54 protein-coding genes and 1 pseudogene (2 of these 55 cut by a window edge) are annotated in these 56,269 nt (G+C 68.5%); 22 read left to right on the forward strand and 33 right to left on the reverse strand.

Annotation, left to right across the window (positions count from 1 at the left end):
• The 4 genes from ABD116_RS35630 to ABD116_RS35645 form a co-directional block, all read right to left on the reverse strand.
• Nucleotides 1-530, reverse strand: the beginning of a protein-coding gene (locus ABD116_RS35630; RefSeq protein WP_343980974.1) for a 3-deoxy-7-phosphoheptulonate synthase. Its footprint begins 697 nt before the window's first position; only the first 530 of its 1,227 coding nucleotides appear in the window; it begins with the start codon at nt 528-530; its stop codon lies beyond the left edge, outside the window.
• Nucleotides 531-746: 216 nt separating this feature from the next.
• A complete protein-coding gene (locus ABD116_RS35635; RefSeq protein ID WP_343980977.1) occupies nt 747-1,940 on the reverse strand; it encodes an IS701 family transposase in 1,194 nt (397 codons plus the stop codon).
• Nucleotides 1,941-2,064: 124 nt separating this feature from the next.
• Complete coding sequence (locus ABD116_RS35640) at nt 2,065-2,685, reverse strand: ScbR family autoregulator-binding transcription factor (RefSeq protein ID WP_343980980.1); 621 nt, start codon at nt 2,683-2,685, stop codon at nt 2,065-2,067.
• 38 nt (nt 2,686-2,723) lie between these two features.
• Nucleotides 2,724-4,196 carry an FAD-dependent monooxygenase gene (locus ABD116_RS35645; protein WP_343980982.1) on the reverse strand — a complete coding sequence of 491 codons (1,473 nt, stop codon included), beginning with the start codon at nt 4,194-4,196 and terminating at the stop codon, nt 2,724-2,726.
• Between the two features lie 125 nt (nt 4,197-4,321).
• On the opposite strand from ABD116_RS35645, the gene ABD116_RS35650 reads away from it, so the two are divergent.
• On the forward strand, nt 4,322-4,636 hold the full coding sequence (locus ABD116_RS35650) for an ArsR/SmtB family transcription factor (protein ID WP_343980985.1): 315 nt from the start codon (nt 4,322-4,324) through the stop codon (nt 4,634-4,636).
• 13 nt (nt 4,637-4,649) lie between these two features.
• On the opposite strand, the gene ABD116_RS35655 is transcribed toward ABD116_RS35650, so the two are convergent.
• From ABD116_RS35655 to ABD116_RS35670, 4 genes are read right to left on the reverse strand one after another with little or no spacing between them, the layout of a single operon-like run.
• Complete coding sequence (locus ABD116_RS35655; RefSeq protein WP_343980987.1) at nt 4,650-5,411, reverse strand: SDR family NAD(P)-dependent oxidoreductase; 762 nt, start codon at nt 5,409-5,411, stop codon at nt 4,650-4,652.
• Nucleotides 5,404-6,837, reverse strand: a complete 1,434-nt coding sequence (locus ABD116_RS35660) for an MFS transporter (protein WP_343980990.1) — start codon at nt 6,835-6,837, stop codon at nt 5,404-5,406. The genes ABD116_RS35655 and ABD116_RS35660 overlap by 8 nt, the downstream gene beginning before the upstream one ends.
• The gene (locus ABD116_RS35665; RefSeq protein ID WP_343980992.1) at nt 6,834-8,480 is read right to left on the reverse strand and encodes an FAD-binding oxidoreductase; all 1,647 of its coding nucleotides are present in this window, start codon (nt 8,478-8,480) and stop codon (nt 6,834-6,836) included. The genes ABD116_RS35660 and ABD116_RS35665 overlap by 4 nt, the downstream gene beginning before the upstream one ends.
• 49 nt (nt 8,481-8,529) lie before the next feature.
• Nucleotides 8,530-9,006, reverse strand: coding sequence for a cupin domain-containing protein (locus tag ABD116_RS35670; protein ID WP_343980995.1), 477 nt, complete (start codon nt 9,004-9,006; stop codon nt 8,530-8,532).
• 236 nt (nt 9,007-9,242) lie between these two features.
• On the opposite strand from ABD116_RS35670, the gene ABD116_RS35675 reads away from it, so the two are divergent.
• Both ABD116_RS35675 and ABD116_RS35680 read left to right on the forward strand, forming a co-directional pair.
• Nucleotides 9,243-10,181 carry a ScbA/BarX family gamma-butyrolactone biosynthesis protein gene (locus ABD116_RS35675; RefSeq protein WP_343980998.1) on the forward strand — a complete coding sequence of 313 codons (939 nt, stop codon included), beginning with the start codon at nt 9,243-9,245 and terminating at the stop codon, nt 10,179-10,181.
• Nucleotides 10,182-10,184: 3 nt separating this feature from the next.
• Nucleotides 10,185-11,099, forward strand: coding sequence for an NAD-dependent epimerase/dehydratase family protein (locus ABD116_RS35680; RefSeq protein WP_343981001.1), 915 nt, complete (start codon nt 10,185-10,187; stop codon nt 11,097-11,099).
• On the opposite strand, the gene ABD116_RS35685 is transcribed toward ABD116_RS35680, so the two are convergent.
• The 7 genes from ABD116_RS35685 to ABD116_RS35715 form a co-directional block, all read right to left on the reverse strand.
• Nucleotides 11,096-12,349 (reverse strand): MATE family efflux transporter, encoded by a 1,254-nt coding sequence (locus ABD116_RS35685; RefSeq protein ID WP_343981004.1) that lies wholly within the window; start codon nt 12,347-12,349, stop codon nt 11,096-11,098. The two genes, ABD116_RS35680 and ABD116_RS35685, sit on opposite strands and share 4 nt — an antisense overlap.
• A complete protein-coding gene (locus tag ABD116_RS35690) occupies nt 12,346-13,116 on the reverse strand; it encodes a WecB/TagA/CpsF family glycosyltransferase (protein WP_343981007.1) in 771 nt (256 codons plus the stop codon). Before ABD116_RS35690 ends, ABD116_RS35685 begins: the two co-directional genes overlap by 4 nt.
• Nucleotides 13,117-13,119: 3 nt before the next feature.
• On the reverse strand, nt 13,120-14,154 hold the full coding sequence (gene gmd, locus ABD116_RS35695) for a GDP-mannose 4,6-dehydratase (protein ID WP_343981010.1): 1,035 nt from the start codon (nt 14,152-14,154) through the stop codon (nt 13,120-13,122).
• Nucleotides 14,151-15,113 (reverse strand): GDP-L-fucose synthase family protein, encoded by a 963-nt coding sequence (locus ABD116_RS35700; protein WP_343981013.1) that lies wholly within the window; start codon nt 15,111-15,113, stop codon nt 14,151-14,153. Before ABD116_RS35700 ends, gmd begins: the two co-directional genes overlap by 4 nt.
• A complete protein-coding gene (locus ABD116_RS35705) occupies nt 15,113-16,696 on the reverse strand; it encodes a sugar transferase (protein WP_343981016.1) in 1,584 nt (527 codons plus the stop codon). The genes ABD116_RS35700 and ABD116_RS35705 overlap by 1 nt, the downstream gene beginning before the upstream one ends.
• A 284-nt stretch (nt 16,697-16,980) precedes the next feature.
• The gene (gene pspAA, locus ABD116_RS35710) at nt 16,981-17,256 is read right to left on the reverse strand and encodes a PspA-associated protein PspAA (protein WP_343981018.1); all 276 of its coding nucleotides are present in this window, start codon (nt 17,254-17,256) and stop codon (nt 16,981-16,983) included.
• Complete coding sequence (locus tag ABD116_RS35715; RefSeq protein ID WP_343981021.1) at nt 17,256-18,065, reverse strand: PspA/IM30 family protein; 810 nt, start codon at nt 18,063-18,065, stop codon at nt 17,256-17,258. Before ABD116_RS35715 ends, pspAA begins: the two co-directional genes overlap by 1 nt.
• A 167-nt stretch (nt 18,066-18,232) precedes the next feature.
• Between ABD116_RS35715 and ABD116_RS35720 the strand changes: the two genes are divergently transcribed.
• Nucleotides 18,233-18,823, forward strand: a complete 591-nt coding sequence (locus ABD116_RS35720) for a DUF3043 domain-containing protein (protein ID WP_343981024.1) — start codon at nt 18,233-18,235, stop codon at nt 18,821-18,823.
• Between the two features lie 67 nt (nt 18,824-18,890).
• Entirely contained in the window at nt 18,891-19,847 is a 957-nt protein-coding gene (locus tag ABD116_RS35725; protein ID WP_343981027.1) for a hypothetical protein, read from the forward strand.
• Here ABD116_RS35725 and ABD116_RS35730 read toward each other — a convergent pair whose 3' ends face one another.
• Nucleotides 19,848-20,174 carry a YciI family protein gene (locus tag ABD116_RS35730; RefSeq protein WP_343981029.1) on the reverse strand — a complete coding sequence of 109 codons (327 nt, stop codon included), beginning with the start codon at nt 20,172-20,174 and terminating at the stop codon, nt 19,848-19,850.
• A 103-nt stretch (nt 20,175-20,277) separates the two neighbouring features.
• Here ABD116_RS35730 and ABD116_RS35735 point away from each other — a divergent pair, with 103 nt between their 5' ends.
• From ABD116_RS35735 to ABD116_RS35790, 12 genes are all read left to right on the forward strand, one after another.
• On the forward strand, nt 20,278-21,291 hold the full coding sequence (locus ABD116_RS35735) for an aldo/keto reductase family protein (protein WP_343981032.1): 1,014 nt from the start codon (nt 20,278-20,280) through the stop codon (nt 21,289-21,291).
• On the forward strand, nt 21,288-21,497 hold the full coding sequence (locus tag ABD116_RS35740) for a hypothetical protein (RefSeq protein ID WP_343981035.1): 210 nt from the start codon (nt 21,288-21,290) through the stop codon (nt 21,495-21,497). The genes ABD116_RS35735 and ABD116_RS35740 overlap by 4 nt, the downstream gene beginning before the upstream one ends.
• 50 nt (nt 21,498-21,547) lie before the next feature.
• Nucleotides 21,548-22,255 (forward strand): SCO2322 family protein, encoded by a 708-nt coding sequence (locus tag ABD116_RS35745; protein ID WP_343981038.1) that lies wholly within the window; start codon nt 21,548-21,550, stop codon nt 22,253-22,255.
• Complete coding sequence (locus ABD116_RS35750; RefSeq protein ID WP_343981042.1) at nt 22,256-23,353, forward strand: CbiQ family ECF transporter T component; 1,098 nt, start codon at nt 22,256-22,258, stop codon at nt 23,351-23,353. It abuts the gene before it with no gap.
• On the forward strand, nt 23,350-24,960 hold the full coding sequence (locus tag ABD116_RS35755) for an ABC transporter ATP-binding protein (RefSeq protein ID WP_343981045.1): 1,611 nt from the start codon (nt 23,350-23,352) through the stop codon (nt 24,958-24,960). Before ABD116_RS35750 ends, ABD116_RS35755 begins: the two co-directional genes overlap by 4 nt.
• A complete protein-coding gene (locus ABD116_RS35760; protein ID WP_343981047.1) occupies nt 24,957-25,763 on the forward strand; it encodes an ECF transporter S component in 807 nt (268 codons plus the stop codon). Before ABD116_RS35755 ends, ABD116_RS35760 begins: the two co-directional genes overlap by 4 nt.
• Nucleotides 25,756-26,553 (forward strand): bifunctional adenosylcobinamide kinase/adenosylcobinamide-phosphate guanylyltransferase, encoded by a 798-nt coding sequence (locus tag ABD116_RS35765; RefSeq protein ID WP_343981049.1) that lies wholly within the window; start codon nt 25,756-25,758, stop codon nt 26,551-26,553. The genes ABD116_RS35760 and ABD116_RS35765 overlap by 8 nt, the downstream gene beginning before the upstream one ends.
• 126 nt (nt 26,554-26,679) lie before the next feature.
• A complete protein-coding gene (locus ABD116_RS35770) occupies nt 26,680-27,621 on the forward strand; it encodes an adenosylcobinamide-GDP ribazoletransferase (protein WP_343981051.1) in 942 nt (313 codons plus the stop codon).
• A 538-nt stretch (nt 27,622-28,159) separates the two neighbouring features.
• Nucleotides 28,160-29,350, forward strand: a complete 1,191-nt coding sequence (locus tag ABD116_RS35775; RefSeq protein WP_343981054.1) for an ROK family transcriptional regulator — start codon at nt 28,160-28,162, stop codon at nt 29,348-29,350.
• A gap of 103 nt (nt 29,351-29,453) precedes the next feature.
• Nucleotides 29,454-30,533, forward strand: a complete 1,080-nt coding sequence (locus ABD116_RS35780; protein ID WP_343981057.1) for an ABC transporter substrate-binding protein — start codon at nt 29,454-29,456, stop codon at nt 30,531-30,533.
• Between the two features lie 123 nt (nt 30,534-30,656).
• Nucleotides 30,657-31,469: an ATP-binding cassette domain-containing protein gene (locus tag ABD116_RS35785; RefSeq protein WP_343981060.1), complete on the forward strand. Its 813-nt coding sequence runs from the start codon at nt 30,657-30,659 to the stop codon at nt 31,467-31,469.
• The gene (locus ABD116_RS35790; RefSeq protein WP_343981062.1) at nt 31,466-32,761 is read left to right on the forward strand and encodes a sugar ABC transporter permease; all 1,296 of its coding nucleotides are present in this window, start codon (nt 31,466-31,468) and stop codon (nt 32,759-32,761) included. Before ABD116_RS35785 ends, ABD116_RS35790 begins: the two co-directional genes overlap by 4 nt.
• A 106-nt stretch (nt 32,762-32,867) precedes the next feature.
• Here the strand turns inward: ABD116_RS35790 and ABD116_RS35795 are convergent, their stop codons facing one another.
• From ABD116_RS35795 to ABD116_RS35815, 5 genes are all read right to left on the reverse strand, one after another.
• The gene (locus tag ABD116_RS35795; RefSeq protein WP_343981065.1) at nt 32,868-33,755 is read right to left on the reverse strand and encodes an IclR family transcriptional regulator; all 888 of its coding nucleotides are present in this window, start codon (nt 33,753-33,755) and stop codon (nt 32,868-32,870) included.
• Between the two features lie 69 nt (nt 33,756-33,824).
• Entirely contained in the window at nt 33,825-34,568 is a 744-nt protein-coding gene (locus ABD116_RS35800; protein WP_343981068.1) for an iron-sulfur cluster assembly protein, read from the reverse strand.
• Nucleotides 34,568-35,596, reverse strand: coding sequence for an amidohydrolase family protein (locus ABD116_RS35805; protein ID WP_343981070.1), 1,029 nt, complete (start codon nt 35,594-35,596; stop codon nt 34,568-34,570). The genes ABD116_RS35800 and ABD116_RS35805 overlap by 1 nt, the downstream gene beginning before the upstream one ends.
• Nucleotides 35,597-35,608: 12 nt before the next feature.
• Complete coding sequence (locus tag ABD116_RS35810; protein WP_343981072.1) at nt 35,609-36,637, reverse strand: NAD(P)-dependent alcohol dehydrogenase; 1,029 nt, start codon at nt 36,635-36,637, stop codon at nt 35,609-35,611.
• 74 nt (nt 36,638-36,711) lie between these two features.
• Nucleotides 36,712-36,903 carry a LuxR C-terminal-related transcriptional regulator gene (locus ABD116_RS35815; protein ID WP_343981074.1) on the reverse strand — a complete coding sequence of 64 codons (192 nt, stop codon included), beginning with the start codon at nt 36,901-36,903 and terminating at the stop codon, nt 36,712-36,714.
• Between ABD116_RS35815 and ABD116_RS35820 the strand changes: the two genes are divergently transcribed.
• The gene (locus ABD116_RS35820; protein ID WP_343981076.1) at nt 36,896-37,213 is read left to right on the forward strand and encodes a hypothetical protein; all 318 of its coding nucleotides are present in this window, start codon (nt 36,896-36,898) and stop codon (nt 37,211-37,213) included. The genes ABD116_RS35815 and ABD116_RS35820 overlap by 8 nt on opposite strands.
• A gap of 53 nt (nt 37,214-37,266) precedes the next feature.
• A pseudogene (locus tag ABD116_RS35825) lies at nt 37,267-38,480 on the forward strand (low temperature requirement protein A).
• A 1-nt stretch (nt 38,481) separates the two neighbouring features.
• On the opposite strand, the gene ABD116_RS35830 reads toward ABD116_RS35825, so the two are convergent.
• From ABD116_RS35830 to gcvT, 8 genes are all read right to left on the reverse strand, one after another.
• Nucleotides 38,482-41,415, reverse strand: a complete 2,934-nt coding sequence (locus ABD116_RS35830) for an AfsR/SARP family transcriptional regulator (RefSeq protein ID WP_343981079.1) — start codon at nt 41,413-41,415, stop codon at nt 38,482-38,484.
• 61 nt (nt 41,416-41,476) lie between these two features.
• Entirely contained in the window at nt 41,477-42,526 is a 1,050-nt protein-coding gene (locus ABD116_RS35835; protein WP_343981083.1) for an ABC transporter ATP-binding protein, read from the reverse strand.
• 8 nt (nt 42,527-42,534) lie between these two features.
• Nucleotides 42,535-43,632 (reverse strand): ABC transporter ATP-binding protein, encoded by a 1,098-nt coding sequence (locus ABD116_RS35840; RefSeq protein WP_425552223.1) that lies wholly within the window; start codon nt 43,630-43,632, stop codon nt 42,535-42,537.
• Nucleotides 43,629-44,621, reverse strand: a complete 993-nt coding sequence (locus ABD116_RS35845; protein WP_343981086.1) for an ABC transporter permease — start codon at nt 44,619-44,621, stop codon at nt 43,629-43,631. Before ABD116_RS35845 ends, ABD116_RS35840 begins: the two co-directional genes overlap by 4 nt.
• Before the next feature lie 93 nt (nt 44,622-44,714).
• Nucleotides 44,715-46,469 carry an ABC transporter substrate-binding protein gene (locus ABD116_RS35850; protein ID WP_343981089.1) on the reverse strand — a complete coding sequence of 585 codons (1,755 nt, stop codon included), beginning with the start codon at nt 46,467-46,469 and terminating at the stop codon, nt 44,715-44,717.
• Nucleotides 46,470-46,510: 41 nt separating this feature from the next.
• Nucleotides 46,511-47,518 carry an ABC transporter permease gene (locus tag ABD116_RS35855; RefSeq protein ID WP_343981092.1) on the reverse strand — a complete coding sequence of 336 codons (1,008 nt, stop codon included), beginning with the start codon at nt 47,516-47,518 and terminating at the stop codon, nt 46,511-46,513.
• Nucleotides 47,519-47,917: 399 nt separating this feature from the next.
• Nucleotides 47,918-49,147: an AfsR/SARP family transcriptional regulator gene (locus tag ABD116_RS35860; RefSeq protein ID WP_343981094.1), complete on the reverse strand. Its 1,230-nt coding sequence runs from the start codon at nt 49,145-49,147 to the stop codon at nt 47,918-47,920.
• A gap of 270 nt (nt 49,148-49,417) precedes the next feature.
• Entirely contained in the window at nt 49,418-50,539 is a 1,122-nt protein-coding gene (gene gcvT, locus ABD116_RS35865; RefSeq protein ID WP_343981097.1) for a glycine cleavage system aminomethyltransferase GcvT, read from the reverse strand.
• Between the two features lie 156 nt (nt 50,540-50,695).
• On the opposite strand from gcvT, the gene ABD116_RS35870 reads away from it, so the two are divergent.
• Nucleotides 50,696-52,189, forward strand: coding sequence for a leucyl aminopeptidase (locus ABD116_RS35870; protein WP_343981100.1), 1,494 nt, complete (start codon nt 50,696-50,698; stop codon nt 52,187-52,189).
• Here ABD116_RS35870 and ABD116_RS35875 read toward each other — a convergent pair whose 3' ends face one another.
• Both ABD116_RS35875 and ABD116_RS35880 read right to left on the reverse strand, forming a co-directional pair.
• The gene (locus ABD116_RS35875) at nt 52,190-52,510 is read right to left on the reverse strand and encodes a cupin domain-containing protein (protein ID WP_343981103.1); all 321 of its coding nucleotides are present in this window, start codon (nt 52,508-52,510) and stop codon (nt 52,190-52,192) included.
• Nucleotides 52,507-53,190, reverse strand: coding sequence for a DUF2848 domain-containing protein (locus ABD116_RS35880; RefSeq protein WP_343981106.1), 684 nt, complete (start codon nt 53,188-53,190; stop codon nt 52,507-52,509). Before ABD116_RS35880 ends, ABD116_RS35875 begins: the two co-directional genes overlap by 4 nt.
• Nucleotides 53,191-53,278: 88 nt before the next feature.
• Between ABD116_RS35880 and ABD116_RS35885 the strand changes: the two genes are divergently transcribed.
• Nucleotides 53,279-54,607: an MFS transporter gene (locus ABD116_RS35885; protein WP_343981108.1), complete on the forward strand. Its 1,329-nt coding sequence runs from the start codon at nt 53,279-53,281 to the stop codon at nt 54,605-54,607.
• On the opposite strand, the gene ABD116_RS35890 is transcribed toward ABD116_RS35885, so the two are convergent.
• Nucleotides 54,594-55,235, reverse strand: coding sequence for a GntR family transcriptional regulator (locus ABD116_RS35890; RefSeq protein WP_343981112.1), 642 nt, complete (start codon nt 55,233-55,235; stop codon nt 54,594-54,596). The genes ABD116_RS35885 and ABD116_RS35890 overlap by 14 nt on opposite strands.
• 29 nt (nt 55,236-55,264) lie before the next feature.
• On the opposite strand from ABD116_RS35890, the gene ABD116_RS35895 reads away from it, so the two are divergent.
• Nucleotides 55,265-56,035: a carbon-nitrogen hydrolase family protein gene (locus tag ABD116_RS35895; RefSeq protein WP_343981114.1), complete on the forward strand. Its 771-nt coding sequence runs from the start codon at nt 55,265-55,267 to the stop codon at nt 56,033-56,035.
• Nucleotides 56,036-56,051: 16 nt separating this feature from the next.
• Here ABD116_RS35895 and ABD116_RS35900 read toward each other — a convergent pair whose 3' ends face one another.
• Nucleotides 56,052-56,269: the 3' portion of a nuclear transport factor 2 family protein gene (locus tag ABD116_RS35900; protein ID WP_343981117.1), read on the reverse strand. It continues 181 nt past the right edge of the window; 218 of the gene's 399 nt are visible here — the last part of the coding sequence; its start codon lies beyond the right edge, outside the window; the stop codon is at nt 56,052-56,054.

The following is a 56,269-nucleotide window of genomic DNA, read 5'->3' on the forward strand; positions in this document are numbered from 1 at the left end:
GCGGCGTGGTAGCCCGCGAGCAGCCGCTCCGGCTGGGCCCGGCGCGACACCAGGTCCGCCTCGGGCCCGTTCACCATGTGACCACGGAAGACCGGCATCTCCTGGCCGTCCACGTGCTCGGTCGGCTTCGACCGCGGCTTGCCGAACTGCCCGGCGATCCGGCCGACCCGAAGCACCTTGCGGCCCGCGTTCAGCGACATCACCGAGGCCAGCACGTCGAGCAGCGCCGCCTTCGGGGCGACCGCCGCCGGGGTGCACTCGGCCGGGTCCTCGGCACAGTCGCCGGCCTGCAGGACGCGCAGCTCTCCGGCCGCCACCCGGGCGAGCAACGCCTTCAGGGTGTCGATCTCCGCCCCGTCGACCAGTGGCCGGGCCTGCTCCAGCTCACTCGTCACCGCCGCCAGTTCGGCGGCGTCGTGCCACTCCGGCTGCTGAACCGCCGGCAGCGATCGCAGGAACTCGCGATCCACGCCGGCTTCCGCCAGCGGGTCCGCTGCGATATTGCCGAATCCGGCTGTCGCACCGCTCATTGGATCCTCTCCCCAGAACGATTGAAAACGTTGTGGCCCAGTTGTCTGCCAGCACAAAGATCGCCTGCCCGGGCGGCCCGGAAGTAGCGACCGGACCGCACTTCGTCAGGTCGCCGCTACTTGGTCACTTCGTGAAGCAAGCGTTGTAATCGGGCAACGAAAAACTCCTGACCCGCGGTGCGGATCAGGAGTCTCGGGAGCGGTCGGATCAGCTGGTCAGGACACTGCCCGCAACGCCGTTTCGTCAAGTGCCGAAGGCATCTGGCCCACTTCGGCCAGCGCGCGGACCGAATGTGCGATCGATGCCAGGGTCGCGTGCCGGTGCCACCCCTGGAAGCTGCGGCCCTCGAAGTCCTGGATGCCGACGTCCTTGGCGATCGCCTCGAAGTCGTGGTCCACCCGCAGGACCAGTTTGGACAACCGGAGCAGCTCGGCCGTCGACCGGCCGCTGACATCGGTCAGCCAGAACCTGTCCGGCTTGGGGCCGGGCTTGTCCCACTCGGCCAGCAGCACCATCGGCACCCGGCCCTGCGGGGTCGGCAGCTGCACCCGGATGGGCGCCGCACAGCTGCGACGCAAGCCGAGCCGCGGATCCAGCCAGTAGACGGGCCGGCGCAGGATTCCGGCGGACTCCGCCAGCTTGTTGGCTCCGGTCAACTCACCGGACGGACTCTGCAGCCGCGAGTCCGCGCCCACCAGCTGCAGACCTGGGCCCACCTGCATCATCACCGGTACTCCGGCCGCGCGGAACTCGCGCACGCAGGCGACCGGGTCGAGCACCCCGACACTCAGCACGGCCGGCAGCGGCTCGGCGTCCCGGCGCCCGTCGACCAGGTCCAGCACGGACCGGCACGCCGCCTCCCCCGGGAACGTCTCAGCCTGCTGCTCCGGTACTCCGGCGCGGCGCCGCCGGTCGATGTCGGTCACCCAGGCGTCGGGCAACTGCAGCCGCCAGTTCATCGGGCTGCTCGCCGTCTCCGCGGCCGCCCAGACGCCGAACGCCTGCTGGCTGTTGACCGTCTGGCCGAGCATCCGCACGAAGGACTGCCCCACCCCCACCGAGTGGTTGCCCGCCTTGGGCACGATCATCTGCCGGACCACCCAGGCCTGCGGGTCCAGGCCGTCCTGCAGCTGACACCTCAGGGCCTGCCGAACAGGCATCCAGTCCCAGGGCGAGTTGCTGATGAAGTGCTGCATCCGCTGCTGCTCGGCGTCACCGCCGTACTGCTCGGCGAGGCTGCGCATCGTCTTGCGCCCCTGGACCGTCAGCAGCCCGTTCACGTACCGAACCGCGGTGGCCCGCTGAGCCCGCCGGCGCAGCGACGCGAACAACGGCCCGAAGAACTCGCCGACCGGATCCTCGAGCAGACCGATCGACGAGGTGGGCTGAGCGACCGAACACGTTTCCACAGATACCGTCCCCTCCACAGCGACAGAGCCTCACCTGCCGTTGGCAACGGAATCGTAACAAACCGGAAGGTCTGTTTCCTTCTCCCAGCCGAATTTGAAACAAACTCGCCTGAACCAGCAGGGTTCAGCCGGCCGCCGGCGGGTCGGTGGTCAGGTGCGGGAGCACTCCGGGCACCGCGATCCCCGGCAGCAGATACCGCCAGAAGGCGCTCAGCCGCTCGGCCAGATCCTCTCGCCGGCTGTACACCTGCGACACCAGCTGGATGCCGGTGAACGACGCCACCACCAGCTCCGCGACCGCCGCCGGCTGGACATGCCCGAGCAGCTCGCCGTTCGCCTTCGACTCGGTCAGCAGGCCGCCGCAGATCTCGATCCATTTGGCGTAAGGACTCGCCTGGCTGGCGCCGAGGAGGTTCAGCGTCCGCTCCTCCACGGTCAGCCTGACGCCTGCACGGAGCAGTACGTCGGTCTGCAGCCGGCGGGCGATCGACTGGGTCAGGCAGACCAGGTCCTGCAGCTTCGACCCCGTCTCGGGCAGCTCCAGATCGGCGGTCTGGGCGTCGATCACGCCGAGCGCCAGCGCCTCCTTGGAGGCGAAGTGGAAGTACAGCGCGCCCTTGGTCATCTTGCTGCGACTCAGGATCTCGCTGATGCTGGCCGCGTCGTAGCCGACCTCGTCGAAGACCGAGGCGGCCGCGAGCAGCAGCACCTGCCGGGTCCTGATCGCGCGCTCCTGCTGGGCCACTGACATCCATCCTCACGGGAAACCAGACCGTACGGTCTCTATATTTCTAGCAGACCGAACCAGCGGGCGATGGCCCGGTCCAGGGTGATCGGGTCGTCATCGCGACCGCGGGCACTCCAGGCGACGTAGCCGTCGGGCCGCACCAGCAACGCGTCGGTGCCGACCCATGAGCTGGCATTGGCAGTCAACACCGTCAACCGGTCAGAGCGTCCGGCCGCAACGGCCTGCAGGTCGGACCGCCCGGCGAGGTCCAGCAGGAACGCCTTCCCCTCGTGCTGAAGGCGCGCCACGCTCGTGATTCCGTCACTGGTCTTCAGGCGCAGGTCCGGCGCCAGCTCGCCGGCCAGTGGCGCGTCCGGGAGGCCCACGTCGTACGCGACGTCCATACCGCTGATCATCCGGCCCAGGTACTCGTTCACCTGATCCAGTCCCATCAGCTCCCGAAACAGGTCGCGTAGCCAGTCGACCCGCGGGTCAGGCTGCATCAGCGCGACCTGGGCCCGCACGTTCCACAGCACGCGGGCGCCGATCGGGTGGCGCTCGGAGTGGTACGTGTCCAGCAGGCCGTCCGGCGCCCAGCCGTGCACCGCCGCGGCCAGCTTCCAGCCCAGGTTGAGCGCGTCCTGCAGACCGAGGTTGACCCCCTGACCTCCGGCCGGGAAGTGCACGTGCGCAGCATCACCGGCCACGAACACGTTGCCCTTGCGGTACTGCTCGGCCTGCAGGGCCGCGTCGCCGAACCTGGCCAACCAGCCGCCGTCGGTCATCGGCACATGCCGGCTGGCGAGGTAGTCGACGGTCTGACTGAACTCCTGGAGCGTCAGCGGCTCGTCCCGGTTCTCGTGCGGGCCGCGGAAGTCGTACGCGAAGATCCGGCTCGGCCCTGCCGCCGAGGCGGAGACCATCGTCCAGCCGCGGGCGTTTCGCTGCCAGCCCTGTGGAGCGTTGTAAGGATCCAGCAGCCGCACCTCCCCCATCATCGCAGCGACAGTCGCCTCCGTGCCGGTGAACGGGATGCCCGCACTCTTGCGTACCGCGCTCCGCGGGCCGTCGCATCCGACCACGTAGCGCGCGGTGAAGCGGCCCTCGGCCGTCTGCACCGACACATGGTCGCCGTGATCGGTGACGTCCAGAACCTCCTCGCCGCGCAGGACCTCGGCGCCACGGATGACGGCCTGTTCGGCGAAGACCCGTTCGGCGTACGCCTGCGGGCTGCCCACGATCGCGGGGCCCTCGTCGACCACCTCCGCCAGGTCCAGATCGAACATGCCGGCGAAGTGGAACGGCACCGGGCCGGCACCGGACTGGTTCACCGCGACCAGGTCCAGCAGCCCACGACGCTCGAGAACCTGCGCGGTGCGGGCGTGCAGCGTGCCGGCCTTGGACCGGCCGGTCGGCGCGGCCAGCGCCTCCAGCAGACCCACGCGGACGCCCTGCAGAGCCAGCTCGGCGGTGAGCAGAGAGCCGACCGGGCCCGCCCCCACCACGACCACGTCGAAGTCGAAGGCCATGTCACTTCCTCACGAAACGGTAGACCGGATTACTGTACGTGGATAGTCGTACAGTTAACCGGCGGCCGGTGTCAACCGGACTACTCGGAGTGAGTCAGTACGGTTGTCCGCGTACAATCCTTGACGTGCTGGAACCTCATCACCCGACCCGCGACCAGATCCGTCTCGAGAACGTGCTGGCCGCCCTCGGCAACCCGCTGCGGATGACCGTGCTGCAGGTGCTGGCCGCCGGCGGCGAGTACCCGTGCGGAGCCATCGTCGAGGGGGTCTCGAAGTCGACGCTCACCCACCACTGGCGGGTGCTGCGCGAGAGCGGTGTGATCAACCAGCGCGCGTCCGGGCGCGAACTCCTGCTGTCGCTGCGCCGCGAGGATCTGGACGCCCGGTTCCCGGGCCTCCTCACCACGATCCTCGCGGCTCACCAGCAGTCCTCGTCCTAGGCAGCCCCGAGGACTAGGCGGTCACGCCGCCGTCGGCGACCAGGTCATGGCCGACCACGAACGCGGCCTCGTCCGATGCCAGCCACAGCACGGCCGACACGATCTCGTCGGTACCACCCACGCGGCCGATCGGGACGACACTCGCGAGCCGCTCGGCGCGGCCGTCGGCGTCCTCACCCGGACGCAGCGACATCGACGTGTCGGTCGCCCCGGGGCTGACGGCGTTGATCCGGATGCCGTCCTTGATGTGGTCCAGCGCGGCAACCCGGGTCAGCGTGCTCGCGGCGGCCTTCGAGGCGGCATAGGCAGCCATCCCGGGCCGGCGGCCGTGAGCGCCGATGTTCGAGCTGGTGTTGACGATCGCGCCACCACCGTTGTCCCGCATGTACTGGATCTCGTACTTCAGCGAGAGCAGCAGGCCGGTGAGGTTGATGTCGATGGCCCGCTGCCAGACCTCGAGGTCGGTGTCGCCGACCGGTCCCGGCTTGGGGAACACTCCCGCGTTGTTGTGTGCGATGTGCAGACCACCGTGCTGCTCCACGGTGGTCCGGATCAGGTTGGCGACCTCGTCGGCCTTGCTGACGTCGGCGACGACGGCGCTCGCCGTGCCACCGGCCGCCTCGATCAGCGCGACGGTCTCCTTGATTCCCTCGCTGCCCCGGGCCGCCGCGACCACGGTGGCGCCTTCGCGCGCGAACGCGAGGGCGCTGGCCCGGCCGATGCCGCTGCCGGCACCGGTGACCAGGACGACCTTGCCCCCGAAACGATCAGTCATGTACTGCTCCTTCTTGTTGTAGCTCGGGAATTTCCGTCGCAGCCGCCCGCGGTCCGCGCAGTACCGCGAATCCGGCGGCCGCGAGCAGGAACGCAATGGCCCCGATGGCCAGTGCGAAGCTGTAGCCGGACGTCAGCGCCGCGCCGGCCGTCCCGGCGGAGGTCAGGCTGTCGGTCCGGGCCGCCGCCACCGTGACCAGGATGGCAAGCCCGACGGCAGGCCCCATCTCCAGTGCAGTCGTGGCCACTGCGCCGGCCAGCCCCGCCTGCCCGGCGGGTACGTCGCTCGTGGCCGAGACGGTCGCTCCAGCGAACACCATGCCGACACCGACCGGGAAGACGACCAGGCCGATCAGTACCGGCCCGACGTACGGCGTGGTGGTGCTGATCAGGCTCAGTGCGCCGAGACCGGCCGCGCAGATCACCAAGCCGGCCAGCGTGACGGTCCGCGGGCCGAAACGGCCGACCAGGCGTCCGACGTTCGCGCCGGTGGCCACCAGAGCGAGGCCGAACGGGACGAAGGCCGCGGAGGCCTTCAGGGGTGAGTAGCCCAGCACTTCCTGGAAGTACAAGGACAGCATGAAGAAGATCGTCGTGATTCCCGCGGCGCCGAGGAAGACTGCGAGCAGGGCCACCGCGCGGCGCGGCGACGCCAGGAAGGACAGTGGCAGGAGCGGGCGCGCAACCCTGGTCTCGACCAGGACGAACAGCCCGAGCAGGACCACGCCACCGATCAGGGTCACCAGCACCAGCGGTGAACCCCAGCCACGCTCGGGCGCCTCGACCAGGCCATACCCCAGCACGGTGATGCCTGCGGTCACCAGGATCGCGCCGAGGATGTCGACGCGTTCACGAGGCGCCGTCGCGGCTTGCGGAAGCATCCGCGACGCCAGCGCGACAGCCACCACCGAGATGGCTACCGGTACGACGAAGGCCCAGCGCCACGAGTCCCACCAGGCGACAACGCCGGACAGCAACATGCCCGCCGTACCGCCGAAGGCCGCAAGTCCACCCCAGACAGCCATCGCCCGGGCGTGCCTGGCCGGCTCGGAGTACACCAACCCGACCAGCGCCATCGCCGCGGGCACTGCGAACGCAGCACCGATGCCCTGCACGAACCTGGCCGACAACAACACCTCGAACCCGGGTGCGAGTCCAGCGGCGGCCGAGCTGATCGCGAACAGCGCAGTGCTCACAACGAACACCCGGCGCGCGCCGTACAGGTCCGAGAGCCTGCCGCCGAGCAGCAGCAGACCGCTGAAGGACATTCCGTACGAAGCGCTCAGCAGTACCAACTCCGACCGGCTCAGCCCGAACTCCTGCTGGATGTCGGGCATCGCCACGTTCAGCACGGTCATCCCGAGGATGAGCACGAACTGGACCGAGGCCAGTACCGCGAAAGCGCCGCTCTTGGACCTTGATGTCATGTCGGCAGCCCGATCGATTGAGAGTGCCGGAAGATGTTTCTCGGGTCGTAGGCGGCCTTGACCCGCTGGAGCCGCGGGTAGTTGTCCTTGTAATACAAGGTGTGCCACGGCACGCCGGACCTGTTCTGCGCCGGGTCGGTGATGTCGCTGTCCGGGTAGTTGATGTAGCAGCCGTCCGTCTGGCCGGTCGCGGACGGAACCGGGTAGCCACCGGTCGCCGCGAAGACGTCGCGGAACACGTCGCGGGTCCAGGCCAGGTTGACCGGGTCGTCGTCCGGGTCGCCCCAGAAGCTCTGGAACAGCCCCTTGAACAAGGAGTCTCGCTGAGCCGAGGCGGTCGCGTCGGAGCGGACGCTGTTGATCTTGCCGCCGTACGACAGCAGCACGACCATCGAGGCCGGGTTGTGGTGGTCTTCCCGGGTCAGATGCCGGTACATCGCCGCGATCTGGTCATCGGTCAGCCCCTGCCGCAGGTACGCCGACTTGTGATGGCCCCGAAGCGTCGGGTTCGTCAGAGTCGGGTTACTCGTGCCCAGCAGCTTGACCGAGCTCAGCCACGGCAGCCGCTGCGGCGTGAAGAACTCCGGCAACGGTCCGAGCTCCCCGGCCGGCGCGTGCAGCGGCTGGATCTCCAGGTCGGCAGTCAGGTCGGTGAGGTAGTCCTGCAGCAGGCGCTCCGCGTTCGGTACGCCGGCATCGATCTGCGTCAGCAAGCCGATCGACCCGTTGGACTTGTGGTTCATCATCAGGAAGCTGCAGAGCGCGGCGTACGGGCTGTCGGGCGCGTTGTTGCGGGCGTGGAACGCGCCGAACTTGCGCACCAGCGACTTGTGCGCGGCCGGCGTGAGCGAGCTCCAGGGCAGACCGACGGCGCTGACCAGCACCTCGCGCGGCGGGTGGATCAGCTGCTGCGCGGGATCCGACCCGGTCGAGCCAGGGGTGCGGAACCAGTACCGCGTGACGATGCCGAAGTTGCCACCGCCGCCACCGGTGTGGGCCCACCACAGCTCACGGTTGGCGTCGCCTGGCTCGCGGGTGGCGACCACCGCGCGGGCCCGGCCGTTCGCGTCGACCGTGACGACCTCGATGGCCAGCAAGTGGTCGACGGTCAGGCCGTGGCGGCGGGAGAGCATCCCGTAGCCACCGCCACTGATGTGGCCGCCCATGCCGACCGAGTAGCACATACCGCCTGGGATGGTGACGCCCCAGCCCTTGTAGAGCGACTCGTAGACCCGCAGCAGCGTCGCGCCCGCCTCGACGGAGAACGCCTTGCGGTCCTCGTCGTAGCTGACCGCGGTCATCTGCGAGGTGTCGATCACGACCTGGACGGCCGGGTTGAAGACGAAGTCGGCGTAGCAGTGGCCGCCGCCGCGGACCGAGATCCGCTTGCCGGCACTGACCGCCTCCTGGACGGCCCGGACCACCTGGGCGGTGGTGGTGACGAGGCGGACGGCCTCGGGGCGGCCGACCCAGCGGGAGTTGTTGCCGACCACCAGGTCGGCGTACCGCGGGTCACTGGGCAGCACGGTGACTGCGTCGGTCGCCCGCAGGGCCTCGGCTGTGGTGGCGCCTTGGGTGGCCAGCGCGGCAGTACCCGCCGCGGCGGCGGCGCCGCTGGCGAGGAAGCGTCGTCTGTTCAGCATGGTGTTTCGGTCTCTCCTGGGTTCGGGCGGGAACGAAGGGTGGATGAGGTCAGCTCGGCCACAACAGGCCCAGGCCGAGTTGCTCGGCGAAGTCCTGCGTGCGGGCGGGCGACCAGCGATCGCCGACCGGTGCCGCTGCCCCCAGGTCGAGCGGGTAACCGGCCTCGGCGAAGAACTTCTCGAACCCGCCGGGGGTGGTGATCACGTAGAAGTCGGCCGTGTCGGACTCGACCAGGTAGGAGTGCGGAATCCCGCGCGGCAGGAAGACCACACCGGCGCCCTCGATCTTCGAGGTCTCCTCCCCGGCGGTCACCACCACCTGGCCACCGCGGACCATGAAGATCTCGTCCTCGAGGGTGTGGATGTGCTTCGGCGCACGCTCCCCGCTCTTGGCTGCGAAGTGGGTGATGCCGAGCGCGCCCGCGGACTCCTCCGCGGTCAGGCAGGTGGTCACGATCGAGCCGACGCCCCACAGACGTGAGCGGCTCGGGTCCGTCGGCACGATGGCTGGGACGGGTGAGGTCATGGTCGTTCCAATGCAGGGTTGCGCGGGGGATCTGCTGTCGCCGCCACGGTCACACGCGGCGCCGGAGCCGGACAACGAGCGCTCCGGTACTTAGTCAGGTACAGGTTTGAGACAACGAGACCCTGGGTGGAGAGCAGACCGTTCGGTATGTATCTTGCTAGGCACCGGCCCCGCCTGGCCGGTACCGAGGGGAGTGGGGGCCTCGAGCCTCCGCTCGATGGAGGGGTCCTGCGAGCATGTCCACACAGATCGTCATCGCCGCGGATCGGAGCCCGCTGACGGCTTCGATCCCGATACTCACCAGCACCGTTCCGAGCCAGTACGTCCACCGCGCGGCCATCGCCGAGGTGCTGCTCACCTCCTGGCGGGCCGAGGCTCCGGAAACGTTCAGCGTCACCGCTCAGTGGCCGCGCTGCCACTCCTTCTACACGCCGATCGCCGGCCATCGGTGCCAGGATCCGATGCTCGGCGCCGAGACCGTCCGGCAGGCCGGGCTGCTGCTGGCGCATGCCGAGTTCGGCGTACCGCTCGGCCACCAGTTCATGGTGTCGGAGTTGTCCTTCGAGACGACGCCCGAAGCCCTGCGGGTGTCCAGCACGCCGACCGATCTCGACCTGCAGGTCACCTGTCACGACATCGTCCGCCGCGGCAACCGTCTCAGCGGGATGCGCTACGAGGTGAGGTTCTTCCGCGACGGCGTCCTGGCCGGCTCTGGCCAGGCCAAATACACCTGTACTTCGCCATCGGTCTACCGCCGGCTCCGGGTCGACCGCGAGCTCGGCCCGCTCCCTGAGCTCACCCCGGAGTGCCCGGTCGCCGTCGGCCGGACGGACGTACGGGACGTAGTACTGACTCCCTTTGACGGCGGTGCCCGGCTACTACGGGTTGACCTGTCCCATCCGGCGCTGTTCGACCATCCCCTCGACCACGTACCGGGCATGCTCCTGCTCGAGGCCGCTCGCCAGGCCGCACTCGCTGCGTCCTTCCCGGAGTCGGTGCTACCGGTCGCGCTCGACATCAAGTTCTTGCGCTACGCCGAGCTGGACCAGCCGTGTGTGATCACCACCGCGCGTGGCCAGACCGGCAGCGACGGCCGGACGCCGGTCACGGTGACCGCTACCCAGGAAGGCGAGGCGGTGTTCACCTCGACCGTGACCGTCGAGCCGGTCCGCTGATCGATGACGACGGTCACCATCACCGGTGCCACCGGCTTCGTCGGCCGGCAGGTCGTCCGGGCCCTTACCCGGCCGAACGTCAGCCTTCGCCTGGCCACCCATCGCAAGCCGATGGCTGCCGCGCCGCCGGGCAGTGTCGTGCAACCGGTCGATCTCGCCGTCCCGGGATCGCTGACCGGATTGTGCGATGGCGCTGACGTCCTGATCCACTGCGCCTCGATGATCGGCGGCACGACGGCGGCGAGCAACGCGGTGAACGTCGACGGCACCCGCAGCCTGCTCAGCGTCGCCGCGAAGGCCAAGGTCAGCCGGGTGATCTACCTGAGCACCGCCAGCGTCTACGGCCGTGGCGTCTACCGCAACGCCTCACCGGACGAGCTGATCCCGGCGCCTTTGTCGATTGCCAGCCGGACCAGGCTCGCCGCCGAGCAAGAGGTGCTGGCTGCGGGCGGGGTCGTCGTACGGCCCTATCTCGTGTACGGCGACGGCGACCGGTGGGTCATCCCCGGGCTGGCGAAACTGCTCGGCGCCCTGCGGGCAGACGTCGACGGATGGCCGGCTCGGGTGTCGATGGTTGATGTGGAGGACCTCGCCCAGGGGCTCGCCGGCCTGGCTCTCGCCCCGACGCTCAGCTCAGCGATCTACCACGGGAACCACCCGCTACCCGTGCCGGTCGCCGAGCTCATGCAGGCCGTTTCCTGCTTGCTGCCAAGGACTTCTGGCGGCCCGGCGAGTCTCACGTACGACGAGGCGGCGGCCCGGCTGAGCGCTGTCGGTGGCTCGACGCACGCGCTCGACATGATCGCCAGCGATCACTGGTTCGAGAGCGCCAGCCTTTGGCGCGACACAGCATGCGATCCCGGCCCCGGCTTCACTACCCGGTTCCCCGACCGCCTCGACGGGTATCGCCAGGGCTAGCGCGGGTTTGCGGCGCGGTGCGCGGCGATGGCGCGGTGGGCTTCGTTCCACCACAGCAGGAGCGTGCAGAAGGACGCGACCGCAAGTCCCCAAGCGGCGCCCTTGGGTCCTTCCAGGAAGGCTCCCCCGACACCGATGGTGATCAGGATGATCGACGAGATCAGCCTGACCCGCAGGCCACGGGTAGCGGCGGTCAGTGCACGCAGGATGGCGAAGGCGCCGGCATTAGACGCTCCTAGTGCCTGCAAGAGGATCACCGGCACTAGTACCGTCCGGGCTTGAGTCCATACGCCAGGGCCGAGCAGGTGCTCCCCCACGGTTTCAGGCAGCAGCAAGAAGACCGCACCCCAGGCCAGGGCCCCTGCCCCGACTCCTAGTGAGATCGCCAGGCCTACCAGCCACAAGCGCCGGTACGAGTGCTTCAGAGCACGAGCGGCCTCGGGTACCGCGATCATGCGGATCCCCTGGTTCAGCACGTTCACCGGGCCGAGCAGTACCTGCGCACCACGGATACCGGCCGTGGCGACCAGTCCGGCGGCCACTGTGATCCCCAGCATGTACACCTGGATCGTGCCGCTCACGGCGAGCATCTCCCCGACGTACTTGGGCGTGAGATCGCGATGGGTGAGCAGCCACTCCTTGATCAACTGCCGACGCGGGCTCACCCCAGCCTGGAAGCGCCCGGCTATCGCAGCGATCACCGCGCCCAGGCCCCAGCCCAAGGTCAGCGAGAAGGCCGTGTCGGCGTTGGTCAGGTAGAGACCGCCGAAGATCGCGCCCATCGCGAGCAGCCAGATCAAGTCGTTGAGGAAGGCCTTCTGCCCCTCCCCCACGACGAAGAAGGCCCAGCGCCACGCGTCCTGCAGCAGCAGGCCCGGCAGGGTCAGTGCAAACGCCAGCAGCACGCCCTTCGACGGCACGCCGGGGAACAGCGCGATCGCGAGCCCGACGATCATGCCCATCAGGCCGGCGAACAGGGCCGTCGCGGTCGCCGCCCGCACAGCACGCTGCCACGCCGGGTTGCGATCCCCGGAGTACCGGACGGACAACGGCTCGGTGGCCACCGCCCGGGAGACGTTGAGGGCGATCGTGTACCCGCCGAAGGCGAGCGCGTAGACGCCGAAGTCGGACACCGTCCCACTGCGTGCGACCAGCACCCCGACCGCCAGATTGCTCAGGCTGGACAGCGCTTGGTCGCCGAGCCCCCAGCCCGCCCGGCCGGCAGGACCGGCCAGCTTCGACAATTTCAAGATGAGACGGGCCTCGGCGGCTTCCGCAGGATGCCCACCCCGAACTTCGGGATGCCCAGCACGTACCGGCGCCAGAGCCGGCGCGGCTCCTTGTAGATCCGGTAGCTCCACTCGAGCCCGGACCGCTGCATCCACCGCGGCGCGCGATCGACCCGGCCGGTGTGGAAGTCGAAGGCCGCCCCGACGCCGATCAGGATCGCCGCGTCCAGCCGGTCGCGGTGGTCGGCCATCCAGCGCTCCTGCTTCGGCGCGCCGAGCCCGACCCAGATGATGTCCGGGTTCGCCTCGTTCAGCCGGGCGACGATCTCGTCGTCCTCTTCAGCAGTCAACGGCCGGTACGGCGGTGAATACGCGCCGGCCACCTTCAGCCCCGGATGCCTTGCGGTGAAGGTGTCCCGCAGCTTCTCGGGGACGCCGTCGGCACCGCCGTAGAAGTACTGCGACCAACCACGGTGCTCGGCCTCGGCCATCACCCGCTCGATCAGGTCCGGCCCGCAGACCCGGTCCATCCGGTCGAAGCCGGCCTTCTTGCCGGCCCAGACCAGCGGCATGCCGTCGGGCAGCGTCATCCCGGAGGTGTTGTAGACCTGAGTGAGCTTCGCGTCCGCACGAGCCTGCAGCAGCGCGTTCATGTCCGAGACGCAGACCAGGTGCCGTTCGCCGTCGTCGATCCAGCGCGCGAAGGTGCCGACGGTGTGCTCCATGTCGGTGACGCTGACATGGATACCCAGTACGTCGACGCGGTCCTGTGTCGTCTCAGCGGTCATCGGTCAGTCCTCGCTGGTCAGGGCGGCGAGATCGGCGTCCACCATGATGCGGACGAGCTCGGGCACGTGCACCTGGGCCTTCCAGCCCAGCTCGGCCTGCGCCTTCGACGCGTCGCCGATCAGCGAGTCGACCTCGGTCGGCCGCTCGTAGCGCTGGTCGTAGTCGACGAAGTCGTTCCAGTCCATCCCGGCGTGCTCGAAGGCCAGCTGGACGAAGTCGCGGACCGAGTACGACGTCCCGGTGGCGACCACGTAGTCGCCCGGCTGGTCGTGCTGCAGCATCCGCCACATGCCCTCGACGTACTCCGGGGCGTAACCCCAGTCGCGGCAGGCGTCCAGGTTGCCCAGGTACAGGCGCTTCTCCTGGCCGAGCTTGATCCGGGCGACCGCCCGGGTGATCTTGCGGGTTACGAACGTCTCGCCGCGGCGCGGGCTCTCGTGGTTGAACAGGATCCCGTTGACCGCGAACATGTCGTACGCCTCGCGGTAGTTGCGGGTCATCCAGTACCCGTACAGCTTCGCGGCGCCGTACGGCGAGCGCGGGTAGAACGGGGTCTCCTCGTTCTGCGGCGGCGGCGTCGCGCCGAACATCTCCGAGCTGCTCGCCTGGTAGAAGCGGCAGTTCAGCCCGATCATCCGGATCGCCTCGAGCAGCCGGGTGGTGCCCATCCCGGTGGTGTCGCCGGTGTACTCCGGTTCGTCGAAGCTGACCCGGACGTGGCTCTGAGCGGCCAGGTGGTACACCTCGTCGGGCTGGATCGACGCCAGCAGCGTCACCAGCCGGGATCCGTCGGTCAGGTCGCCGTAGTGCAGGAACAGGCGCTTGTCCTGCTCGTGCGGATCCGTGTACAGGTGGTCGATCCGGTGCGTGTTGAACGTGCTGGCCCTACGGATCAGGCCGTGCACCTCATAGCCCTTGCTGAGCAGCAGCTCGGCCAGGTACGACCCGTCCTGCCCGGTGATCCCAGTGATCAGCGCCTTCTTCGCAGCGCCCCCGGCTGCCGCGTGCTCCGGCGTGTGGCCCCCAGTGGTGGTCATGCGTCGTTCCTCCCGTTGGCGAGGTACCAGGCGTAGACACTGGCCACGCCCTCCTCGAGGTCGATACCGGGCTTCCAGCCCAGAGCGCTCAGCTTGCTCACGTCGAGCAGCTTGCGCGGTGTGCCGTCCGGTTTCGACGGATCGGTGCCGATGGCACCTTCGTAGCCGACCGCCTTCGCGATGATGCCGGCCAGCTCGCGGATCGTCACGTCGGTGCCGACGCCGACGTTGATCGGGCCGGGCTCGTCGTAGTGCTCCAGCAGGTGCAGGCTCGCGTCGGCCAGGTCGTCGACGTGCAGGAACTCGCGCCGCGGGGTTCCCGTCCCCCACAGCACGACCTCTTCGGCATTGCTCTGCCTGGCGTCGTGGAACCGGCGGATCAGGGCCGGCATCACATGCGAGCTGGTCAGGTCGAAGTTGTCGTTCGGCCCGTACAGGTTGGTCGGCATCGCCGAGATCCAGCGCAGGCCGTGCTGGCGGCGGACCGCCTGGACCTGCATGATGCCGGCGATCTTGGCGATCGCGTACGCGTCGTTGGTCGGCTCGAGCTCACCGGTGAGCAGGCTCGACTCCTTGATCGGCTGCTCGGCGAACTTCGGGTAGATGCAGGACGAGCCGAGGAACAGCAACCGCGGCACCTGTACGCCGAGCGCCGCGTCCATCAGGTTGACCTGGATGCGCAGGTTGTCGCTGAGGAACTCGGTCGGGTGGTCCCGGTTGGCCAGGATCCCGCCGACCTTGGCGGCCGCGTCGATCACCACCGACGGACGGTGCTCGGCGAAGTAGGCGAAGGTGGCGTCGCGGTCGCGAAGGTCCAGCTCCTGGGAGGTCGCGCCGATCAGGTCGGTGAAGCCTTCGGCCTCCAGCTTGCGCCAGATGGCCGAACCGACCAGGCCACGGTGTCCCGCGACGTACACCTTTGCGTTCCGGTCGAGCCGGCCTTCCACGACGTCCCCCATCAGTAAGCACCAGACCCGCGGATCACCGCGCGGGCCGTTTTCCACAGAATCAGCAGGTCCAGCGTCATCGACCAGTTGTCGACGTAGCGCAGGTCGAGCACGACCGACTCTTCCCAGGACAGGTCGCTGCGGCCGCTGACCTGCCACAAACCTGTCAGCCCCGGCTTCACCAGCATCCGGCGGGTGTCGTCCGCGGCGTACAGGGCGACCTCCTGCGGCAGCGGCGGGCGTGGGCCGACCAGCGACATCTCGCCGCGCAGCACGTTGATCAGCTGCGGCAGCTCGTCCAGCGAGAACCGGCGCAGGATCCGGCCGAGGCTGGTGACGCGCGGGTCGTCGCGCATCTTGAACAGCATCCCGTTGCCGTCGCTGAGCGCGTGCAGGTCACCCAGCCGCTGCTCGGCGTCGACGAACATGCTGCGGAACTTCAGCATCGAGAACTCTTCGCCCGAGCGGCCGACCCGGCGTTGTCTGAACAGCACCGGCCCCTTGCTGCTCAGCCGGACCGCGACGGCGAGGCCGAGCAGTAGCGGCGACAGCACGATCACCAGGATCAGCGCGAGCATCCGGTCGAAGACGCCCTTCAGCAGGTGCGGTCCACCGCTGACCGACGGGCGCTCCAGGTGGAGGAGCGAGAGCCCGGCGACCGGACGGACGGAGATCCGCGGACCGGCGACCTCGATGATGCCGGGCGACACGATCAGCTCGACGCCCTTCTGCTCCAGCGCCCAGGACAGCCGCCGCAGCGACTGGCCGGCGAGCTCCGGGTCCGAGGCGACGGCCACGACGTCCACGGCATGCCGGTCGACGGCAGCCATGATGTCCGCCTCGTCCAGCTCGTCGGGGCCGAGCAGCAGCGCGTCGTGCTCGCGGTGCGGCCTGCCATCGCCACGCGGGCGACAGGTGGCGACCACCCGGAAGCCGTCCGAGGGACGCTTCTCGAGGTGTTCACTCAAGGTGGAGGCCTGGCCGTTGCGGCCGACGACCAGCACCCGGCGCATGCAGCGGCCGCGGTACCGGTGCCGGCTGAGGTCACGGCGCAGGCCGTACCTGAGCAGTAGCGCCAGCAGGACGGTCGCCGGGATCGCCAGTACGACGAAGCCGCGGGCGATCTCGCTCTTGGTGGCGTAGGAGACGATCGCGACGACGGCGGTCAGCCCGGCGCCCGAGCGCAGGATGGAGCGGAACTCGTCCGGCCCGGCGCCGAAGAAGCGTGGCTCGTAGCCCTTCGACATCGCCACCGCGGCGACCCATGCAAGCGGCAGCAAACTGCCGAAGACGAGGTAGGCGCCGCCGACCTGATAGCCGAACCTGGTCAGCAGGGCGATCGAGACACCGATGACGGCCGCGAGCAGGTCTCCCCCGAGAGCTGCCCAGCGGTAGACCGCCACCCATTGCGGCTCGGTCAGCCGGGCCGACCGCGGCACGATCGCCGGCACCGAGTCCGGCACCACCCAGACCGGGCGGCGCCGATCGAAGTATTCGGACGGCACGACCGCGGTCTGCAACGTCGCTGATGGCAGGCCTGTCGACGACAGGCCTGTAGTAACGGTCGCGTCTGTTTCAGACGCGGCTTCCCCCATGACGGCATGATCCGTCACCCTTAGTCACCCCCCGGTGAACCGGCCGCGATTTGAGTCACACTCTGTCACAATCTCCAGTGGACCCAGTTGCGTTACGCCGTGAAGTACACCGTCCCGTCGACGGCAGTTCACCGAGGGTACTACGCGCAAAGCGGGTCCGACAGTAGTAACTACGGAGTGTTGGGAAGCGTTACGCACGGGAGTTCGGGGCTTCCTCATACGCAGCACCGCGGGACCGTGACGACGGTCCCGCGGTGTTCGCAAGGGGTGCTGGAACAGCGTGGTCAGCCTGCGATCAGGCCGTCTCCGCTGATCAGTTCGCGCATCTCGGCCAGCGTGCTGTCACCTGGCGGCAGGATCGCGTCGGAGTCGTGCAGCTCGGTGTCCGGCACCCGGTCACCGGCCCGGACGAACGCCAGCAGCGCCTCGAAGGCGGCCTTGAAACCCTCTTCGTCTCCGGCCGAGACGGCCTTCTCCAGGTCGGTGTCGACCAGGTTGAGCTGGTCGAGCTTCTCGTCGGCCAGCTGGTACTGACCTTCGCCCATGATCCGGACGATCATCACGCGTCTCCATCCTGCGGTCGGACCGGCTGCTGCACTGGCTGCTGAGCCGGCTGCTGGGGCTGGGCCGCGCCGGGCGCGTCCTGAGCGATCTGCTTGGGCGCCTCGGCCGGAGCCAGCTGCGCCTTCAGCGCGGCCAGCTCGGACTCGACGTCCGAACCGGTCGACATCCGCTCGAGCTCGAGCGTGATGCTGTCCTTGGCGGTGCCGGAGGCGTCGTCGAGCGCGCCGGAGGCGAGCAGCTCGTCGATCGCGCCGGCCCGGGCCTGCATCTGCAGGGTCTTGTCCTCGGCCCGCTGGACCGCCAGACCGACGTCGCTCATCTCCTCGGAGATGCCGGAGAAGGCCTCGTTGATCCGGGTCTGCGCCTCGGCGGCCGTGTAGGTGGCCTTGATCGTCTCCTTCTTGGTGCGGAAGGACTCGACCTTGGCCTGCAGCCGCTGCGAGGCGAGGGTGAGCTTCTCCTCCTCACCCTGGAGCTGGGCGTGCTGGGTGGTCAGGTCGTCGATCTGGCCCTGCAGCCCGGACTTGCGGGTCAGTGCCTCGCGGGCGAGGTCCTCGCGGCCCATCGAGAGCGCCTTCTGGGCCTGGTCCTGCAGCTTCTGCGACTGCGACTGCAGCTGCGACGCCTGCAACTCGACCCGCTTGCGGCTGGTGGCGACATCGGCCACACCCCGGCGCACCTTCTGCAGCAGCTCGAGCTGCTTCTGGTACGAGTAGTCAAGGGTTTCGCGAGGATCCTCGGCCTTGTCCAGGGCCGAGTTGGCCTTGGCCTTGAAGATCGTCGAGACCCGCCTGAAGATGCTCATCGATATCCGTACCCCTTCTGTGCCGGAGGTGACCCGGCGTGCGTGTCAACCACCCTATGTCCCTGCGGGTCACCACACCATCGGGACCGGCCCGGATAAAGTGGTGCAAAGGTCCGGGGACCACCCCGAGACCGGCGTCGCCAGTTCCCGAATGAGGTTCAGTCCCCGTGTTCCGTCGTACCAAGTCTGAGACATCGTCCCAAACGCAGGCCACGGCCCCCCAGCCGAAGGTCGGGGGCAAGGGGCGTCCGACCCCGACCCGGCGCGAGGCCGAGGCGTCCCGCAAGGCGGCGCTGAAGAAGCCGCGCAACCGCAAGGAGGCGGCGGCGTACCGGCGGGAGAAGGTACGGACCGAGCGCGCCAAGATGCAGGACGCGATGAAGACCGGCGACGACCGGTACCTGCCGGCCGCCGACAAGGGCCCGGTCCGCCGGTTCGCCCGCGACTACGTCGACGCCCGCTGGTCGGTGATGGAGTTCGCGCTCCCGGTGCTCCTGGTGATCTCCCTGGTCGGGGTCGTTTTCTCTCGGGCCTTTCCCTGGTTGCCGGGCCTGGTCAACATCCTCTTCCTGCTGATGATCGTCGCGATCGCGGGCGACTGGTTCATCGTCACCGGCGGGCTGAAGCGCGCGGTCAAGGCCAAGTTCCCCGACGAATCGGCCAAGGGCATCGGCTTCTACGCCGTCCGCCGGACGATGCAGATGCGCCGCTGGCGGCTGCCCAAGCCGATGGTGGCCCGCGGCGAGAAGCCCGCGTAACTTTCGAGCCCCGAAAGGCATCGAGGTAAGCAGAAGCATTACTTCGTACCGACCTGAGGGGCTGGACATGTCCGGTCGACCGATTTCAGCGGCTGTCGCCGCGTTGCTGGTGCTGACGATCACCCCCGGGGCCGCGCGGGCCTCGGGTACGCAGGCATCGGGGCAGGCAACGGCCACCGCCGCGTGCGCTGTGGCGCCCGGGTCGGTGACCGCCGGTGGCGATCACACGGCCAGGGGGATCACGGCCGGCTCGCCACCAACGGTGCGGGAGGGCCGTACCTTCACCGACATCTACCCAGACGGCCAGGTCCGGCTGAGTTCGATGATCGCGAACGATCCGGACGTCACCGGTACCGGCGGGGTGTTCTGGGGCTTCGTGGTGATGGGCCCGACCATGTACAACACCGGCTACGTCCTCACGGAGGAGGGCGAGGTCGACCGGTCGAGACAGACGCTTTCCCGGGTGGGCGGCGGCTGGGGTGAGATGACCTTCTTCGAGACCAGCAGGTACTGGGACTATCCCGATCCGCCGAACCTCACCACCCACTACGCCCTGCGCGCCGACGGGACCCTGACGCGCTGGGAGAACTACTACGACAACACCAACCCCGCCAGGCTCTGGGTCAACAAGCAGTCCGCGACCGGGTTCGCGGCGGTGAAGACGATGGCGCTGATCAGCCAGACCCCGACGTACGAAACCTTCCTGGCCAACACCCGGGGCGGTGCCCTCTACACGATCCGGATCCCTCGGACCTCGCCGATGAAGCCGGTCGTCAAGTTGGTGCGCGGCTCGACCTGGCAGGGCTTCGAGGCGCTGATCGCCGAGAAGTGCGGCCAGTACGGCACGCTGCTGCTCGGCATCGACAAGGACACCCAGTCCGGCTACCTGTACGCCGTCGGCCACGCGAACGGCACCGCCACCGTGATCCAGGGGCTCGGCAAGGTACCGGACACCTTCACCGACCCCGTCTACTTCCGCCACGCCCTCCGGCCCGGTGACGCCCCGATCCTGTTCGGGGAGTGATCAGGCGTCGAAGGGGGTGACCTCGATCGGGCGGGCGCAGGCCTTGCTCGCCCGGGCCGCCCACTCCTGCGCGGTCGCCACGTCGGGCACCTCGATCACCCAGAAGCCCGCCATGTACTCCTTGCTCTCCACGAACGGCCCGTCGGTGATCAGTACCTCGCCCTGATGGGCGCGGACCACCGACGCGGTCGGCCGGGGGTCCAGACCGCCGCCGAAGACCCAGATGCCCTTGGCCACCATCTCCTCGTTGAGCTTCCCGACGTCGCCACGCTCGTGCTCGTCGGACTCGCCGTCCACATGAATGACTCCCAGCAGGTACTGCGTCATCTCGCTCACCTCTCGCTCTCGTCGTACCGGTCATCCCCTACACGAGGTGGACCGGGCCGGATCGACACCGCGTCCAAGAGTTTCTCGCAGTAGGGTCAGAGGCATGGACTTTCGGTATCTCGGAAACAGCGGTTTGAAGGTCAGCGAGATCTCGTACGGGAACTGGCTCACGCACGGGTCGCAGGTGGAGAACGAGCAGGCGAAGGCCTGTGTGACGGCGGCCCTGGAGGCCGGGATCACCACGTTCGACACCGCGGACGTCTACGCGAACACCAAGGCGGAGTCGGTCCTGGGTGAGGCGCTGGAGGGGGTGCGGCGCGAGTCCCTGGAGATCCTCACGAAGGTGTACTGGCCGACCGGGCCGGGCGGACCGAACGACGCCGGGCTGTCCCGCAAGCACATCCACGAGTCGATCAACGCGTCGCTGAAGCGGCTGAAGACCGACTACGTCGACGTCTACCAGGCCCACCGGTACGACACGGAGACCCCGCTCGAGGAGACGATGGAGGCGTTCGCCGACGTCGTCCGGTCGGGCAAGGCGCTCTACATCGGGGTCTCGGAGTGGACCGCGGAGCAGTTGCAGGAGGGCCACCGGCTGGCTCGTGAGCTGCACATCTCGCTGGTCTCCAACCAGCCGCAGTACAGCATGCTCTGGCGCACGATCGAGGCCGAGGTGGTACCGGCCTCGGAGGAGCTCGGGATCGGCCAGGTGGTCTTCTCGCCGATCGCGCAGGGCGTGCTGACCGGGAAGTACAAGCCGGGCGCCGAGCTGCCGGCCGGGTCGCGGGCGACCGACGACAAGGGCGGCTCGAACATGATCAGCCGGTACCTGAACGACGACGTGCTGACCCGGGTGCAGGAGCTGCAGCCGCTCGCGGCCGAGGCGGGGCTGTCGCTGTCCCAGCTCGCGATCGCCTGGGTGCTGCAGAACCCGAACGTGTCGTCGGCGATCACCGGCGCCTCACGGCCCGAGCAGGTCACCGAGAACGTGAAGGCGGCCGGGGTGAAGCTCGACGACGCGCTGCTGAAGCGGATCGACGAGACGCTGGGCGGCATCGTCGAGCGGGATCCGGCCAAGACCGCGCAGAACTCCCCGCAGACCAGGCCGGGCCGATGAGCTGGACGTGGCGGTTCGAGACCGCTGCCGGTGAGACCGCCGACCCGGGCGACCTGACGGGCGCGGAGTTCTCCGCCCAGGGCGACGCCGAGAGCTGGCTGGGCGAGATCTGGCGTGAGCTGGCCGAGAAGGGCGTCGGGCAGGTCTACCTGCTCGAGGACGGCCGTGAGGTCTACGGCCCGATGAGCCTGGCGGCCCAGGAGTAGGTAACTGGCGGTAGCAGAGTGGCCCGGAGCCGAGCGATAGGCTCCGGGCCATGATTGCTAAGCGACTGGTCCTCACCCTGCTGACCGGCCTCTTACTCGCGGGCACGGTCACCACCACAGCCCACGCCGAGGACGGGTACCGGTTCTGGGGTTACTACCAGTACACGGGCGGACAGTGGGCCTTCGCCCAGAAGGGCTCCGAGGCGGTAGTACCGGCGGATGGCTCTGTGGAGGGGTGGCGGTTCGCCGTGGGCGGCGCCAAGCCGCGGACGCCACGGGCCGCCGGGGACTTCAACGCCATCTGCGGAGCGACTCCTGCCGAGACCGGCAAGAAGCGGGTCGCCCTGGTGATCGACTCCGGTACTCCGGCCGACTCGGCCTCCGGCGCGACTCCTCCCCCGGCCTCCGGCACCTGTGTCGTCACCGACCTCAAGGCGACCGGTGCCAAGATCCTGGCCGCGGTGAAGCCGGTCCGGATCGAGAAGGGTCTTACCTGCGGGATCGACGGCTACCCGGCGACGGGCTGCGGCGACCAGGTCAAGAACATCTCTGTGCCCGCCACGGACGAGCCGGTGAAGCTGGAGATCGGCGCCCCCGTCGGGGCTGCCCCTGCTCCGTCGGCCTCGCCGTCGCCCTCGGCTGACGCTCAGCCCGCAAAGGGCCACAAGGTCGGGTGGGCCGGTGGCGTGCTGATTCTGCTCATCGCCGTCGGCGGATATCTCACCAGCCGCCGCCGCACGAAGTTCCTGAAGCAATAGGTGCGCGCTGTCAATCGTCCCGACCTCCCCAGAGCACTGCACCCGGGGGCCTGGTGGCTATGGGCGCTGGGGCTGGCCGTGGCCGCCAGCAGGACCCGCAATCCCGTCCTGCTGATCCTCATCCTGGTGATAGCCGGCTTCGTGGTGGCTGCCCGTCGCAGTGATGCTCCCTGGGCCAACAGCTACGTGGCGTTCCTCAAGCTCGGCCTGGTCGTCATCGGCGTCCGGGTGGTGCTGCAGGCGCTGCTGTCGACCCGCTCGCAGGGAAACACGCTCTTGTTCACCCTGCCGCAGATTCCCTTGCCTGACTGGGCCAATGGCGTGAAGCTCGGCGGCGAGGTCACCGCCGAGGCAGTACTGACCGCCCTGTACGACGGCGGCCAGCTCGCCGTGATGCTGTGCTGCATCGGCGCCGCCAACGCGCTGGCCAGCCCACGCAGACTGCTCAAGTCACTACCGGGTGCCCTGTACGAGATGGGCGTCGCCTGCGTCGTCGCACTGACCTTCGCGCCGCAACTGGTCACCGATGCTCGCCGCATCCGGGCTGCTCGACGCCTACGCGGCCGTACCCGCGGTTCCTTCCGTACTACCGCCATGCCGGTGTTGGAAGGCGCGCTGGACCGGTCGGTCGAGTTGGCCGCCGCAATGGACTCCCGTGGCTACGGGCGAACCGCACACGTCCCCCGGCGGCAGCGCCGGATCACTGGTGGCGCTGTACTCCTGGGGCTGCTCGGGATCGCCCTGGGCGTCTATGCGCTGCTGACTGACGCGATGGCGTTCCCTCTCGCCGCTGGTGCGCTGGCTGTCGGGTTGCTGCTCGCTGTCGGAGCGATGGCTGTTGGGCGGCAGCGGGTGACTCGTACTCGGTACCGGCCGGATCCGTGGGCTTTGCCCGAGTGGCTGGTTTGCTTGTCGGGTGCTGGGGCTGCTGCGGTGATGATCGTTGCGTCTGCTCGCGGAGTGCCTGGGTTGGTGCTGGCGGGTCCGTTGGTCGTTCCGCCGGTGCCCTTGGTGCCGGTGATCGGCCTGCTGTTCGGTCTTGCTCCGGCGGTGGCCGCTCCGCCGCTGGTCCGACGACGTGAGCTGGTGCCGGCATGATCGAGTTCGACCGGGTGACGGTCACTTACGACGGTGCCACCGAGCCTGCGGTCCGCGACGTGAGCTTCACCATTCCGGAGGGTGAGCTGGCGCTCGTGATCGGGCGGACCGGCTCGGGCAAGTCGACGCTGTTGCGGACCATCAACGGGCTGGTCCCCCACTTCACCGGCGGGACGCTGGCCGGGCGGGTGCTGGTGAACGGGCGGGACACTCGCGAGTACCGGCCACGCGATCTGGCTGACGTGGTCGGCATCGTCGGGCAGGACCCGATGGCGGGGTTCGTGACCGACACGGTCGAGGACGAGCTGGCTTACAGCATGGAATCGCTCGGGATCGCGCCGGACGTGATGCGGCGGCGGGTCGAGGAGACTCTTGATTTGCTGGGGCTGGCCGACGTACGGGACCGGGCGTTGACCTCGTTGTCTGGCGGGCAGCGGCAGCGGACGGCTATCGGGGCTGCGCTCACCTCTCACCCGGCGGTACTTGTCCTGGACGAGCCGACGTCGGCGCTCGACCCACAGGCGGCTGAAGAGGTGCTGGCCGCGCTGCAGCGGCTGGTGCATGACCTGGGCGTCACTGTCGTGATGGCGGAGCATCGGCTCGAACGGGTCATTCAGTACGCGGACCGGGTGATCGAGGTGCCTGGTGGTTCTGGGGCGGTGTCTAGCGGGCTGCCGGCTGACCAGATGATCACTGCGCCGGTCGCGCCGCCGGTGGTCGAGCTTGGCCGGCTTGCTGGTTGGTCGCCGCTGCCGTTGTCGGTGCGGGACGCGCGTAGGGCTGCTGTGGCGCTGCGCTCTCGGCTGACCAACCTGGCTCCGCTGAGGCCGGTTGCTGTCGAGGGACGTGAGTTGGCTTCGTGCAAGGACCTTGTGGTCTCCTACGGCGGCACTCCGGCGCTGCGTGGGGTGTCGTTGAGTATCAAGGCCGGCGAGGTCGTTGCGCTGATGGGGCGGAACGGCGCGGGGAAGTCGACGTTGCTCAACGCGCTGGTTGGACTCGTGCAGCCGCGCTCTGGGAGCGCTACGGCGGCTGGGGCGGATCCGCGGCGTACCAAGCCTTCGCGGTTGGTGAAGGCTGTTGGGCTGGTGCCGCAGGAGCCGGCTGATCTTCTGTACGCGGCGACTGTGGCTGACGAGTGCGCCGGGGCCGACAGTGACTTCCGGGTGGCGGCCGGGAGTTGTCGGGCGGTACTGGATCGGCTTGCGCCGGGTATCGATGACCAGTTGCATCCGCGGGACCTGTCCGAGGGACAGCGGCTCTGCTTGGCGCTGGCGGTCGTACTGTGCGGTGCTCCTCCGCTGTTGTTGCTGGATGAGCCCACCCGTGGATTGGACTACGGCGCCAAGCACCGGCTGGTGGAGATCCTGCGGGAGCTGGCACTGGCTGGGCATGCGGTGGTGCTGTCGACGCATGACGTGGAGATGGTCGCCGAGGTCGCTACGCGGGTGCTGGTGCTGGCGGAGGGCGAGTTGGTGAGTGATGGCGAGACCGCGACGGTGATCGCGGGCTCGCCGGCGTTTGCTCCGCAGGTGGCGAAGATTCTGGCGCCACTCCCGTTCCTGACTGTCGGCGAGGTCGCCACTGCGCTGGAACAGGCGTCGTGAGACTCGTCCGGCTCAAGCCGCGCAGTACTGCGACGCTGGTGCTTGCTTCGGTCGTGGGGATTCTGGCGTTTGGTTGGCCGCTGCTCTGGTCTACGTCGCAGGGCGGGGAGTCGGCCATCGGGCATACGACTGATGCGCCTTGGCTCTTTGTGCTGTTGCTGCCTCTGTTGGTGGCGGTCGTACTGGCCGAGCTGTCCGAGGACGGGATCGACGCGAAGGTGATCTCGCTGCTGGGCATGCTCGCGGCGGTGGGGGCTGCGTTGCGGGCGCTCGGGCCGGGGACTGCGGGGCTTGAGCCTGGGTTCTTCTTGTTGATCTTGGCGGGGCGGGCGTTCGGGGCTGGGTTCGGGTTCGTACTCGGGGCGGTGTCGTTGCTGGCGGGGGCGCTGGTCAGTGGCGGGGTCGGGCCGTGGATGCCGTTCCAGATGTTCGCCTGTGCGTGGGTGGGGTGCCTGGCGGGGTTGCTGCCGCGGGTGGGTGGGCGGCTGGAGTTGCTGCTGCTGGCGGCGTACTCGCTGGTCTCTGGAGTTCTCTATGGCTTGGTGATGAACCTCTGGTTCTGGCCGTATGCCACCTTCGGCAGCGACTTCTCCTTCATCCCCGGCGACTCCCTGGCCGACAACCTGCACCGCTACGGCCTCTTCGTCGTCGCCACCTCCCTCGGCTGGGACATCCCCCGCGGCATCCTCTGTGCCGTCCTGGTCCTCGTCCTAGGCCGCCCTATCCTCAACGCCTTCCGCCGCACCGCCCGCAAGGCCGCCTTCGACGTCCCCGTCGTCTTCGAGAGGACCCCCAATGGCTGAACTCCTCACCGGCCCCGACGGCGCGGTCGTAGACGGCGTACTCCACCTAGGCACCAACGGCGCCGTCGCCGCAGCCGGCTACGAGGTGACGACGACCAGAACCCCCACCGGCCTCCGCTACGACGTACTGACGCCCACCGGCGAGCAGTTGTCGTGGACAGCTCCACCTCCGCAGGCGGACCTGACTTCGGACTCGGACCAGCCCGGCGTGCCGCAAGGCGCCTCGGTGCAGACGGGCGCGACGGAGGTGCGCCCGGCTCGAGCCGGGGGGTCGCGGACCTTGGTGCTTGGCGGGGCGCGGTCGGGCAAGTCGACCGAGGCGGAGCGCTTGCTCGCCGACCAGCCGGACACGGTTTATGTCGCCACGGGTGGCGACGGGTCTGCTGATCGGGAGTGGGCTGAGCGGATTGCGTTGCACCGGTCTCGGCGGCCCGCGTCGTGGGGGCTGGTCGAGACCATCGAGCTGGTGCCGTTGCTGGAGTCAGCCGGGCCGCCGTTGCTGATCGACTGCTTCACACTCTGGCTCGCGCGGGTGATGGACGAGTGCGAGGTCTGGACCGACCCCAGCCGGGTTGCCGAGGTCGAGAAACGGATCGAGCAACTGGCCGACGCCTGGTCGGCGACCACCAGACCGGTGGTTGCTGTCAGCAACGAAGTCGGCTCCGGCGTGGTACCGGCCGACGCAGGCACCCGCCTCTACCGCGACCTGATGGGCCGCGTGAACGCTACCCTCGCCAGACGCTCGGAGACGGTCCTGTGGTGCGTAGCAGGCCGTACCGTCGCCCTCTGACCAGCGGCCGGAACTCAGGCCAGATGGCCGGAGCCCGGCCGAGTCCACGGTCAGAGGTCGGCAGCACGCTCGGCACGGCTGGGAGCACGCTCGGATGGTTTGTGGGTCGGCTGGGAGGGCCGCTTGATGGTTGATGGGTTGAAGCTGGCGTTCGGGACCTTGTCGGTTTTGCCGGTGGGGGCGCCGGGGAAGGTCGACCGGCGGGTGGCTGGGCGGGCGATGGTGTGGGCTCCGGTGGTGGGGCTGGTGCTGGGTGGGATCGCTGGGCTGGTGGTTTATGCGGTCGATCGGGTGAAGCCTGATGCGTCGTTACTGGCGGCGGTGCTGGGGGTCATCGTCTTGATGGTCCTGTCGGGGGCGCTGCATCTGGATGGGTTGGCGGACAGTGCTGACGGGTTCGGGAGCCGGCGGGATCGCGAGACCAAGCTCCGGATCATGAAGCAGAGCGACATCGGGCCGTTCGGGGTGGTGTCGATCGCTGCGGTGCTGCTGATCGATGTCGCCGCACTGCAGGCATGTGTGCAGAACGGCTTCGGCTGGCAATCACTGCTGATCGCCGGCGTCGCGAGCCGCCTGACCCTCCCCTGGTCCTGCCGCACCTCGGTCCCGTCCGCCCGGCCCGACGGCCTCGGCGCCATGGTCGCCGGCACAGTCCGCCCGTACGCCGCCGCGCTCCTCACCCTCGTCAGCCTCGCCGGCGCCGCCACCCTCGGCTGGCTAGCCTCCCGCTCCACTGTCCGCGGCTGGTTCTCCTACAGCGACCTGTCCGACGAGGGCTCGTTGGTCGACTTCAGCGGCAGCCGGGCCATGGAGACCCTGCGCATCTTCAGCAACCAGCCCCACAGCACCGTCCCCGGCAACACCCGGCTAGCGCAGTGGCTCAACCTCTCCACGCTCCAGCTCACCATCATCGGAGCAGGCGTCGCGGTGCTGGCGGCCGTCTTGCTGAGCTTCGCCGCTACCCGGCGTACGGGGAAATCTCTCGGGGGGATCACGGGTGACACCCTCGGGGCGACCGTCGAGCTGGCGGTGCCCGTGACACTGCTCATCCTCGCCTTCACCAGCTGATCCCCCCTCCCAGCCACACAACCGAACGCCATCCGGCGACCTCGCCCACCACCAGCAGCGACCTTGAACACCAACCAGCGGGCTCGGACAAGACATGACTTGTCTCCACCCACCACTTGGTGTTCAAGCTCCCCACTTCCCCAAACCAGCGGCCTTGAACAGGACCCGGCGGCCTCGGACAGCATCCAGTGGACTCGGACAGAACCCGGCGGGCTCGGACAGCATCCAGCGGGCTCGGACAGGACCCGGCGGCCTCGGACAGCATCCGGTGGGCTTGAACAGGAGCCGGTGAGCTCGGACAGTGCATGAGTTGTCCTCGGCCACCGGATGCTGTTCAAGGTCCCGCCGGCTTGTCAGGGGTGATGGCGGTCCGCTGGTGGGGGAGGGTGGCGGCGGACGGGCCTTTGGTGCATTAGTGTCCTTTCGGGCCTAGAGGCGGGCAGCACTACGCGTAACGGTGAGGACACGTGACGGTTACCCGGAGATTCCATTACGGCAGTTTCGGAACGAACTGCCCGCGATCCGTTATCTTTATGTAATGAACGCAACCCGCCCAGCGCCTGGCTCGCAGGCTTCGCTGCGCGAAGCCAACCGCGAGCGCGTCCTGGGGGTTGTCCGGCAGCACGGGCCGCTCACCCAGGTCGAGATCGCCGCGGCCTCCGGGTTGTCCGCCGCGACCGTGTCGAACATGGTCAAGGAGCTCGACGCCGCCGGCATGGTCGGCCTGTCCCGCAGCATCCGCAACGGACGCCGCGCAGTACTGGTCTCCCTGGCGTCCGGCGGCGCCCTGCTGGCCGGCGTCGCCTTCGGTGAGCGCGACGTCCGGGTTGCGATCGCCTCCGAGAGCCGCGAGATCCTCGCCCAGCAACTGATGCCACTCCAGGCCGACCACGTCGCCGACGACGGCATGGAGCGCGCCGCCCGCCTGCTCGCCGACCTCTGCGAGACGGTCAACGCCAGCGTCGAGGACATCGGCGCGATCGGCTTCGGCCTGCCCGCGCCGGTCGACTCGGTCAGCGGCGAGGCGGGCTCCGACGCCGTCCTGCCCGGCTGGCGCGGCGTCAACGTCGCCGAGGCGATGGCCGGCCACCTGCGCGCCCCGGTCGCGCTCGACAACACCGCCAACCTGGCCGCCCTCGGTGAACTCCGCGAAGGCGCGTTGCGCGGCGTGAAACACGGCTGCTACATCAAGTTCTCATACGGCGTAGGCGCCGGCATCGTGCTCGGCGGCGAGGTCTTCCGTGGCTCAGCCGGTACTGCGGGCGAGATCGGCCACCTCACCATCGACGAGAACGGCCCGATCTGCCGCTGCGGCAACCGCGGCTGTCTCGACACCTTCGTCGGCTCGCGCGCCCTGCTCGCCAGCCTGCAGGCCTCCCACGGAGCGCTCCGGCTGCGCGACATCGTCACCCGCGCCCTGGCCGGTGATCTCGGCTGCCGACGGGTGATCGAGGACGCGGGCCGCCGCGTGGGAGTCGCGATCGCGGGCCTGGTGAACCTGTTCAACCCCGAGGTGATCGTGGTCGGCGGCAAGATGGCCGAGGCCGGCGACCTGATCATGCTGCCCCTTCGGGAGGCCCTCGACCGGTGCGCCATCCCGAGCGCCGCCGCCACCGTCGAACTCCGGCCGGCCGAGCTCGGTGACGATGCGGATGTGCTCGGTGCCATTCAGTTGGCGTCGGTGCTGAGCCACTCCCGGACGGCCCGAGCGCTAGAGACAACCGTGTAACAACGATATGTCTATTTCTTGAATTCAAGCCTTGACGTCAAGCTGCTTCTGGGTCTTGACTCTGCTCAGGCCTACTCGGGCCCTCACGTCAAGGAGTCGCTCTATGTCCGTCTCACCAACCCGTCTTGTCGGCCTCGGCATCGCCGTATCGGCCCTTGCCCTCTCACTGGTGGCCTGTGGGTCGGACGACAAGTCCGACACCGCGGGCGGCGGTGACAGCAAGGGCGGCAAGATCGCCCTGCTGCTGCCCGAGTCGAAGACGACTCGCTACGAGGCGCTCGACCGCCCGCTGTTCACCGAGGCCCTCAAGGCCGAGTGCGCGAGCTGTGAGCTGATCTACAGCAACGCCGACCAGGACGCCGCGAAGCAGCAGACCCAGGCCGAGGCCGCGCTGACCCAGGGCGCCAAGGTCCTCGTGCTCGACCCGGTCGACGGCAAGGCCGCCGCCGGCGTCGTCGCCTCCGCGAAGGCGCAGAACGTCCCGGTGATCGCCTACGACCGGTTCATCGAGGGCGCGAACTACTACGTCTCGTTCGAGAACGAGGCCGTCGGCAAGCTGCAGGCCCAGACCCTGGTCGACGCGCTCAAGGCGGCAGGCAAGACCTCGGGCAACATCGCCGAGATCAACGGCTCGCCGACCGACCCGAACGCGGCCGACTTCAAGAAGGGCGCGCACAGCGTGCTCGACAGCTCCGGCTTCAAGATCGCCGCTGAGTTCGACACCCCGGACTGGAGCCCGGACAAGGCCCAGTCGTGGATGGAAGGCCAGCTGAGCGCGATCAAGTCCGGCCTGGTCGGCGTGTACGCCGCAAACGACGGTACCGCTGGTGGCGCTATCGCGGCCCTCAAGGGTGGTGGCGTGAAGCCGCTGCCGCCGGTCACCGGTCAGGACTCCGAGCTCGCCGCGATCCAGCGGATCGTCTCCGGCGACCAGCTGATGACCATCTACAAGGCCGTCAAGCCGCAGGCCACCGCCGCCGCCAAGGCCGCTGTCGCCCTCGCGAACGGTGGCAAGGCCGAGTCGACCGGTGACTTCAAGGGTGTTCCGGCCACGATTCTCGACCCGATCGCCGTCACCAAGGCCAACATCAACGACACTGTGGTGAAGGACGGCATCTACAAGGTCTCCGACATCTGCACCGCGTCGTTCGCCGCGGCCTGCACTGCCGCCGGCCTCAAGTAACTCCCGGCCGCACCCGATGCCGGCCCGCCCCCGGGCCGGCATCAAGCAGAGCCGAGGTCCGGGTGGGCACCCAGATGCCCACCCGGGCCGAAGCCGGATAGATAGCCCTCAGGAGGCTGATCGATGACTGTCACACCCACCCCTGTCACGGCCGCCGGCACGGTGCTGGCGCTTCGGGGTGTCTCCAAGCGCTTCGGCGCCGTGCAGGCTCTGAAGAACATCGAGCTGGACGTGCGCGCTGGTGAAGTGCTCGCCCTGGTCGGCGACAACGGCGCCGGCAAGTCGACGCTGGTGAAGACCATCGCCGGCGTCTACACCGCCGACGACGGCACCATGGTGTTCGACGGGCGGGAGGTACGGGTGCACAGCCCGGCCGAGGCACAGCAGCTCGGCATCGCCACCGTGTTCCAGGACCTGGCCCTGTGCGACAACCTCGACGTGGTCGCGAACCTGTACCTCGGTCGCGAGCTGCGCAACGGCAAGGTGCTCGACGAGGTCGAGATGGAACGCTCCTCCTGGGAACTGCTCCGCCAGCTGTCCGCCAAGATCCCCAGCGTCCGGATCCCGGTCGCCAGCCTGTCCGGCGGTCAGCGCCAGACGGTCGCGATCGCCCGCAGCCTGCTCGGCCAGCCCAAGGTCGTGATGCTGGACGAGCCCACGGCCGCACTGGGTGTGGCCCAGACGGCCGAAGTACTGAACCTGGTCGAGCGGCTCCGCGAGCGCGGCCTCGCCGTGATCCTGATCAGCCACAACATGGCCGACGTGATGGCCGTCGCGGACCGGGTCGCGGTACTGCGCCTGGGCCGCAACAATGGGGTCTTCGACGTCGCCGAGACGAAGTCCCAGGACATCATCGCCGCAATCACCGGCGCCACGGACAACGCAGTCTCCGAGCGCGCGGCGCGCCGGACCCAGCAGGAAGGCTCCGCATCATGAGCACCCCGGTCGACGGATCGCCGGCTCCCGTGCAGGACGCCGTGCCCGAGACGCACGACGCGGCCGCGCTGCCCGCCGATCTGCAGGACGAGCGCCTGATCGCCAGCCACGGCATCAGCGGCGCGGTGTCCGCCTTCACCTCGCGGCTGCGCTCCGGCGACCTGGGCTCGGTCCCGGTCGTGGTCGGCCTGATCATCATCTGGGCGGTCTTCCAGATCTCCAACAGCTCCTTCCTGACCAGCCGCAACCTGGTCAACCTGACCCTGCAGACCACCTCGGTCGGAGTGCTTGCCCTGGGCATCGTTCTGGTCCTGCTGCTGGGCGAGATCGACCTGTCGATCGGCTCGGTCAGCGGACTGGCCGCCGCCGTCCTCGGCGTGACCTTCGTCAACAAGGGCTGGCCGCTGGTGTTGTCACTGGTGGTCGGTGCGCTGATCGGCCTGGCGATCGGGTTGTTCTACGGCGCGCTCTTCACGAGATTCGGCGTACCGAGCTTCGTGATCACGCTGGCCGGTCTGCTCGGCTTCCTCGGCCTGCAACTGCTGGTGCTGGGCAAGGAAGGCACGCTGAACATCCCGTTCGACTCGGGCATCGTGAAGTTCGCGACCCAAGATTTCCTGCCGCCGGCGGTCGCCTACGGCCTGGTCGTGGTCGTCGTCGCCCTGTACGTCGTCAGCCGGCTGCGCACCCGCAGCGCCCGGGCGAAGGCCGGGCTGTCCGCCGCGCCGACCTCGATGATCGTGATCAAGGCGGTCGCGCTGGCGCTCGTCCTGTTCATTCCGGTGATCGTGCTGAACGGCGACCGTGGTGTCTCGTACATGTTCCTGCTCTTCATCGCTCTGGTGGTGGCGACCGACTTCATGGTCCGGCAGACCCGCTGGGGCCGGTCCGTGCTGGCTGTCGGTGGAAACGTCGAGGCGGCCCGCCGCGCCGGTATCAACGTCCGGTTCATCTACCTGTCGGTCTTCGCGGCCTGCTCCACCTTCGCTGCCGTCGGCGGCATCCTGGGCGCTGCCCGGCTGATCGCGGTGAACCAGAGCAGCGGTGGCGCGGACACCAACCTGAACGCGATCGCCGCGGCCGTCATCGGTGGTACCAGCCTCTTCGGCGGCCGCGGTTCGGCGTACTCCGCCCTGCTCGGCGCGCTGGTGATCATGTCGATCAACAACGGTCTGGCGCTGCTCAGCCTGGACTCCAGCGTTCGCTACATGGTGACCGCCGGCGTCCTGCTGATCGCCGTCACGATCGACTCCCTGAGCCGCCGCAGCCGTCAGGCGCACGGCCGCGCATAAGCCCGGTGGGCTGCTACCTGACCCCTGCCTCGGTAGCAGCCCGCCGTTCCAACGAACGGATCGCCACTCCCCGCCCGGGGTGGCGATCCGTTTCTCTTTGCCCGTACTAGCGGGAGTTCACCGCTCGGGTGGCGAGCAGGGCGCCTCGGCGTACTGCGTGTTCGACGGGCCAGCGGCGGGCGGCGAAGTCGGCTGAGGGTAGGGAGATCGCAACCGAGGCCAGTACTGCGCCCGCGCTCGATCTGACCGGCGCGGCCAGACAGGTCAGGCCGTCCTGGAACTCGCCGATCTCGAGCGCGACGCCGGACAGCCGGACCTGCTCCAAGTGGCCTTCCAGCTGGGTGCGGTCCGTCAGGGTCTTGGCTGTGCACTGTCGCAGGCCGACGCGGTCGAGGTAGGCGGCGCGATCCTCCGGGGTCATCGCGGCAAGCATCACCTTGCCGAAGGCGGTCGCGTGCGCCGCCTCGTGAAAGCCGATGTCGAGCAGCTGGACGCGCGGCCGGCGCTCCGAGTCGACGACGTGGGCGACCACCACGTTCACCTCGCGGTAGACCGCGTAGTACGCCGCCGCGTCGGCCTCCAGATGCAACCGGCGCACAGCAGCCGCGATCAACGGCCGCACCTCAAGTTGCCGCTCCAGCCCTTGCTCGAGCAGCCGCACCCTGTAGCCCAGCCCATACCGATGGTCCTGCGCGAGATGCACCAGATACCCGGACTCCGTCAACGTCGCCAACAGGTGGTACGCCGAAGGCACTGCCAACTCCAGATGAGCAGCGATCTCCTTCGCCGTCACCCCATCCTTGCTAGCAGCAACAAACTCCATCGCCCGCAGAGCCCGGGAGACAGATTGCACAGTCCCCGAAGCCGGCCGGCCTGCTGAGGCTGACGCAATTCCGCGCGCTGTCGGCCCGTACCGCCTCTGCGGAGCCGACCCGCCGGGCGCGGCTCCTCCCCCGCCCACGGCGGGGTCGAGGTCGGAGGTCGAAGTCTTCACGCTGACACCCTGCCCCGAACCCCACCCCGAAGCCGCCCCCGTCTCAACTTGAGACAAGCCCGGCCGGGCTCAGCCGGTGGTCAGTTGGTCGACGTCGGCGGGGCGGGGGAGGTTGTAGCGGACGCTGAGCAGGCCTCGGCAGAGACCGGAGTTGCCTTCGATGCTGATCCGGGTGGTTTTGGCCATCCGGAGTTGGAGTGGGAGGTCGAGTTGGGTGATGGGCGTGCCGTCGTCGTGGAGCAGCAGCGGAGCGTCGGGGCCGGACGGAAGGTTGAGGTCGTTGCGGCGGCGGGTCAGACGCTCGAGGTCTTGCCCGGGGCTGGCGTCGCCGAGAGTGGCGGCGGCTAGGTCAGATACGGACCACCCTTGTTTGACCAGGTGCGAGGCGACTTGCTCCTGGCAGGCGCGGTGGGCCTTGTGCTGGAAGGTGAGGCGTAGTTCCTCCAACTCGTCGTCGGCCAGCCCGGGGAACGAGCCGGCGAAACCACGCCCGCCCGCGACCCCCGCGTTGATCTCGTCGGAGGCGAAGTGGTCGAGCAGGCGGATCACGAGGTTGCGCACACCAGGCACGGCCGCGACCGCGTCATACGCGTCGGCGACCATCAGATAGGCGAAGTTCGGCGCACAGAAGTACGTCGGCAACCGCAGCTCCACGGTCAGCACGGCCGGCTTGGGCAGCACCGCCGAGACGAAGCCGAGCTCGGTGATCGGCGAGTCCAGCTCGGGATCCCGGACCGTACCGAGCGCCGCCCAGATCGCGTCGTCCACGCCGTCCGGCCGGACCTTCGGTCCACCGTCCACATCGACGCCCATCAGACGACCGAGACCGGGTCGGAGCCGATAGCGCCGTCAGCCGACTCGGGCAGCCGCAGTTCAGCAGGTATGTCGATCCCGTACAGCTTCGCCGCATTGAGACCAAGGATCTTCTTCTTCACCTCAACGGTGAGCTCGGGGTATTCGGTCAGCTCAGCCGGATACTGGAAATCCACGAACCGTTCGATCAGCCAGGCCGGCGTCCAGATCGCGTAGTCGCTGGCGAAGGTGATCCGGTCCGGCCCGATCCAATACAGCAACTCCCCCAGGATCTGCGCGAAGTACTTCGGCCGGCTGTGGATGAACGGCATCGCCACCGCCAGCCCGCCGTACACATTGGGCTCCTGCGTCGCGATCCAGCAGAAATCCTCGAGCCGCGGCAACCCGACATGCTCGACGATGAAGTTGAGCCCGGGAAAGGCCGAGGCGACATCATCCACATCGGCCACGTCGAACGCATCGCGGTTGAGCGGATAGATCGTCGGCCCCTTGTGGATATGGATGTTGCGGATCCCCAGCTCGACACACTTCTCGAGGTACCGGTACGACCAGGGATCGGTCAGCTTCCACCCCTTGGAGTCGCCCTTCCACTCGGCCGTGTAGAGCTTCACGCCCTGCAGGTCCCACCGCTCGGCCAGCTCGGCGAGCTTGTCCAGCCCGGCCTCGCCGTCGCGCGGATCCCAGGCGCCGTTGACGATGAACTTGTCCGGGTGCTTCTCCGCGATCGCGCCGTCCTGGTCGGTCGTGTTGAAGCCGTTCACGTAGAAGTCGGTCAGGTACGTCGGCTGGAAGATCGCGCGATCGACGTACCCGTCGGTGAACAGATCCTTGATGATCCGCTCCTCCGACTGCTTGTGGAACTCCTCCAGCGTCCACACCTTGTCGGCCGGCGACAGGTTGCGGTGATAGTCGTAGAAGCAGTTGATGAAACCCTCGCCGTACCGGTTGGCCTGATTGGCCGGCGTCGCGTCCCACGCGTGCACGTGGCTGTCGACGATGAAGTAGTCGTTGCCGTCCTTGCTGTACATGGAGAAGCTCCTTCAGCTCGTCAGGATGGCGCGGCCGCCGGGCACCCGGCCGCCGTCGAGATCGTCGAGCGCGGTCAGCGCTTCGGTCAGCGAGTACTGCTTGGTCGCCAACTTCACCCGGCCCTGCGCAGCCAGCGTCATCAGGTCGTCCAGGTCGTTGTACGAGCCGACCAGGTTGCCGATCACGTTGATCTCGCGGGAGATGATGTCGATCGTCGGTACGTCGACCTTGCCGCCGTACCCGATCACGAAGTACGAGCCCGAGTTGCGCGTCATCGCGACCCCGTCGGCCTCGGTCCCGTGCTCGCCGACGAAGTCGAGCACCACCTGCGCGCCCTCGCCACCGGTCTGGTCGAGGATCGCCGCCACCTGGTCGCCGTCGCTCAGTACCGTGTCGTGCGCGCCGAGCTTCGACGCCTTCTCCAGTACTTCGGCCGACCGGTCGACCACCGTGACCCGGGCCGATGTCATCGCGACCAGGCACTGCAGGCCGATGTGCCCCAGTCCCCCGGCGCCGATCATCACGATCCGATCGCCCGGATGCACCAGCGGCACCGCCTTCCGGACCGCGTGGTACGCCGTAAGCCCCGCGTCGGCCAATGCCGCCACATCGGCCGGCGCCAACCCGTCATTCAGCTTCACGACCGAACGGATCGAGGTCCGCAGGTACTCCGCCATCCCGCCGTCCCGGTTGATCCCGGGGAACTCGGAGTTGCGGCAGTGCACGTCGTCGCCGGCCCGGCAGGCGCGGCAGAGTCCACACGTCACCAGCGGGTGGAGGATCACCTTGTCGCCGACGCTCACGCCGGTCACCGCCTGGCCGAGCTCGACGATCGTGCCGGCGTTCTCGTGGCCGATCACGTAGGGCAGCCCGACCCCCGACTTGTCCTGCCACTGCCCTTCGATGATGTGCAGATCGGTCCGGCAGACGCCCGCCGCATCGACCTTCACGATCACGTCGAGCGGTCCTTGCACGGTGGGATCGGGGATGTCGTCGAGGGTCGGAGGTTTCCCGTATTCATGGACTCTGACAGCTTTCACCGTGGCCACTTCCCTGCTCTTCGGGGATCAGTCGTCCGATGGTGCCGATCCCGTGCAGCGCAGCGAAAGAGGCGTTATCGCCTTCCGATAACGCCTCGATCCCCCAGCCCGAAGCGTCTGGCCAGCAGCGCCGCCTCGGTCCGGTTGCCGACGCCGAGCTTGCCGAAGATCGTCGACAGGTTGTTGTTCACCGTCTTGGCCGTCAGCTCCAGCCGGGCAGCGATCACCGAGGTGGCCAGCCCGGCCTTCACTGTCGCCGTGGTCACCGCGGTCCTGTTCGGGCTCGCGCACTTCTACGCGATCGCCGATGACCAGCGGGCACTTCCGTTCTTCAGCGTCTTCATGGTGCTGACCGCGGTCGCGCTGATCGTCGCCGGGGTGGCCGTGCTGCGGACCCGGATCTGGCCGGACGGCCGCCGGTTCGCGCTACTGGCCGCCGGGGTCTGGCCGCTCGCGACCGTCCCGGCCGGGGCCGCGCTGGGCGACGTACCGCACTTCACCGCGATCGCCGTCTGGGGGCTGCTCTGGACGACGCTGGGGGCGATCCTGCTCAACACCGGGGTCCGGCATCCGTGATCCGGGGGCGCGTGGCAACCACCACGGGCCCTTTCGTGTGCAGAATGTGCGACATGACGACACGCAGGACGCCGATCAAGACCGAGGCCACCTCGGAGGACCAGTCGGTCACCACGCTGGAGCTGTTCTTCGATCTGGTCTTCGTCTTCGCGCTGACCCAGATCACCGCCTTGATGGCGCACGACCTGACCTGGGCGGGGTGATCCGGGGTGTCCTGCTGACCGGTCTGCTCTGGTGGAGCTGGATCGGGTTCTCCTGGGTGTGCAACCTGGTCAAGGCCGACGAGGGCTCGGTCCGTGGCGTGATGCTGGCCGCGATGGCGGCGATGTTCGTGATCGCGCTGGCCATCCCGGAAGCCTTCCACGACCTGCCCGGCGGGCTGCCCGGCCCAGTGGTGATCGCGGTCGCGTACTTCGTCTTCCGGGCCATGCACCTGTGGCTGTTCTGGCTGATCGCGGACGGCGACCGGGTGCTGCGCCGGACGCTGCTCCGCTTCGCCCCGGCGATGATGACCGCTACGGCGCTGCTGCTGGTGGCATCCCAGTTCCACGGCACCACGCAGACTCTGATCTGGGCGGCAGCGCTGGCTGCCGACTACGGCGGCACCTACCTGGTCGACGCCCGCGGCTGGCGACTGCGGTCGGCCGCTCACTTCGCCGAACGGCACGGGCTGATCGTCATCATCGCGCTCGGCGAGTCGATCGTCGCGATCGGCGTCGGCGTCACCGACCTGCCGATCTCCTGGCCGATCCTGGTCGCGTCGGTCCTCGGCCTGACCGTCGCGGCGGCGCTGTGGTGGATCTACTTCGACGCGACCGTCCACTACGGCGAGCGGGCGCTGGCCAACGAGCCGATCGAGAGCCGGCCGAGGCTCGCCCGCGACGCCTACACCTTCCTGCACTTCCCGATGGTGGCCGGCATCGTGCTGCTCGCGCTGGGCCTGAAGAAGGTCCTCGAGTACGTCGGCGACACCGAGCACCACCATCTCGACGACCCGCTGAAGGGCATCGGCCTGTACGCGCTGTTCTTCGGCGTCGTGCTCTACCTGCTCGGCCACGTCGGCTTCAAGTGGCGCACCACCCGCCGCCTGGGCATCAGCCGGCTGATCACCGCCGCACTCTGCGTCGTCGCCCTGCCGCTGATCGCCCACGTGCCCGCGCTCGGCCAGCTCGCCGTACTGGCCGTCCTGCTGATCGGTCTGGTCGCCTTCGAATCCGTCCGTTTCGCTCAAGAACGCGAAGTGCTCCGGCACGGCGAACACGCCTGACTCAGCCCTGGTTGGCCGGATCTCTGGGGTCGGTGTCCAGGATGCGCTGGATCTGTTGCTGGAGCGTCGCCTGGCCACTTGCCCGGGCCTGCTCCATCAGTCGCAGTCTGGTCCGCCGGCTTCCCTCGACGTCACCGAGTGCCATCGCGAGATCGGCCTCGATCAGCTCGACCAGCTCCATCAGATTGGTGCCGGGCCGACGCCGGTCCCAGTCGATCGCCTGGTCGAGCAACTCACGGGCGAGCCGCGTGTCACCGGTCCGGCTGGCCACCATCGCCATCATGGTCTTCACCCGGAAGACAGTGAAGTCGTTGCCGACGGTCTGATAGATGTCGGCGGCGCGGGTGAGGGTCGCCATCGCGTCGTCGTACCGACCCAGCTCGATCTCGTTCTCGCCGAGCAGGAACAACCCGTCACCCTCGCTGATCGTCCCAGGTGGGGCGATCGCGTGCAGCTCGCGGGCCCAGCCCGCGCCGGCCTCGAAGTCCAGCCGCTCGGCCGCGATGACCGACAGTTGCTGCAAGACGAAGACGCGCAGGTCCGCCGGCCCGTCCGGTTGCTCGGTCAGCTCGAGGGCCTTGGTCATCACCTCGTGCGCCCGATCGAGGTCCGCGCTCAGGTTGGCGCCGATGCTGATGTGCAACATCGACCGCACCTGGAGCTCGGTGGAGCCGAGTTGCTCGGACAGCTCCAGCAGTTCCTCACCTGCGGCCAGGCGATCAGCCGGGGACAGCACCAGCGCCGGGAGCAGGCCGAACGCCAACCGGACGTAGAGCTCCAGCGGCCCGGACTCCTTGACCACCTCTCTGGCCGCCGACAGCACTTCGGCCCGGAGATCGTCGAGTGCCTCGATCACGCAATAGCCGTTCAGCCGCAGGGCAAGCTCGGCCGCCTCGACCGGGTGGCCCGATTGGAGACCAGCGAACACGGCTGCCCGGATCAATGGCCAGCTGTCGTCCATCCAGGCGGCCGGCGCGGCGATCGCGTCGGATTCCGCCGCCGGTAGCAGCGGCCGGTCCGGCACCACCAACCGTGCCGCAACGGTGAGGCCATGCGGGAGGCGGTTGTCCACGAGACCTGCCAGCCGTAGTACGGCCTGCAGGTACCTCCCGAGTGGTTCGTCGCGATCGCCCGCGAGTGCGAGTTGTTCGGCCGCGTAGGCGCGGACCAGGTCGTGCATCTTGTAACGCTGCCCGGTGACGAGCTCGACCAGACCGAGGTCGACCAGGCGGCCGAAGGTGTTGCCGCCGGTCACCTCATCGCTGTCCAGTAGCGGAGCAGCGACCCAGGACGGGAACTCGGTGATGCCCACGAGAGACAAGCGCTCCAGGAGTTGCCGGGCTTGGGGGTCGGCAAGCTTCAACGTGCGCCCGAGGCTGGTCCGTACTGCGAGGTCGCCGGCCACCATCGAGTCGAGGCGCTGGTCGTCGTCGACCAGGGCCTGGGCGATCGACTGGAGCGCATCGTCGCCCGACAACGCCAACCGTGAGCCGATGATGCGCAGCGCCAAGGGCAGACCGACACACTGCTCGGCCACCGAGTCGAGGGTCGGAAGATCGCGTAGCGTTCGCCCGATCAGCCGCGTCAGCAGGGCTTGGCTCGTCGGGCCGTCCAGCGGGGTGACCTGGCGGTGCACTGCCTCGGTCAGCTCCGGCAACGGTTTGCGGGAGGTGACCAGCACGGCACAGCGTGGACCAGTCGGCAGCAGTTGAGCGACGATCCCGGCATCCAGCGCATCGTCCAGCACCAGGAGAATCGCCAGGCTCTCGGTTCGCTGGCGGAACATCTCCGCACGGTCGGCAGCCGAGGCCGGTACCGCGCCGGGCTGGACTCCGAGCGCGCGCAGCATCCGCCCGAGCAGTGCGTGAGCAGACACGGCCTCCCCCCGGACGTCTTGCAGCCGCGCGAAGAGCTGCCCGTCGGGGAACGACTCAGCCACCAGATGACCGATCCGCGTCCCGGCCGCCGATTTCCCGACACCGGCGCCACCCCAGAGGCAGTAGACCGCCACCCGACCACGACCGTCGCCCGCGCCGCCCATGCCACCCGCACCGGCCGAGTCTGCGGCGCCGGTCGCGCCGGCCAGGTGGGACGGTGCTACCTGGGTCAGCACCCGGACCGCATCGGCCAGCAGGTCGTCGCGGCCGACCAGCAGCGAGATGTCCACCGGCAACTCCCGCGGCACGGTGCCCTCGGCCCGCTTGGCCGCGACGGCACGCAAACCCGGATCGTCGCGCAGGATGGCCAGGTGGAGCCTGCGCAAGGCCGGAGCAGGGTCCAGTCCGAACTCCTCTGCCAGCCGCTCCGCCAAGTCCTTGTACGCCTGCAACGCCTCAGCTTTACGGCCGGAGCGGTAGAGCGCCGTCATCCAGGCCGCCATCAACCGCTCGCGTTGCGGGTGCGCGCGGACCAGGTCGGCCAGCTCCCCCTCGACCTGCTCATGCCGACCGGCCAGCAGGTCCGCATCCAGCCGGTCCTCGACGGCCGCCGCATGCTCCTCGACAAGACCTGCGCTCAAGCGATCACGGGTTGCCTGCGGCATCAGGTCAGCCAGCGGCTCACCACGCCAGAGGTCGAGCGCCCGGCGCAGGCCGTCGGCCCGGAGTACGGGATCTGATTCGGTGCGCGCAGATGCCAGTTGGCGACGGAAACGCTCGACATCGATCGACTCGGGGTCGACCTGTACGGCGTACCCAGCGGTGCTGCTGGTGATCGTGATGCCGGGCAGCGCCTTGCGCAGGCGGGAGAGATAGACCTGCAACGATCCGCGCGCGTCGGCCGGCGGATCGTCCGGCCAGAGCAGGTCGACCAGCTCCGCGAGCGGCACCGACTCATTTGCCCTCAGCAACAAAATGGCGAGCAACGACCGCTCCTGCCGGCGCAGCGGCGCTGCCTGCCCGGCCGCTTCGATCTCCCCCAGCAAACGGAAGTCCATGCACGAACAGTAGAACGCCCTGCAGACAAAGTGCTGTCGGCAGGGCGTTCTCTGTGGATAACTACGCGGTGGCTGCGGTCAGGTCGATCTTCGGTTCGGCGAAGTGGCACGCGGCGGCGTGGCCGGGGCCGGACTTCGGCTTGCCGATCAGCAGCGGCTCCTGGGTGGCGCAGATGTCCTCGGCCTTCCAGCAGCGGGTCCGGAACCGGCAACCGCTCGGCGGGTCGATCGGCGACGGCACGTCACCGACCAGCCGGATCCGCTCCTTCGGCGGGGTGCCGCGGATGGTGCCCAGGTCGGGAGCGGCCGACAGCAACGCCTGCGTGTAGGGGTGCTGCGGCGCGTTGTAGATCTGGTCCCGCGGGCCCTGCTCGACGATCTTGCCGAGGTACATCACCGCGACCTCGTCACAGAAGTGCCGAACCACGCCGAGGTCGTGCGCTATGAAGACGAAGGCGATGCCCAGATCGCGGCGCAGGTCCTCCATCAGGTTCATCACCTGCGCCTGGATCGACACATCCAGCGCGGAGACCGGCTCGTCGGCGATGATCACCTCGGGCTCCACCGCGAGCGCCCGGGCGATCCCGATCCGCTGGCGCTGGCCACCGGAGAACTCGTTCGGGTACCGGTTGTGGTGCTCGGGGTTCAGCCCGACCCGCTCCAGCAGCTCCTGCACGCGCTGCAGCTCCTGGCCCCTGGGGACCAGGTTGTGCACGCGCAGCGGCGTGGTCAGGATGTTGCTGACCGTCTGCCGCGGGTTCAGCGAGCTGTACGGGTCCTGGAAGACGATCTGCAGCTGGCGCCGGAACGGGCGCAGCTGCTTCTCCTTCATCCGGGCGATGTCCGTGCCCTTGAACAGAATCTGGCCGGCCGTCGGGGTCAGCAGCCGGGTGATCATCCGGCCCGTCGTGGACTTGCCGCAGCCGGACTCGCCGACCAGGCCGAGGCTCTGCCCCGGCTTCAGGTCGAAGCTCACGCCGTCGACGGCCTGGACCACCTTCTTGGTCCGGCCGAGCCCCGCGGCCTCCTTGATCGGGAAGTGCATCTTGAGGTCGCGGACCTGCAGCAGTGGGCTGGTGGTGGCGTCCACCGGACGCATCGTGTCGCTCATCTCTCTCCTCAGCCCAGTCTCGGCGCGACCTCGGCCTCGTAGATCGAGGCCTTGTCGTGCAGGTGGCAACGGGACGTGTGCGCGCCGGCACCGTCGACCGGAAGCAGCTCGGGCAGGTCGGTGGTACAACGTTCGCCCTTGACCCGGTCCTTGTAGGGACAGCGCGGGTTGAACGAACAGCCGTCCGGCAGCGCCAGCAGCGACGGCGGCAGACCCTTGATCGGGCGCAGCTTCTCGTTGGCCGCCGAGACGGTCGGGATCGACTCCAGCAGACCCCAGGTGTAGGGCATCCGCGGCCGGGCCAGGACGTCCTCGGCCGTGCCGTACTCGACGCAGCGGCCGGCGTACATCACCAGGACGTCGTCGGCCATCTCGGCCACCACGCCCAGGTCGTGCGTGATCAGCACGATCGCCGAGCCGAACTCCTTCTGCAGGGTGTTCAGCAGGTCCAGGATCTGGGCCTGCACGGTGACGTCGAGCGCGGTGGTCGGCTCGTCGGCGATCACCAGCTTCGGGTCGTTGACGAGTCCCATCGCGATCATCGCGCGCTGCCGCATACCGCCGGAGAACTCGTGCGGGTACTGCTTGAACCGGCGGATCGGGTTCGGGATGCCGACCAGGTCGAGCATCTCCAGGGCCCGCTTCTTCGCGACGTCCTTGGACACCTTGTGGTGCACCCGGTACGCCTCGCTGATCTGCGCGCCGATCGTGTAGAGCGGGTGCAGCGACGACTGCGGGTCCTGGAAGACCATCGCCACCGCGTCGCCGCGGACCTTCATCAGCTCCGACTCCGGCAGCCCGACGAGCTCGTCGCCGCCCAGCTTGATCGAGCCGGTGATCTGGGTCCGCTTCGGGTCGTGCAGACCCATCACGGCCATGCTGGACACCGACTTGCCGGACCCGGACTCGCCCACGATCGCGAGCGTCCGGCCCAGCGGTACGGCGTAACTGAGCCCGTTCACGGCGCTGACCAGACCGTCGGCGGTCGGGAACCTGACCGTCAGCTCCTTCACCTCGAGGTACGGGGTCTCACCGCTCGGCGTCAGGCCCGAGCGACGCTCGCGGGTCGCGACGGAAGGATTACGGGGGATGTCCTGCGTCGTCACGCCAGCCTCACTCTCGGGTCGATCACGCTGTAGGCCACATCGACCAGGAAGTTCATCGCGACCAGGATCACCGACGAGATCAGGACGGTGCCCATGATGACCGGCAGGTCGTAGTTCTTCAGGCTCTCCAGGACCAGGTTGCCCAGTCCGGGCAGGTCGAAGATCCGCTCGGTGAAGATCGCGCCCGCGAGGCTGGTGGCGATGTCCAGACCGAAGATCGTGACGACCGGGATCAGGCCCGAGCGCAACGCGTGCTTGTAGGTGACCACCCGATCGGACAGGCCCTTGGCCCGCGCCGTCCGGATGTAGTCCTCGCTGAGCGTCTCCACCATCGAGCCGCGCGAGTACCGGGCGTACTGCGTACAGCTGTAGATGCCGAGCACGAGCCAGGGCGTCAGCAACCCGGTGAACCACTTGGCCGGGTTCTCCGTCAACGGCACGTAGCCGCCTCGGGGCAGGATCGGGTAGAGCACGGTCAGGTAGAGCGACAGCATCAGCGCGACGATGTAGTACGGGATCGAGCTGAGCACCAGGGTGCTGCTCATCAGGACCCGGTCAGCGGTGGTACCGCGCCGTTTGGCCGCCATCGAGCCGATCGTGACGCCGACCGTCAGCACGATCACGGCGTACCCGAGCACCAGCGAGACCGTCACCGGCAGCCGGCTGGACAGCATCTCGGTGACCGGCCGGTTGCTCTTGAAGGAGAAACCCAGACAGGGCGCCTTGCAGTCCTGCACCACCCCGGAGGTGGTGAAGGTGCGGCCGGCGAAGATCCCCGCCGTGTACTCGGCGAACTGCTGCACCTTGGGTCTGTCCAGGTGCAGGTTTTCCTTGATGTCGTTGTACCGCTCCTGGGTGCAGTTGCGGTCACCACAGATCGCCGCGGCCGGGTCGGTCGGGGCGACGAAGAACAACGCGAAGGTCGCGACCAGCGTGACCAGCACGACACTGAGCGCGCTCACCAGCCTGCGCGCCACGAAGTAGAGCACGAGGTTTCTCCTCACCGGTCGGGGTGACGGCCGGACGATTGTCCGGCCGTCACCCCTTCGTTCAGATCAGACGACTGCCTGGGGCAGGACCGATCAGGGCTGCTTCAGGTACAACGAGGTGAACTCGGGCATGCCCTGGGTCGGGTCGTTGACCGCGTGACCGATGTTCTTCCCGACCGGGAAGGCGCTGGCCGCGTAGTACAGCGGGACCGACGGCAGGTAGTCCTGCATGATCATCTTGTCGACCTTGCTCCACTCCTTCAGCTGCTCGTCCGGGCTGAGCGCGGCGACGCGATCGATCTCGGCGTCCAGCTTCGGGTCCTGCAGCTGGCCCTGGCTGTTGCCCAGGGCAATGGCGTCGGACTTGTAGAGCACCGGGAACCAGCTGGTGCCGGTCGGCCAGTCGGAGCACCAGTTGGCCGGCGCCTTGCCGATGTTGACCGGACCGTCCTGCTTGCCGATCAGGGCGCGGATCTTCGCCGACGGCACACCGATGGTACGAACCTTGAAGCCGGCCTTCTGGAAGACCTGGGTCCGCAGCGCGTTCACCTGGGTGGTGATCGGGTTGTCGTTGGAGTAGTACCAGCTGAGCTCGAAGTTCTCCTTGCCCAGTTCCTTCAGCTTGTCCTTGACCTTCTGCGCGATGGCCGGGTCGGAGGCGCCCTTGCCCTTGCCGGTCAGGCCGGGGAGCTCGTACTTCACGAAGCCCGGGACGGCCGGCGGCAGGTAGGTCGAGGCCGGGATGGCGGTGTCCGGGGTCAGGCCGGCGACCTTGCGCCAGTCGTCGATCGGGTACGCCTCGGCGATCAGCTTGCGGACCTCGAAGGGGATCTTGCGGGTGTCCATCGAGAAGGTGATCACACAGGGCGAGTCACCCTTGATGATCTGGGTCGGGTCCTTGACCTCGTTCAGCAGCGACGCGTCCAGGTTGGTGTAGTTCAGCGCGTTCGCGTCGGTACCGCTGCTGGCCAGGATCTGCCGCTGGACCTTGACCAGGTCCTGGGCGAACTTGAAGTCGAAGCCGTCCACGTACTGGTGCCGGACCGGGTCGGTCGCCGGGTCCCAGAAGGTGTTCTTGACCAGCTTCAGCTCCGCGCCCGGGGTGAGCGAGGCGACCTTGTACGGGCCGGTCGACTTCGGCTTGAGCTCGTACTCCTTCTTGGTGTCGGCCTTCTCCGGGATCGGGGTGAACATCGGGAACGCCGCGTAGAACGGCAGGTCGTCGAACTTCTTGGCCAGGTGGATGACCAGGGTCGAGTCGTCCGGCGTCTCGACACCGGAGTAGTTCTGGCCGTTCGGGCCGAACGGTCCCTTGTACTTGTCGCCGTCCTTGAAGAACTGCAGCTGGTACGTCGGGCCGCCGTCGAACAGGTCGTGGGCGAAGGACCGCTTGATCGCGTACGCGTAGTCGACCGCCTTGACCGGCGTGCCGTCGTCGTACTTGATGCCCTTCTTCAGCTTGAACGTCCAGGTCAGGCCGTCGGCCGACTTGGTGCCCAGGTCCTCGGCGAGGTCGGGGACCAGGATCGGCTTCTGCGTCTTCTCGTCCAGCTTGTACTGAGTCAGTGCCCGGAAGTACAGCTTCTCGATCTGGTTGCCGTCGACGTAGTAGGTGTCGGTCGGGTCGAAGTTGTCGGGGACGACGTCGGACAGGATGGAGATCGTCCCGCCCTTCTTGGCCCCTTCGATCTCCGGCGCCGGGCCCTTGGCGGTCGCGTCGGTCGCCTTGACCTGCGCGCCGCCGATGGTGGCGTCGCTACCCGGCTTGTTGCTCGCCGACGGGCTGCCGCAGGCCGCCACGGCCAGCATGACCGTCGCCGAGACCGCGGTGATCCGTTTCCACTGCATTGTCGTGATTCTCCTTTTCTGCCGCTGGGGCAAACGCCGGGCTACCGACGAGTCTTGGGGTCGAAGGCGTCGCGCACCGCGTCACCGAGCAGGGCCAGCGCGAGCACCAGGATGGTGATGCCCAGCACCGGCAGCCACAGGTAGAGCGGGTCCGCCTTGAACCAGTTGGTGGCGTTGGCGATCGTCTGGCCCCACGACGGCTTGGGCTCGATCAGCCCGACGCCGAGGAAGGACAGGCCCGCCTCCGCGGTGACGTAGGCCGGCAGCGCCAGCGAGGCCGAGATGACGATCGGGGCGACCAGGTTCGGCAGCAGCTCCTTGAACAGGACCTGCCAGGTCGGTACGCCGATCGCCTTCGCGGCCAGCACGAACTCGCGCTCGCGCAGCGACAGCACCTCGCCGCGGATGATCCGGGCCAGCCCGGCCCAGCCGAAGAACGAGAGCACGAAGATCAGCACGTAGAACCGGGTCGAGGACTGCTCGGCCGGCGTGAGGTTGAACGACCCGCCGCGCAGCGACTCCACGATCGGCACCATCGCGATCGCGAACAGCAGGTAGGGGAGGCTGAGCACGAAGTCGATCACCCAGGAGATGATCCGGTCGACCCAGCCGCCGAGGAAGCCGGCCAGCAGGCCGGCCACGACGCCGACGATGGTGCCGATCACGGTCGCGACGAAGGCGACGATCAGCGACGGCTGCGCGCCGTACACCCAGCGGGCGAAGTTGTCCCGGCCGGTCTTCGGCTCGACGCCGAACCAGTGCTCGGCGTTCGCCAGGATCGTCGGATAGCCGAACTCGTCCACCAGGTCGGTGTGGAAGGTGCCGACGTCGGCGCCCTCGAGCTTGACCAGCAACGGCGCGAACACCGCGATCAGGATGAAGAAGACCACCAGCGAGGCGCAGACGATCGCGACCTTGTCCTTGCGCAGCCGGTCCATCGCGATCCGGGTCGGGGACTTGCCGTGCGCCACCGACGCCGGGCGCACCGGCTCGGCCGACGCCGGGTGGTCCTCGACACCTACGGTCGAGTCGGGTGACCCAATACTCATGCGTGCTCCGTCAGCTGGTCAGCCAGAAATCCGGGGGGACAGGATCGGCGGCGGTCTGTAGATCGTGCCGAGCCTTTGCTCCGGGGGGCCATGCAGTCAAATTCGCTTGACAAGGCCGGATCGTCCGGAGCCGCGCGCTAGCCTGCCCGACACTTCCTCGACAAAACCAGCGGGTTCCGTGACCAGTGCACAAATCGTTACCGGAGGACGTACCGGACCGGAACATTTGCCACCAATAGTTACGCTCCGCACCCGCTTCCTCGCGAAAAGCGTCGGCACAGCGCCGTCATTGGCCATTCTGTGCCACATTATTACGGAGTGTGCCGGGAAGACTGCGGAGCGAGATGTCTTGAAATTGTCACACTATTCGCGGCGAATTCACCCCGAATGGCTTTTCGGTCAGCCAATCTCGCGGTGAATGGCGTCTTCCAGACCCAGTAACGGATCACGGGAAGTGGCAATGACCGCGCACCTGCCTTCGGCCGGCATCAGCGGCCGCAGCCGGCCGGCATTCCGGACGTCGTCGAAGACCAGCAGAACCGCCCGTCCGGCCAGGGTGCTGCGGAGCAGGGCCGACCGCTCCTCGAGTGAGTCGGGGAAGGCCTTCACCCCCAGCGACCGCAGGAGCCGCGCAAGGACGGTCGCGGTCGGCAGCGGCTCCCCCTCGACGCCTTGCAGCCGGACGAAGAGCCGGCCACCCGGATACTGCTCAGCGAGCCGATGTGCGAGCCGCACCGCGATCGCCGACTTGCCGGCCCCTTCGGCACCAAAGAGACACAGCACGTTGGGTACGCCGTTCCCCTTGCGTGCCAGTACTTCGGACAGCTCGGCGAGCAGCTCGTCGCGACCAGCGAGGCTCTCGTCGTCGGCAGGGAGATCCTGCGGACCCGCCTCGGTAAGACTCAGCGATCCGTCCTGCCGGAGCATCGCCACCTGAAGGTGGCGAACCTCTTGGCCGGGCTCAACGCCCAACTCCTCGCTCAGGTGACGCACCAGGTCGGCATAGACGGCCAGCGCGTCGGCCTGTCTCCCAGACCGATAGAGCGCCAGCATGCGCGCCGCCGCCAGTCCTTCGCGCGTCGGCTCGGCGCTGGTGAGTTCTGCTAGCTCTGGCAGCAACTCCTGGTGGTGTCCCAGCGCCAGCTCGGTCCTCAGCCATTCCTCTTGGGCAGCCCACCGAGACTCGTCGAGGGCCGCGCACAGTCGCCGGCGTACGTCCTCGGAGGCGACGTCTGCGAGAGCGGGTCCGCGCCAAAGCGTCAGCGCCTCGACCAGTACCTCCCGACGGCGCTGCAGATCCGGTAGTACCCGCGCCTGCTCCACCAGTGCCGCGAACTTCTCGACATCGGTCCGGCCAGCAGTCCCTTCGATCGCGTAGCCGTGGGCACCGCCCACTAGCTCTGCATCCGTCAGTACTGCGCGCAGCCGGGACGCATAGACCTGCAGTGCCCGCCTCGGGTTACCCGGCTGCTCCTCAGGCCACAGCAAGCCGATCAGGCGGTCGGTCGGTACTGCCTTCCCTGGCTCCAACAGCAGGACGGCGAGCAGCAACCGCTCCTGCCTCCGCTTGAGTTCCACCTTGCGGCCGTCCGCCCAGACCTCCACCGGACCCAGCAAGCGGTATTCCACCTGCGCAGGGTAACGCGGTGGTAGGTGCCGGGTAACAGGTTTGGCGGAGGCTGCGCTCATGCGCTCGTGGCGGAGTAACCCGGTGGTCCTGGTGACAGCATTGCTCGGGCTGGTGTCCAGCCTGCTCACGCCCGCGTCGCAGCCAGGGCGTGGGTGGTGCGTGAGTGCGTACGGAGTACAGGCTCACTGCCGTGGTGCTGCGGCACCACGGGTGCGGGTCGAACCCCGGATCAGGATGACCGGGGTTCGGCGCCGGCGTACGGGCTTGGCTCAGCTCTCGCGGACGTGCACGGTGACGAACGGGGGCTTGACCACCTCGAAGGCTTCCTGCCGGCCACGGATGTCCACCGCGACCTGGTCGCCTTCCTTGACGGCCGCGTCGAGCAGCGCCAGGGCGATGCCCTTCTTCAGCGTCGGCGAGAACGTGCCGGACGTCACCTCACCCAACGCGGTGCCAGCAGGGTCGACGACCGTCATGTGAGGCCGCGGGATGCCGCGGCCGACCGCACGCAGGCCGCGCAGGATCTTGGCCGGTCCGGCCTCCTTCTCTGCGCGCAGTGCCTGGTCACCCCAGAAGTGCTCCTTCTTCCAGCCCACGGCCCAGCCCGAGCGTGCCTGGACCGGCGTGATCTCCGGCGAGATGTCCTGACCGTGCAGCGGGTAGCCCATCTCGGTCCGGAGCGTGTCGCGAGCGCCCAGCCCGGCCGGTACGAGGTTGTACTGCTCCCCCGCCTTCAGGATCGCGTCGAAGACGGCCACCGCTGCCTCATTGGGCACTACCAGCTCGTAGCCGCGCTCACCGGTGTAGCCGGTGCGGCAGACGACTACCGGCGTACCGGCACTGTGCTCATTAGGGAACGCAGCTACCGCAAAGGACATGTAGTCGTGGCCGGTCGGGAGACCGATCGCCTTGACCACCTCGTCGCTGTCGGTGCCCTGGACGGCCAGGATCGCGTAGTCGTCGTGAGTGTTGGTCACCACGACGCCCTCCGGCGCCTGCTCGGCCAGCCGGCGTACGACCTCGGCGGTGTTGGCCGCGTTCGGGATCAGGAACACGTCGTCGTCGGCGTGCAGGTAGGCGATCAGGTCGTCGACCACGCCGCCGTCCTCGGCACAGCACAGCGTGTACTGCGCCTGGCCGGGGGCGATCTTGCCCAGGTCGTTGGTCAGGCACGAGTTCACGTACGCCGCGGCGCCCGGGCCCTTGACCGTCGCCTTGCCGAGGTGGCTCACGTCGAAGACCCCGACGGAGGTCCGGACAGCGGTGTGCTCGGCGACGACGCCGCTGTACTCCAGCGGCATCTCCCAGCCGCCGAACTCGGCGAACTTGGCGCCGAGGGCGACGTGCCGCTCGTGCAACGGGGACTTCTTCAACGCCTGCGACTCGGTCATGGACCGGAACTTACCGGACGCGCGGCGGTGGTGATGCGGTCGACATCACTGCCTGAGAGCCGGATCACGGCCCCGCGACGCGTAGCATGCGGAGGCAGCATTCACGTACCGTCACGACCGGCACCTGCCACCCGGTCAAGGAGGACTGAGGATTTCGTGAGCACCATCACCCTGAGCAAGTCCGATCCGGCCGGCGTCAAGACCGACGTCCTGGTGATCGGCGTGGTCAAGCTCGACGGCGGCGTCACCCTGCCCGCCGGCACCGAGTCGCTGAACGCCGCGTACGGCGGGAAGCTGGTGGAGGTGCTGGCCGGCCTCGGCGCCACCGGCAAGGCAGGTGAGGTCACCAAGGTCCCCGGCCCGAAGCCGGGCAAGTCGGCCATCGTGATCGCCGTCGGCCTCGGCGCCGCGCCGGACGGAGCGCTGAAGACCGAGGATCTGCGGGTCGCCGCCGGGACCGGCGTCCGCGCCGCCAAGGCCGGACAGTCGATCGCCTTCTCGCTGCCGACGCCGGACGCCGAGTGCGTCCGGGCGATCGCCGAGGGCGCGCTGATCGGCCGCTACACCTTCAACGCCTACAAGTCCGAGGCGAGCACCGAAGCCCCCGGCAACGTGATCGTGCTGACCGACCTGGCCCGCAACCGCGACGCCAAGGCAGCCCTCGAGCGGGCCGAGGTGACGGCCGACGCGGTCCACCAGGTCCGCGACTGGGTGAACACTCCCCCGTCCGACCTGCACCCGGCCGAGTTCGCCGCGCACGCGGTCAAGCTCGGCAAGGAGTACGGCGTCAAGGTCGAGGTCCTGGACGAGAAGGCGCTCGCCAAGGGTGGGTACGGCGGCATCCTCGGCGTCGGCCAGGGCTCCACCAACCCGCCGCGGCTGGTCAAGCTGACCTACACGCCGAAGAAGCCGGTGACGCACCTGGCCTTCGTCGGCAAGGGCATCACCTTCGACTCGGGCGGCCTCTCGCTGAAGACCGCCAGCGGCATGATCAGCATGAAGTCCGACATGGCCGGCGCCGCCGCCGTGATCGCCGCCACGGTCGCGATCGCCCGGCTCGAACTGCCGGTGCAGGTGACCACGTACGCCGCGATGGCCGAGAACATGCCGTCCGGCTCGGCGGCCCGCCCGTCCGACGTCCTCACCATGTACGGCGGCAAGACCGTCGAGGTGCTCAACACCGACGCCGAGGGCCGCCTGGTGCTCGGCGACGCGCTGGTCCGCGCCTGCGAGGACCAGCCCGACCTGATCGTCGACGTCGCCACCCTGACCGGCGCGTGTGTCGTTGCCCTGGGCACCAAGGTGGCCGGCGCGTTCGCCAACACCGACGTCGCCCGTGACCGGGTCGTCGACGCCGCCGTCGCCGCTGGTGAGGCGATGTGGCCGCTGCCGATCCCGGCCGAGATGCTCGACAAGCTGCGCTCGCACTCGAAGATCGCCGACCTGGCGAACATCACCGGCGAGCCCTGGGGCGGTGCGCTGGCGGCGGCCGCCTTCCTCGGCGACTTCGTTGCTGAGGGCATCGACTGGGTGCACCTCGACGTGGCCGGCCCGGCCTTCAACGACGGTGGGTCGTCGGGTTACACGACCAGCGGTGGTACCGGGTACTCGGTCCGGACGCTGGTCGAGCTCGCTGCCGCTGCGAGCTAGCTAGTAGCGGGTCTCCAGCATCGTGCAGCCCTCGTCGGTCCGGTACGGCCCATGTGGCATACCGGGCCGGCGAGCTGCGTACTCGCCCTTGGTGAAGGTTTTGCCGAGCGTCAGGTCGGTGAGCGAGCCCTCGAGCAGGTAGACCTCCTCGAAGTACTCGTGCCTGATCACCTCGTCGCCCGTGGTGGTGCCGGGCGCCCAGCGGGCGATCCTGGTCAGGGTGCCGTCTTCTGCTGTGGTCAGGACGCGTTGGGTGATTCCTGGTCCGTCTTCCGTCCAGGGCACGTCGGCCGCTGGGAAGAACTCGTGCTCGGCCTTCATTCCCAGGCCGCCGCGAGCTGCTCGACCGAGTAGACGATCCGGCTGGTCAGGCCGCGTGGGTCGGTCAGCTCGACCCGCCACGCGTCGGCGAACTGGTCGACGCCCGCGATCATCGGGATCGTCCCGCTGAGCACCACCGTGCCCGGCACCAAGCGGTCCTTGAGTTGCTCCACCCAGTACGACGGCGGCAGCAACTGCGCGAGCGTGCCGTCCTGGATGAGCTGCTCGGTGTCACCATGACGCACCCAGGCCTTCAGGGTGAACTCGTCCAGCTCGTCCTCGATGGCGTCGAGTGGCCAGGCCACGTCGCCGAGCACGTCAGGTGCTGACTGCTTGCTCCAGGCGACCCCGTGCACTTCCAGCGCCCGGTCGGTGTGGTCGCAGGCGACCGTCAGCAGCAGGTCGTCGGGCCCGTCGCCCACGATCAGCGCCCACTCCGCCTCCCCCGAGGTCTTGCCGTGCGCCACCTGTACTACGTCCGGCCGGCTCACCAGGCTGGCCGACAGCGGGTAGAGGGTCGGGATCCGCTTCGGCGCCGGGACGCCCAGCTCCGCCAGCTCGTCGACGTGGTGCTGGACCTGCTGGGTGTCGCGGCCGGCGTACCCGGCATTGAGCGCATATCGGACGTCGATCTGCCGCTCCGAGCCGTCCGGGAGCGTGAATCGCAGGGTCTGGGGCACGGGAACCTCCACTGAATTCGAGTCAGGGCTTGCGTGAACACGTTGTATACAGCAAGTATGGAGCAACGACGCGAGGAGGTCCACCCCGATGTCCACCCCCACCGCCCCCACCGGCTCCGTCGCCGGTGATCGCCGGAGTCTGTACAAAGCCTTCGCGGCGAGCCTGTCCGGCACGTCGCTGGAGTGGTACGACTTCGCCGTCTACAGCTCCGCCGCGGCGCTCGTCTTCGGCGACCTGTTCTTCCCGGGCAGCGAGCCGCTCACCGGGACCCTGCAGGCCTTCGGCACGTACGCCGTCGGCTACATCGCCCGTCCGCTCGGCGGCATCATCTTCGGCCGCCTCGGCGACGTGATCGGCCGCAAGAAGGTGCTGGTCGCCACGCTGCTGCTGATCGGCATCGCCACCTTCTTCATCGGGCTGCTGCCGACCCATGCGCAGGCCGGGGCACTTGCGCCGACCCTGCTGGTGTTCCTGCGGTTCATCCAGGGTGTAGGTGTCGGTGGTGAGTGGGGTGGCGCGGTCCTGCTGAGCAGTGAGTTCAGCCAGGCCAGGCAGCGGGGCTTCTGGGCCTCTGCCGCTCAGGTGGGTCCGCCGCTCGGCACGTTGATGGCTAACGGCGTACTGGCCGTACTGGCGGGGCTGCTGTCGGAGGATCAGTTCTTGAGCTGGGGTTGGCGGGTTGCGTTCCTGTTGTCGGCAGTACTGGTTGCCTTCGGGCTGCTGATCCGGACGAAGCTGGAGGAGACTCCGGTGTTCAAGGAGCTGGAGGCGCGCGGGGATCGGCCCACTGCTCCAGTTACGGAGGTACTGCGTACGCAGACGCGCGGGCTCGTCGCGGCGATCCTGTCGCGGGTGGGGCCGGACGTGCTCTATGCGATGTTCGCCGTCTTCGTGCTGACCTATGCGACCAAGAACCTGGACATGAGTCGCGGTGAGGCGGTGACGGCTGTACTGGTCGGGTCTGCGTTCCAGGTGGGGCTGATTCCCTTGTCTGGTTGGCTTTCCGACCGGTATGGGCGGCGGTTGATCTATGGGATCGGTGCAGTCGGTGGAGCCATCTGGAGCGTGGTGTTCTTCGCGATGGCGTCTTCGCTGGCCACTGTGCTGCCGGGAGTGGTGATCGGGCTGGTGTTCCACTCGCTGATGTACGGGCCGCAGGCGGCGTTTGTGTCGGAGCAGTTCACGGCGCGGCTGCGGTACACGGGTAGCTCGCTCGCTTACACGTTCGCCGGGATCATCGGGGGTGCGCTGGCACCGCTGGCCTTCACCTACTTCCTGGCGAAGACCGGTACCGGGTATGTGATCGCGCTGTACATCGTGGTGGCCTGTGTCGTCACGCTGGTCGGCCTGCGGCTCGGCCGGGCGGTGCAGGACGAGGATGCGCCGGTTGCCGCGGCCGCGGTCAGCCCTGCATGAGGATGGAGCCGGTGGTGTCGAGGTGGCGCAGGATGGCCGCCTCGGCCTTCGCCGGGTCGCCGGAGGCCAGACCGTCCACGATCGCCTGGTGCTCGGCCAGTACGTCCTGGCGCCTGGTAGTGCTCCGCTGCAACGCCACTACTCCCAGGAGCACGTGGCGAGCGCGCAGGCTGTCGTACAGCCGGCCCAACACGGTGTTGCCGGCCGCCTCGACCAGTAGCGCGTGGAACTGGCTATCGAGCTCAATGAACCCCTTGGCGTCGCCCGCCTCGACGATGGCCCGCTGCTGCTCGAGCACCGCGGACATGGCGTCCACCGGCGCGCCATCGGGTGAGGCCAGGCAGGTGGTCGCGGCCCAAGACTCGATGACGCCGCGGGCCTGCATCATCTCGGCGATCTCCCGGCCCGGCACGGGTGCCACGAAGGCTCCGCGGTGTGGGACGAGTTGCACCAGGTCCTCGGCGGCCAACATGAGCAGGGCTTCGCGTACCGGCGTACGGGAGATGCCGACCTCGGTCGCGACGGCTTGCTCGTTGATGAACGTCCCGGAGACCGCTGGATCGCTCAGCACGGTCCCACGCAGGTACTGGTAGGCACGGTCCCGGCCGGAGTCCCCACTCAATTGCATACTCAATGTATACAGCCTTTGGAGGGTTCATGACATCCCTGCGCGTCGCGGCGGCCCAGATCAGCACCGGCCCGGACCCAGCCGCCAATCTAACCACCGCCACCGAAGCAGTACGCCGTGCCGCCGACGCCGGCGCCACCCTGGTTGCCCTCCCCGAGGCCACCCTGGCCGCCTTCGGCACCGACCTGCGCGCTGTCGCCGAACCACTCGACGGCCCGTTTGCGACCGGCCTGCGCAAGGTCGCGGCGGACCGGGGCGTGGTGGTGATCGCCGGGTTGTTCGAGCCTGCCGACGACGGGCGGGTCCACAACACCCTGCTGGCGACCGGCCCGGGCGTCGAGGCGTCGTACCGCAAGATCCACCTCTACGACGCCTTCGGCTCCCGCGAGTCCGACCTGGTTGCCCCTGGCAATGAGCTGGTGACGATCGAGGTGGACGGGGTCCGGGTCGGACTGGCGACTTGCTACGACCTACGCTTCGCCGCCCAGTTCACCGACCTGGGCCGGGCCGGGGCGGAGCTGATCGTCGTACCGGCCTCTTGGGGCGCAGGCCCGGCCAAGGAAGAGCAGTGGGACCTGCTGACTCGCGCCCGAGCATCAGACGCCCAATCCTGGCTCCTGGCCTGCGACCAGGCCTGGACTCCCCCAGTAGGCACAGACCCGCTAGGCATCGGTCGCAGCGCCCTGGTCGATCCGCTGGGCCACACCCGAAGCCACCTCGCTGCCGATCCCGGCCTTCTGGTGGGCGAGATCGACACGGACCTGCCCGCTACGGTCCGCGCCCGGGTCCCGATCCTGTGATCACTCGGCGCCTTGATCAGTCGGCCACAGTGTCGCCGTGGCGGTGGGCTACTTTCCAATCGCCACCCTCGCGGCGATACACCTGGGTTGCCCGGAGCGTGTAGGTGCGTGGCTGTCCGTCGACCGAGGCAGAGGTGTGCTCGAGGCCGGCCGTATAGGCCATGTCGCCCACCACGTCGTAGGCCATCAGCTCGAACGCGTAGGACGTGCAGTCGGAGAAGCTCTTGCCCAGGG

Origin of the sequence: Kribbella koreensis (genome assembly GCF_039525325.1) — a bacterium.
Classification (GTDB): domain Bacteria; phylum Actinomycetota; class Actinomycetes; order Propionibacteriales; family Kribbellaceae; genus Kribbella; species Kribbella koreensis.

Bases quoted from the DNA above. Each gene is read 5' to 3' on its own strand.
- ABD116_RS35800 (WP_343981068.1), bottom strand. From the start codon at position 34,568: ATGGGCGTCGATGTGGACGGTGGACCGAAGGTCCGGCCGGACGGCGTG.
- ABD116_RS35725 (WP_343981027.1), top strand. From the start codon at position 18,891: ATGTCCGGTCGACCGATTTCAGCGGCTGTCGCCGCGTTGCTGGTGCTG.
- ABD116_RS35850 (WP_343981089.1), bottom strand. From the start codon at position 46,469: ATGCAGTGGAAACGGATCACCGCGGTCTCGGCGACGGTCATGCTGGCC.
- ABD116_RS35890 (WP_343981112.1), bottom strand. From the start codon at position 55,235: ATGCAATTGAGTGGGGACTCCGGCCGGGACCGTGCCTACCAGTACCTG.
- ABD116_RS35700 (WP_343981013.1), bottom strand. From the start codon at position 15,113: ATGGGGGACGTCGTGGAAGGCCGGCTCGACCGGAACGCAAAGGTGTAC.
- ABD116_RS35855 (WP_343981092.1), bottom strand. From the start codon at position 47,518: ATGAGTATTGGGTCACCCGACTCGACCGTAGGTGTCGAGGACCACCCG.
- pspAA (WP_343981018.1), bottom strand. From the start codon at position 17,256: ATGATCGTCCGGATCATGGGCGAAGGTCAGTACCAGCTGGCCGACGAG.
- ABD116_RS35740 (WP_343981035.1), top strand. From the start codon at position 21,288: ATGAGCTGGACGTGGCGGTTCGAGACCGCTGCCGGTGAGACCGCCGAC.
- ABD116_RS35780 (WP_343981057.1), top strand. From the start codon at position 29,454: ATGTCCGTCTCACCAACCCGTCTTGTCGGCCTCGGCATCGCCGTATCG.
- ABD116_RS35660 (WP_343980990.1), bottom strand. From the start codon at position 6,837: ATGACATCAAGGTCCAAGAGCGGCGCTTTCGCGGTACTGGCCTCGGTC.
- ABD116_RS35715 (WP_343981021.1), bottom strand. From the start codon at position 18,065: ATGAGCATCTTCAGGCGGGTCTCGACGATCTTCAAGGCCAAGGCCAAC.
- ABD116_RS35730 (WP_343981029.1), bottom strand. From the start codon at position 20,174: ATGACGCAGTACCTGCTGGGAGTCATTCATGTGGACGGCGAGTCCGAC.
- ABD116_RS35775 (WP_343981054.1), top strand. From the start codon at position 28,160: ATGAACGCAACCCGCCCAGCGCCTGGCTCGCAGGCTTCGCTGCGCGAA.
- ABD116_RS35805 (WP_343981070.1), bottom strand. From the start codon at position 35,596: ATGTACAGCAAGGACGGCAACGACTACTTCATCGTCGACAGCCACGTG.
- ABD116_RS35765 (WP_343981049.1), top strand. From the start codon at position 25,756: ATGGCTGAACTCCTCACCGGCCCCGACGGCGCGGTCGTAGACGGCGTA.
- ABD116_RS35655 (WP_343980987.1), bottom strand. From the start codon at position 5,411: ATGACTGATCGTTTCGGGGGCAAGGTCGTCCTGGTCACCGGTGCCGGC.
- ABD116_RS35745 (WP_343981038.1), top strand. From the start codon at position 21,548: ATGATTGCTAAGCGACTGGTCCTCACCCTGCTGACCGGCCTCTTACTC.
- ABD116_RS35690 (WP_343981007.1), bottom strand. From the start codon at position 13,116: ATGACCGCTGAGACGACACAGGACCGCGTCGACGTACTGGGTATCCAT.
- ABD116_RS35835 (WP_343981083.1), bottom strand. From the start codon at position 42,526: ATGAGCGACACGATGCGTCCGGTGGACGCCACCACCAGCCCACTGCTG.
- ABD116_RS35770 (WP_343981051.1), top strand. From the start codon at position 26,680: ATGGTTGATGGGTTGAAGCTGGCGTTCGGGACCTTGTCGGTTTTGCCG.
- ABD116_RS35665 (WP_343980992.1), bottom strand. From the start codon at position 8,480: ATGCTGAACAGACGACGCTTCCTCGCCAGCGGCGCCGCCGCCGCGGCG.
- ABD116_RS35895 (WP_343981114.1), top strand. From the start codon at position 55,265: ATGACATCCCTGCGCGTCGCGGCGGCCCAGATCAGCACCGGCCCGGAC.
- ABD116_RS35785 (WP_343981060.1), top strand. From the start codon at position 30,657: ATGACTGTCACACCCACCCCTGTCACGGCCGCCGGCACGGTGCTGGCG.
- ABD116_RS35675 (WP_343980998.1), top strand. From the start codon at position 9,243: ATGTCCACACAGATCGTCATCGCCGCGGATCGGAGCCCGCTGACGGCT.
- ABD116_RS35705 (WP_343981016.1), bottom strand. From the start codon at position 16,696: ATGGGGGAAGCCGCGTCTGAAACAGACGCGACCGTTACTACAGGCCTG.
- ABD116_RS35875 (WP_343981103.1), bottom strand. From the start codon at position 52,510: ATGAAGGCCGAGCACGAGTTCTTCCCAGCGGCCGACGTGCCCTGGACG.
- ABD116_RS35680 (WP_343981001.1), top strand. From the start codon at position 10,185: ATGACGACGGTCACCATCACCGGTGCCACCGGCTTCGTCGGCCGGCAG.
- gcvT (WP_343981097.1), bottom strand. From the start codon at position 50,539: ATGACCGAGTCGCAGGCGTTGAAGAAGTCCCCGTTGCACGAGCGGCAC.
- ABD116_RS35830 (WP_343981079.1), bottom strand. From the start codon at position 41,415: ATGGACTTCCGTTTGCTGGGGGAGATCGAAGCGGCCGGGCAGGCAGCG.
- ABD116_RS35670 (WP_343980995.1), bottom strand. From the start codon at position 9,006: ATGACCTCACCCGTCCCAGCCATCGTGCCGACGGACCCGAGCCGCTCA.
- ABD116_RS35735 (WP_343981032.1), top strand. From the start codon at position 20,278: ATGGACTTTCGGTATCTCGGAAACAGCGGTTTGAAGGTCAGCGAGATC.
- ABD116_RS35645 (WP_343980982.1), bottom strand. From the start codon at position 4,196: ATGGCCTTCGACTTCGACGTGGTCGTGGTGGGGGCGGGCCCGGTCGGC.
- ABD116_RS35885 (WP_343981108.1), top strand. From the start codon at position 53,279: ATGTCCACCCCCACCGCCCCCACCGGCTCCGTCGCCGGTGATCGCCGG.
- ABD116_RS35755 (WP_343981045.1), top strand. From the start codon at position 23,350: ATGATCGAGTTCGACCGGGTGACGGTCACTTACGACGGTGCCACCGAG.
- ABD116_RS35790 (WP_343981062.1), top strand. From the start codon at position 31,466: ATGAGCACCCCGGTCGACGGATCGCCGGCTCCCGTGCAGGACGCCGTG.
- gmd (WP_343981010.1), bottom strand. From the start codon at position 14,154: ATGACCACCACTGGGGGCCACACGCCGGAGCACGCGGCAGCCGGGGGC.